Origin of the sequence: Bradyrhizobium sp. 26S5 (assembly GCF_036923295.1) — a bacterium.
GTDB lineage: Bacteria > Pseudomonadota > Alphaproteobacteria > Rhizobiales > Xanthobacteraceae > Bradyrhizobium > Bradyrhizobium septentrionale.
The window spans coordinates 9,027,692-9,085,362 of sequence record NZ_CP145948.1; the positions used below are offsets into that span (position 1 = coordinate 9,027,692).

Consider the following 57,671-nt stretch of genomic DNA (forward strand, 5'->3'; position numbering starts at 1 on the left):
CGGCGCTTCCCGCAGACGCCGATGACGCGGATGGGCCTGCGCGTCGCGCCCGACAGAATCGCGCCGCTGATCACGGCGCTGCAGGAGAAGTTCGGCCTCGACGACCGCAACGTCGCCGATCAGGCGACGATGAAGCGGGACTCCAAGCGGGTCTTCAACCGCACCTTCTCGGTGACCGCGGCGCTCAACGCCTTCACCCTCGGCGTCGCCGGCATCGCGCTCCTGACCAGCCTCTTGACGCTCGCCAATTCACGGCTGCCGCAGCTTGCGCCGCTGTGGGCGATCGGCCTGACGCGGCGGCGGCTCGCGGCGCTCGAACTCTTGAAGACCATGGCGGTGGCGCTGATCACCGCGCTGTTCGCGCTGCCGCTCGGCCTTCTGGTCGCGTGGTGCCTGCTTGCGATCGTCAATGTGAAAGCGTTCGGCTGGCGGCTGCCGTTCCAAATCTTCCCGCTGCAGCTGATCGAGCTGCTCGCGGTGGCGATGGCGGCCGCGCTCTGTGCGGCGGCGCTGCCGGTCGCTAGACTGGCGCGCATGCAGCCGGCCAGCCTGATCCGGATTTTTGCCAATGAGCGCTGAGACATGAAGAGGCCACGCAGCTGCCGCGACGGAACTCTATTCCCTCTCCCGCTTGCGGGGGAGGGCCAGGGTGGGGGTCTCACCGCGGTACAGACCGGATAGATACCCGACAGTTTAGACCGGCATGATTGCCGACAGGTTTCTAGAAGCATCGGCGGGAGGGCCCGACGATGCCGTTCAGAGAGACCAGTCGGATGGAAGAGCGTATCCGGATGCTTATGGAGTACGAGAGCGGGAACTGGAGCGTGTCGGAGTTGTGCCGCCGTCACGGTATCTGCCGCGACACGTTTTACGCATGGCGCCAGCGGAAGCAGAGCGGCGATCCGGAGTGGTTCAGGGACCGTTCGCACGCGCCGCAGCAATGCCGACAAACGACCGATGCGGCGATTGCAGAGAAGGTGATCGCGGCTCGGCAGCGCTTTCCCTATCTGGGACCGCGCAAGCTGCTCGCCCTGCTTGACCGCCAGGCGCCGGAGATCGATTGGCCGGCGGCGTCGACGATTGGGAGCATTCTCAAGCGCGCGGGGCTGATCTCGCCGGTGAAGCGCCGCCGCCGTCCGCTCGACCAGCGGCGTCCCTGCACGCCGGTGCAGGAGCCGAACGACGAGTGGAGCGTGGACTTCAAGGGTTGGTTCCGCACCCGCGACCAGTGCCGGATTGATCCGTTGACGGTGGCTGACAGCCACAGTCGCTTCCTGATCGAACTGCAGATCGTCGCACCGACGACCGAGGGCGTCCGCCCCCGCTTCGAGAGGGCTTTCCGCGAGCATGGCCTGCCGCGGGCAATCCGCTGCGACAATGGTTCGCCGTTCGGCTCGCGCGGCGCCGGCGGTCTCACCACATTGTCGGTCTGGTGGCTGAAGCTCGGCATTACGCCGCACTTCATCCGTCCGGCCTCGCCGCAGGAGAACGGTCGCCATGAGCGCATGCATCGCACCTTGAAGGCGCAAACATCGAGCCCACCGGCAGATAATGCGTCCGAGCAACAGGCCCGCTTTGACGCCTTCCGAGAGCATTACAATAAGGAACGTCCTCACGAAGCGCTGGGCCAACGGCCGCCGGAGGACGCCTATCGAGCATCTCAACGCACCATGCCGGATCGCGAGCAAGACCCCTGGTATGACGCCGATCACCAGGCCCGCCGTGTTCGCGGCAATGGGGAGATTAAATGGAAAGGCAAGTTCGTCTTTATCGGTCAGGCGCTGGTGAACGAACTTGTCGGCATCGCCGAACTCGATACCGGTGACCACGTCGTCCGCTTCTGCGACCTCGACGTCGGTCTCATCGACCGCCGCGGCCTGTTCACCCGGTTCGCTCCGCCTCGTGAGGGGCTGCGCGAACCGGGCGAACAGACCGCTTAACCCAAACTGTCGGGGATCATGCCGGTCCAAAATGTCGGGAATCATGCCGGTTGAACACACGAGTCATATTGGGGAGAGCGCCCCCACCCGTATCGCATCTTCGATGCGATACGACCTCCCCCGCAAGCGGGAGAGGTGAAGCGAGGTTGCGGATGCGTCGGTCCATGCAACAGACATTCGCTACTAGCGCTGATATCACGCGCCGTGCCTTTGCCGGCGGCGCGCTGGCGCTTGCGCTTGGCGGCAAGAGCTTTGCGCAGGGCTTTGCCGGGCTCGGCGAGAATGCTGAAGGCTTTGCCGCCGTCACGCCGGGCAAGCAGTTCGCGTTTCCAGCCGATCATGGCCCGCATCCGGAATTCCGGATCGAGTGGTGGTACGTCACCGCGAACCTGTCCGACGCCAGCGGCGCGGCCTATGGCACGCAATGGACGCTGTTCCGCCAGGCCATGAAGCCGGGCGGAGCGGTCGAGGGCTGGGCCAACCAGCAGGTCTGGATGGGCCACGCCGCGGTGACCAGTGCCACCACCCACCGCTTCAACGAGACCTTTGCGCGCGGCGGCGTCGGGCAGGCCGGTGTCGACGCGACGCCGTTCCGGGCCTGGATCGATGCCTGGGAAATCCGCGGCCTCGATGGGTTCGATGCGCAGACCGTCGCGCCGCTCGAGCTCAAGGCCTCCGCCGCCGACTTCAGCGCCACGCTCCGGCTTGCCGCCGACCGTCCGCTGGTGCTGCAGGGCGATCACGGCTACAGCCGCAAGTCGGATCGCGGACAGGCGTCGTATTACTACAGCCAGCCGTTCTACAAGGTGTCCGGCCGCATCGTGATCGACGACAGACCGGTCGACGTCACGGGCATGGCGTGGATGGACCGCGAATGGAGCAGCCAGCCGCTCGCATCCGACCAGACCGGCTGGGACTGGTTCTCGCTGCATCTGCCCGGCGACGAGAAGCTGATGCTGTACCGGCTGCGCCAGAAGGACGGCCGCGAGAACCTGTTCGGCAACTGGATCACGCCCGACGGCCGCTCGACCGAGATCGCGGCCAGCGGTAACAGCATCGCGCCGGTTGCGATCACCGAGATCGACGGCCACAAGCTGCCGACGGCGTGGCGCGTCGCCCTGCCCGCGCGCGGCCTTGCCATCGAGACCACGCCGCTCAATCCAAAGAGCTGGATGGGAACCAGCTTCCCCTATTGGGAAGGCCCGATCCGCTTCACAGGAAGCCACGCCGGAATCGGCTATCTTGAGATGACCGGATACTAGAGCGGCGCATTCAAAAAGATATCGCCTGTCACACCGGTCGCTGCTGCCCCGTCATGGCATCGGGGCCAACGGAACGAGAGGACACGCCTGACATGTACCACTACACGGCCATCGTCACCTGCCTTGCCGTCGCGTTCTATTTCTTCACCTCGACCCAGGTCGCGCGCGCCCGCGTCGCCTATGGCGTTAAGCTGCCGGCGATCTCCGGCCATCCGGATTTCGAGCGCATCTTCCGCATCCAGATGAACACCTTGGAATGGATGCCGATCTTCCTGCCGTCGCTTTGGCTGTGTGCCATCTATATCAGTGATGCCGCAGCCGCAGCCATCGGGGCGCTCTGGGTGATCGGCCGCATCGTCTACTTCACCGGCTATCGCGAGGCGGTGGCAAAGCGCAGCCGCGGATTTGGCATCCAGGCGATGGCGTGCATCGTGTTGTGGGTCGGCGCGATCGGCGGCGCGGTGTGGCGGCTGATCCATTGAGGGCGCCACATACTCCGCCGTCGTCCCGGCGAACGCCGGGACGACGGCGATACTTGTTGCCCCAACCGCGCGTCACTTGGTCAGCGGGCAGCCGCTGTCCTTGGCGCTGAAGAACGCCTTGTCGCCCGGCACCACGGCGAGCTGCTTGTAATAGTCCCACGGCTTCTTCGATTCCGACGGCTTCTTGACCTCGAACAGATAGAGGTCGTGGACCATGCGGCCGTTGGCGAGCACCTTGCCCTTGGCAAAGGCGTCGTCGACCGGCAGCTCCTTCAGCTTCGCGGCGACCGCTTCGCTGTCCTTGGTGCCGGCCGCCTTCACGGCCTTGAGGTAGCTCAGCGTCGCCGAATAGGTGCCGGCATGGATCATGCTCGGCATCCGGCTGGTGCGCTTAAAGAAGCGCTCGCTGAAGACGCGCGAGGCGTCGTCGTGATCCCAATAAAAGCCCTCGGTGAGCACGAGGCCTTGGGCTGCCTCCAGCCCGAGACCGTGCACCTCCGACAGCGTCATCAGCAGGCCGGCGAGCTTCTGGCCGCCCCTGACGATGCCGAACTCGGCGGCCTGCTTGATCGAGTTGGTGGTGTCGAGCCCCGCATTGGCGAGCCCGATGATCTTCGCCTTCGAGCTCTGCGCCTGCAACAAGAAGGAGGAGAAGTCCGACGAGTTGAGCGGCACGCGGACCGAGCCGACCACCTTGCCGCCCTTCGAGTGGACGATGTCGCTGGTGTCCTTTTCCAGCGCGTACCCGAAGGCGTAGTCGGCGGTGAGGAAGAACCAGGTGTCGCCGCCCGCCTCGGTCAGCGCACCGCCGGTGCCGACCGCGAGCGCGCGGGTGTCATAGGCCCAGTGGAAGCTGTAGGGCGTGCAGGCATCGCCCGAGATGCGCGAGGTCGCCGCGCCGACCACGATGTCGATCTTCTTCTTTTCCTTCGACAGCTCCTGCACCGCGAGCGCAACCGACGAGGTGGTGAGCTCGGTGATCATGTCGACGTTCTCGACCTCGTACCAGCGCCGCGCGATCGCGGTCGCAAGGTCCGGCTTGTTCTGATGATCGGCAGTGACGATCTCGATCTTCTGGCCCAGCACCTCGCCGCCGAAATCCTCGACCGCCATCCGTGCCGCCTCGAGCGAATACTTTCCGCCGTAGTCGGCGTAGACGCCGGACTGATCGTTCAGAATACCGATCTTGACGCCTTGGGCCATCGCCGGCGCCGCAAGCATCAGGCTGCACGCCGCAACCGCGGCCAAAAATCCCGACTTCATCGTTATGCTCTCCCAGCAGTCTTGATCAGGAAAAATCGGCGCGACATTATTTTATAACCCTGCGCCTGCCCATCCCTTCCCGCTCAGCCAATAGTATGGGCTCAACTCCGCAGCACGACCTCAAACCCGTCGTCCTGAGGTGCGAGCCTTGCGGCGCAATTGCGCCGCTGGGCGAGCCTCGAAGGGCGAACGGCCACCAGCCGGGCCGTGCACCCTTCGAGACGCGCGTTCCGCACTCCTCAGGGTGACGGGAATGGAATCGCGTCTTAGTCACGGGGGCATCACCCCGCCACATTCGCCGCGGGCGCCGCCGGCTTGCCCTCGTTCTTTCCTTCCGCGAGGTTGCGCACCACCATGTAGAAGATCGGCGTGAAGACCAGGCCGAACAGCGTGACGCCGAGCATGCCGAAGAACACGGCGACGCCGACTGCCTGGCGCATCTCCGAGCCCGAGCCGGTCGACACCACCAGCGGCAGCACGCCTAGAATGAAGGCGAACGACGTCATCAGGATCGGCCGCAGGCGAAGCCGGCAGGCCTCGATGACCGCCTCCAGCCGTGGCTTGCCCTCCAGCTCGATGTCGCGCGCGAACTCGACGATCAGGATCGCGTTCTTGGCGGCGAGCCCGACCAGCACGACGAAGCCGATCTGGGTCAGGATGTTGACGTCCTGGCCCATCAGGCGCACGCCGATCGTGGCGGCGAGCAGACACATCGGCACGATCAGGATCACCGCGAACGGCAGCGTCCAGCTGCCATATTGCGCGGCCAGCACCAGGTAGACGAACAGCACGCAGATCGGGAACACGTAGAGGCCGGCATTGCCGCCGGTGACCTGCTGGTAGGACAGGTCGGTCCATTCGAAGGTGAAGCCCGAGGGCAGCGTCGCGTCGGCGAGCTGCTTGATGGTGTTGAGCGCCGTCGTCGAGCTGGTGCCGGGCGCCGGCTCACCCTGCAGCTCGGAGGCGGCGTAGAGATTGTAGCGCGCGACGCGATCGGGGCCGGAGGTATCCTTGAAGTCCACGACGCTGCCGAGCATCACCATGTCGCCGGCGGCGTTGCGGGTGCGCAGCCGCGCGAGGTCGGTGGTCTCCTTGCGGAACGGCAGGTCGGCCTGCGCCGTGACGTGATAGGTGCGGCCGAACAGGTTGAAGTCGTTGACGTAGGTCGAACCGAAATAGGTCTGGATGGTGTCGTTGATGCCAGCGATCGGCACACCGAGCTTCTGCGCCTTGACGCGGTCGATATCGACGAACAATTGCGGCGTGTTGGCGGTGAACGGCGAGAACACCGACGTCAGGTTGGGCGACTTGCGCGCCGCGCCGACCAGCTCGTCGGTGGCGGAGGCCAGCAGCTCGGGGCCGCGGCCCTGCCGGTCCTGGATGCGGATCGTGAAGCCGCCGCCGGTGCCGATGCCGGGCACCGCGGGCGGCGGGATCACGATGATGAAGGCGCCCTGGATCACCGACAGGCGCTTGCGCAGGTCTGCGGTGATCGCCGTGGCGGTCAGTCCCTTCTTCAGCCGTGCCTCCGGCTCATCGAACACCGGGAACAGCGCCGCGGCATTGCCCGCCTGCGTGCGGGTCGCGCCGGAGAAGCCGGCGAAAGCCGCGACGCGAACGATGCCGGGCGTATCGAGTGCAATCCGCTCGATCTCGCGCACCACCGCCGTGGTGCGCGCCAGCGACGCCGCGCCCGGCAGCTGCGCCGAGATGATGACGTAGCCGCGATCCTGCGCCGGGATGAAGCCCTGCGAGGTGGTTGCGAGCAGCCAGCCGGCGCTGCCGATCAGCACGACGTAGATCGCGAGCATCACCACGGTGTGGCGGATCACGAAGTCGGCCACCGCCGCATAGCCGTGCGCCAACCGGTCAAACACGCGGTTGAACAATGCGGTGAAGCTGTCCCAGCCGCGCGCGATGATGTTCCAGCGCGCCGGCGGGCGCTTGTCCTCGTGCGGGACCAGGATCTGCGAGGCCAGCGCCGGCGACAGCGTCAGCGAGCAGAAGCAGGAGATCGCGGTCGCAACCGCAATGGTCACCGCGAATTGCTGGAAGAACTGCCCGGAGATGCCGCCGAGGAAGGCAGTCGGCACGAACACCGCGCACAGGACCAGCGCGATCGAGACCAGCGCGCCGCCGACTTCCTCCATGGTCTTGAGCGCGGCATCGCGCCTGGACATGCCGTGCTCGAGATGGCGCTCGACATTTTCGACCACCACGATGGCGTCGTCGACCACGATGCCGACCGCCAGCACGAGCCCGAACAGCGTCAGATTGTTGATCGAGAAGCCGAGCGCGGCCATCACCGCGAAGGTGCCGACCAGCGACACCGGGATCGCGACGATCGGGATGATCGCAGGCCGCCAACCCTGCAGGAACACCAGCACCACGATGACGACGAGAGCCATCGCCTCGTAGATGGTCTTGATCAGCTCATGAACCGATTGGGCGATGAATTCGGTCGGGTTGTAGCCGATATTGTAGTCGAGCCCCTTCGGGAAACTCGCCTTCATCCGCTCCATCGTGTCGGAGATGCTCTTGGCGGTGGCGAGCGCGTTCGATCCGGGCCGTTGCGTCACCAGCAGGGCCACCGCCGACTTGCGCAGCAGGAAGCTGTTGGTGGCGTAGGACAGCGCACCGAGCTCGACGCGGGCGACGTCGCGCAGGCGCACGGTGCGGCCGTCGGAGCCGGCCTTCACCACGATGTCTTCGAACTGCCTGATGTCCTTGAGGCGGCCGGTGAAAACAAGGTTCGGCTGGAAGGCACGATCGGTGATCGGCGGCTCCGCGATCTGTCCGCCCGCGATCTGCAGGTTCTGCGCCCGGATCGCCGCCAGCACCTCAGTCGAGGTCAGACCGAGATTGGCGATCCGGTCGGGATCGAGCCACAGCCGCATCGAGTAGTCGCGCGCGCCGAACATCTGGATGTCGCCGACGCCGTCGAGCCGCAGCAACTGGTCGCGGACCTGCAGCAGCGCGTAGTTCGAGATGTAGAGCTGATCGAAGCTGTCGTCGGGCGACAGCATGAACACCACCATCAGGATGTCGGGCGAGTTCTTGCGCGTGGTGACGCCGTTGCGCTGCACCTCCTCGGGCAACCGCGGCTGCGCGATCGCGACGCGGTTCTGCACCAGCACCTGCGCCTTGTCGAGGTCGGTGCCGAGCTTGAAGGTGGCGGTGATGGTGAGCTGGCCGTTCGAGGTCGCCTGGCTGTAGAGATACAGCATGTCCTCGACGCCGTTGATCTCCTGCTCGATCGGGGCCGCCACGGTGTCGGACACGGTCTGCGCCGAGGCGCCGGGATATTGCGTCGTCACCACGACGGTCGGCGGCACCACCTGCGGATATTCCGAGACCGGCAACGTCGGATAGGCGATCGCGCCGACAATCAGCAGCACGATCGACAGCACCATCGCGAGAATGGGCTGGTTGATGGAAAGCCTGCCGAGATTCATGGTTTGGCACCTGCTGCGGGCTTGTCGCCTGCCGGTGGCTTGGTATCCGCGGGAGCCTGCGCCATTTTCGGCGTCACCTTGGCGCCGACGCGGGCGCGCTGCAGGCCGTCGACGATCACATGGTCCTCCGCCTTGAGGCCTTCGCGGATCACCCGCAGGCCCTCATCGAGCGGCCCCAGCACGACGGCTCTTGCTTCCACCGTGTTGTCATCCTTGACCACGAACACGATCTTGCGCGACTGGTCGGTGGCGATGGCGGTGTCCGGGATCAGCAGCGCCTCATAGGGCGAGGAGCCGATGATGCGGACCCGGCCGAACTGGCCGGGCAGGATCGACAGATCCTTGTTCGGAATCACCGCGCGGCTGCGCAGCGTCGCGGTCGAGACGTCGAGCCGGTTGTCGAGGAAGTCCATCTTGCCCTCATGCGAGGGCTTGGTCTCGCCGGTCAGCGCCACCTGCACCGGATTCGCCGTGTCGCGCGAGCTCGGCCGCCGGCCTTCGAACCACAGCTTGCTGTTGCGCTGATAGGTCGCCTCGTCGACGTCGAAATAGATGTAGATCGGATCGAGCGACACGATCGAGGTGAGAAGCGTCGCGCCGCCCTCGCTGCCTTGCACGAGATTGCCCGGCGTGACCAGATGCCGGCTGACGCGGCCGGCGATCGGCGCCAGCACGTGGGAGAATTCGACGTTGAGCTGCGCGGCCTTCAGAGTTCCCTCGGCCTGCGTCTCGGCGGCGCGTGCCGCCTGCAACGCCTGGCGGCGCTGGTCGACGACCTGCTCCGAGACCGCGCTGGTCTGCACCAGGTTCAGCCCGCGCTCGAGATCACGCTTGGCGAGCTCCCCCTTGGCGCGTGCGTCGGCGAGCTGGCCCTGGGCCTGCAGCACCACCGCCTCGAACGGGCGCGGGTCGATGGTGTAAAGCAGATCGCCGGCATGGACGATCGCGCCATCCTTGAACTCGACACTGTCGACGAAGCCGCCGACACGGGCGCGGACCTGAACTTCCTCGATCGCCTCGAAGCGGCCGGTGAACTCGTCCCAGTCGGTGACCGTGCGCTTGACCGGCTGCGCGACCGTCACGGGCGGCGGAGGCGCGGCCTGCGATTGCGCGCTCTTGTCACCGCAGCCGCCGAGCGTCAGTGCCGCAAGCAAGCCGAGCGGCGCGAGGCCGAGCCCGCCAAGACCACGAAGCGAGTCAAGACGGCCGAGCGAATCATGGCGGCGAAGCGAATCGCGTTCGACGCCGTTAACCGGGGCCGGACGCTCCGTTGTGTCAATCGCACTCAATTCCTTCTCCCCCAGAACGACCAAAGCAGGGCTACCAAAGTCGCATCTAAAATTGCAGTGATTCAACTCGGACGGATCGTCGCGATGTCGCGGCGGTGGACGTCACAGATGTAGCCGACCCCCAGTCTGTTCAAGATGGGCGCCGGATCAAGCGAATAGTTGCGTAGTCTGAACGCCTTACGACACGCTCGCGAAACCGTTACGACGGGAAGGGACAGACTGGCTGGCCTTTCGGGGGTACGAGATCACAGACGGATCCCCGCGAATCAATCACAACGCGAGCTCGTTTCACAGATTCGTCACACCACGCCCGACTCGACTTTTGGCGCACAACCTCCGGCCGCAAACGGCAAAACCGGTCAGTTTTCCCGCGCTCTACCTCCCGCTGCATGGCGGAATCGTGGTTAACGGCGCGCTGTCATCCGGACACACATTGACACTCGGAAATATCGCCAATACGGTCATGGTTGCCAAACAGTGAAATTTTGTTGGCCGCCGCATTTTTCTCGAACATTCATTGGGCTTTGTCGCGGCGTGAGTGGTGAAGGCGACTACGTAAATGGCAAGCGCATTGGATCTTGCTGATGTCACGGCTCCGCGGACATCGCGGCTTTCCCACATTGCGAGCGAGTCGATGCGGTCTCCAGTCGCGGCCGATCAACTTCAACGTGTGAACGGCTTCACACGTCCCCGTATCCAAAAATTGTAAATACTGACTGGCTTCCACGCCGGTTGCAGGAGTGCACATGACGACCATACCCGCCTATACAATCGGTGGTTTAACCCGTCCCGAACTCCATCTTGATCCGAGCGGCAATATCATCCTGGATCCGTCCGCGCAGGCATTCGTCGATGCGTATGGTCTGCAATATCTCTATCTCGGCTGCCCTCCCGGCACGCCCTTTCCGCCGATCCACGGCTTCCTGTCGGCGCCGACCGACACCAATTCCGGCGCCAACACGGTCGTTGAAGGCGCCGCCGTCAACAGCTCGGTCAATATCACCGCACATTCCGACAGCCTGATCGGCCTCCCGGTCACCTATTCGCTGACGTCCGATTCCTCGCATGGCGGCTTCAAGATCGATGCCAATACCGGCGTGGTGACGATCGCCGACCCCACCAAGGTCGATTTCGAGAGCTCCGGCGGCAGCTATGTCGTCAATGTGCAGGCCACCGACGGCATCTTCGTCTCGTCGCAGAGCTTCACGATCGCGGTCAGCAATGCGCCGCCGTCGACACCGACCGACAGCAACGCCGCCGCCAACGCCGTCAACGAAGGCGCTGCCGTCAACACGCTGGTCGGCATCACCGCAGCGGCGGCCGACGTCAATGGCCCCGGCGTCACCTATTCGCTGACGGCGGACACCTCCAACGGCGGCTTCAAGATCGATCCCAACACCGGCGTCGTCAGCGTCGCCAATTCCGGCAAGATCGACTTCGAGACCGCGCCGGGCCACGCCTACAGCATCACGGTGCAGGCCAGCGATGGCCATGGCGGCGTCAGCTCGCAGACCTTCACCATCAACGTCAACGACCTGCCGGTCTCTACGCCGGTCGACGTCAATGCCGCCGCCAACGCCGTCGTCGAGGGCGCCGCCGCCAACACGCTGGTCGGCATTACCGCTTCCGCGGTCGACCCGAACGGCCCCGCAACCACCTACTCGCTGACATCAGACAGCTCCGGCGGCGGCTTCAAGATCGACGCGAGCACCGGCGTCGTCACCGTCGCCGATCCCACCAAGCTCGACTTCGAGAGCAGCGCGCCCGGCCACGCCTACACGATCAGCGTGCACGCGACGGCCGGCGCGACCTCGTCGACGCAGACCTTCACCATCAACGTCACCGACGCCCCGCCGTCCGCCCCCACCGACACCGACGCCACCGCCAACTCGGTCACCGAGGGCGCGGCTGCGGGCACCGCCGTCGGCGTCACGGCGCACGCGACCGACATCAACGGCGGAGCCGTGACCTATTCGCTGGTCGGCGACACCTCAGGCGGCGGCTTCACCATCAACGCGGCGACCGGCGTCGTCACCGTCGCCGATCCGACCAAGCTCGATTTCGAAACCTCGCACGGCAGCTACACCATCACCGCGCAGGCCAGCGACGGCACGCTGGCGAGCACGCAGACCTTCACCGTCAACGTCACCGACGTCGCGCCATCGACCCCGGTCGACAACAATGCCGCCGCCAACGCCGTCGTCGAAGGCGCGGCCGTGGGCACCACGGTGGGCATCACCGCGTCCTCGACCGACGTCAACGGTCCCGGCGTGACTTATTCGCTGACCGGCGATACTTCCGGCGGCGGCTTCACCATCAACGCCACCACCGGTGTCATCACCGTCGCCGATCCCACCAAGATCGACTACGAAAGCGCTCCCGGCCACGCCTACACCGTCACCGCGCAGGCCAGCGACGGCACGCTGACGAATTCGCAGACCTTCACCATCGGCGTCAACGAAGCCCCGCCGTCGAGCCCGGTCGACAGCGATGCCGCCGCCAATGCGGTTGCCGAAGGCGCCGCCGCCGGCACCGCGGTCGGCGTCACCGCATCGTCGACCGACGTCAACGGTCCGCCGGTGACCTATGCGCTGATCGGCGACACCTCCGGTGGTGGCTTCACCATCAACGCGACGACGGGCGTCATCACTGTCGCCGATCCCACCAAGATCGATTACGAGAGCAGCGGCGCGGGCCATTCCTATACGGTGACCGCGCAAGCCAGCGACGGCACGACCGCGAGCTCGCAAACCTTTACGATCGGTGTCACCGACGTTGCGCCGTCGGCCCCCGTCGACAGCGACGTCGGCGCCAACAGCGTCGTCGAAGGCGCGGCCAACGGTTCGACCGTGGGCATCATCGCGTCGGCAACCGACATCAACGGCCCGGCCGTGACCTATTCGCTCACCGGCGACACTTCCGGCGGCGGCTTCACCATCAATGCCGCGACCGGTGTCATCACCGTCGCCGACAGCAGCAAGATCGACTACGAGACCGCGGCGGGGCATGCCTACACCGTCACCGCGCAGGCCAGCGACGGCACGCTGACGAATTCGCAGACCTTCACCATCGCCGTCTCCGACGTCGCGCCGTCGGCCCCCGTCGACAGCAACGCCGGCGCCAACACCGTCGTCGAAGGTGCCGCCGCCGGCACCACGGTCGGCATCACCGCGTCGTCGACCGACATCAATGGTCCGGCCGTGACCTATTCGCTGACCGGCGACACCTCCGGCGGCGGTTTCACCATCAACGCCACCACTGGCGTCATCACCGTCGCCGACCCGACCAAGCTCGATTACGAAAGTGCGCCCGGCCACGCCTATACAGTGACTGCGCAGGCCAGCGACGGCACGCTCACGAACTCGCAGACCTTCACCATCGCCGTCAACGACGCCCCGCCGTCGGCCCCGGTCGATGCCGACGCCGGTGCCAATTCGATCACCGAAGGCGCGGCCAACGGCTCAACCGTCGGCATCACCGCGTCGTCGATCGACGTCAATGGCCCGGCGGTGACCTATTCGCTGATCGGCGACACCTCTGGTGGCGGCTTCACCATCAACGCGACGACCGGCGTCATCACTGTCGCCGATTCCACCAAGATCGATTTCGAAAGCTCGGGCGGCAGCTACACCGTCGTTGCCCAGTCCAGCGACGGGACGCTGGCGAACTCGCAAACCTTCACCATCGCCGTCACCGACGTCGCGCCATCGACCCCGGTCGATAGCGACGCTGGCGTCAACCGGGTCGCGATCGGCGCGCCGGCCGGCTCGGGAACCGGCGTGACGGCATCCTCGACCGACGTCAACGGTCCCGCCGTGACCTATTCGCTGGTCGGCGACACCTCCGGCGGCGCCTTCACCATCAACGCGGCCACTGGCAAGGTCACGGTCGCCGATCCTACCAAGATCAACATTGCTGATCCGTCCTATGACGTCACGGTCGATGCCAGCGACGGCACCTTGCACAACCAGCAGACCTTCACCATCGCGGTCGTTGTCGACCAGGCGCCGGTCGTCACCGCCGGCCACACGCTGAACTACACCGAGAACCAGGCCGCGACCGTGCTCGATTCGGCCGTCACCGTCACCGACGGCGACGACGCCAATCTGGTGTCCGCGACGGTGCAGATCACCGGCGGCTACGTCAACGGCGAGGACGTGCTCGCCTTCGCCAACACCGCCACCATCACCGGCACGTTCAATGCCGCGACCGGAACGCTGACGCTGACCGGCACCGACACGGTCGCCAACTATCAGGCCGCGCTGGCCGCGGTGACCTATCACAACACCAGCGACAACCCGTCGGGCGCGGCGCGCACCGTCACGATAACAGCCAATGACGGCACGCTCGACAGCAGCCCGGTGACCGACACCATCAACGTCACCCCGGTCAACGACCCGCCCGTTGTGGTCGCCGGCCACACCCTGAACTACACCGAGAACCAGGCCGCGACCGCGTTCGACCCGGCGATCACCGTAACAGACGTCGACAACGCCACGCTGGCCGGCGCGACCGTGCAGATCACCGGCAACTACGCCAACGGCCAGGACGTCCTCGCCTTCACCACCCAGAACGGCATCACCGGCTCGTTCAATGCGGGAACCGGCTTGCTGACGCTGACAGGCACAGCCACGCTTGCCCAATACCAGGCGGCGCTCGCCTCGGTGACCTATCAGAACACCAGCGACAACCCGTCGGGCCTGGCGCGCACGGTCACCATCATCACCAATGACGGCTCCGCCAACTCGGCTGCGGTCACCGACACCATCAATGTCACCCCGGTCAACGATCCGCCGGTCACGACGGCCGGCGGCACGCTGAACTATACCGAGAACCAGGCCGCATCCGTGATCGATGCGTCGGTCAACGTCTCCGACGTCGACAGTGCCAGCATGTCGAGCGCGACGGTTGCCATCACCGGCGGCTTCGCCGCCGGCCAGGATGTGCTGGGCTTCGTCAACCAGAACGGCATCAGCGGATCGTACAACTCCGCGACCGGCGTGCTGACGCTGACCGGCTCCTCCAGCGTTGCCAACTACAAGGCCGCGCTGGATTCGATCACCTATTTCAACTCGAGCGACAACCCGTCCGGCGCAGATCGCACCGTCAGCTTCACGGTCAACGACGGCAGCGCCAACAGCAACACCTCGACCTCGACCATCCATGTCACGCCGGTCAACGACGCGCCTGTCGTCAGCTTCGGCGCCATCACCGGATTCTCCGAGCCGCCGAACGGCACGCCGGCTTCGACCTCTACGCCGGTCACGATCACGCCAAACCTGACGATCTCGGACGCCGAAGGCAACAACATCACCGATGCGACCTTCGTGCTGAACAATCTGAAGGCGTCGGACGCGCTCTCGATCGCAGGTCACGCCGGCACCAGCGGCGACATCGGCGGGATCCACTTCGACATCACCAGCACCGCCGGCACCGAAACGATCAGCTTCACCGGCACCGACACGCTGGCGCACTACAATGCGGTGCTCGACCTGATCCAGTTCAACAACACCAGCGAAAATCCCGACAGCACCGCGCGTTCCTATAGCCTGACCGTGCACGATGACGGCGGCACCGCGAATGGCGGCAACAACACCGGGACGGCATCGACGACGGAAAGCGTGACCGCCGTGGACGATGCGCCGACCGCGGCGGTGCCGGCGGACAATTCGCTCGGCACTGCGTTCTCGCACACCGACTTTGCGATATCAGGCCTTTCGGTCGCCGACGTCGATTCCGACCCCGGCACCGTCACGGCCACGATTTCCTCCAGCCACGCGAACCTGACCTTCACCACCACGGGGCTGGCCAGCTTCACCAACAACGACAGCCACACAGTGACGCTGACCGGCACGGCCGCACAGGTCAACACCGCGCTGGCGACGCTGACATACAACAGCGATGACGGCTTCGCCGGCTCGGATACCGTCACGCTGAACGTCAGCGACAACGGCCACACCGGCACCGGCGGGCCGCTCACCTCAGGCGCCCAGACCTTCCATGTCGGCGTCGTGCCGCAGGTGTTCTACATCGACAACTCGGCCACGGCGCTGGCCAACAGCCACAATCTCGGCACCGCTGCCGACCCGTACACCTCGATCGCCGCCTTCAACGCGGCGAACCCGGCAGGGAGCGGCGACTACGTCGTGCTGAGGTCCGGCACCTACACCGAGGCCAACGGCATCAACCTCGCCAACGGCGTCAACCTGGTCGGCGGCAGCCACGCCCTGACCTTCACCAACCCGGTGACCGGTGCCCTGGTCACCGCCAACACCGCAACCGGCACCGATCCGGTGATCAAGGTGACCGGCGCCGACAACGGCATCGACCTGCTCGGCACGTCGGGCCACAGCATCAGCGGCGTCAGCATCGACACCTCGGCCTCGACCGGCATCGGCATCAGCGACGACGGCTTCAATGTCGGCACCGTCTCGATGTCCGACATCACGGTCAAGACCGCCAGCGGCGCCGGCATGAGCTTCACCCATGGCGGCACGATCTCGCTGACCGGCACCGCCAACTCGATCACGTCAGGCACCGGCACCGCGCTCGACGTCGAGAACACCCAGATCGGCTCGTCGAACCTCACCTTCAAGAGCATCACCTCGAGCGGCGGCTCCGGCAACGGCATCATCCTCTCCAACACCGGCACCGCAGCCGGCAATGGCGGCCTGCACGTCACCGGTGACGGCTCGACGGCGGGCAGCGGCGGCACCATCGCCAACAAGACCGGCGCCGACGGCAGCACCACGCAGGGCAGCGGCATCTACCTGAACAACACCAAGGACGTGCAAATCTCCTACGTGTCGATGCACGACTTCCAGAACTACGGCATCGTCGGCACCGCCGTCACCGGCTTCACCCTCGGCAACACCACGGTGACCGGCACCAACGGCACCAGCGTCGGCGGCATCGGCGAGGGCGACGTCTACTTCACCGGCCTGTCCGGCACGGCGTCGATCACGAACTCGACCCTCACCGGCGCAGCCTATGATGCCCTGCACGTGTTCAACGACGGCAGCCAGACGCTGAACCGCATTACCGTGACCGGCTCGACCTTCGCGACCAATTCCGCGGCCGGCAATGCGTCCAACGACGCGATCGCCTTCCAGGCGACCGGCGGCACGTTCAACGCTACGGTCCAGAACTCGACCGTCACCTCCGCGCGCGGCGACATGTTCCAGCTCAATCTGCTTGGCACGGTGTCGTCGGACCTGGTCATGACGGGCGACAATTTCAGCAATACCAACCAGAACATCGTCAGCGGCGGTGGCGGCCTGACGATCGGCGGCGGCGGCGCAGCCAACGACATCACGCTGACCTACAACATCTCGAACAACACCATCAAAGGCGCTCTGGGCGGGGCTCTCGCAGTCACCAAAGGCACCGGCACCGACGGGCACTTCACCGGCACGATCAGCGGCAACACGATCGGCACGCAAGGCTCTGCCGGCAGCGGTTCGACGCAGGGCTACGGCATCAGCGTGTTCGAAGACGGCGCGGGTTCGTCGAGCACGACCATCACCAACAATCATATCTCCGGCGTCGTCGGCGGCATCTATACGCTGGTGCATAACGGCGCTGCCGGCGACATGACCGCGGTGATCCAGGGCAACACGGTCGATACGCTCGATTCGACGAACGGGTTTGCCGGCATCTATGTGCAGAACGGCTCAAATACCGGAGCGGGCGGCGACAACAATCTGCTGAACGCCACGATCGGCGGCGCCGGCGCGCTGAAGAACACCGTCGATCTCGGCGGCAATACGGGCCTCGGCCTGGTCGCCGGCATCTTCCTCGAGCAGGAGGGCGTTTCGAAAACCGGCTTGATCGGCAGTCCCAACTATGCCGGCACGCCGTATAATTTCTCGGCGGTCGCGAGCTACGTGGCGAGCAACAACACCGTGACCGGCACCGGAAACGGCGCGGTTGCCACACAGGCCATCGGTGACCCCGGGCAATCCGCAGGCGGCGGCTATTTTGGCGGCGCGCAGTTCCTGCTCGCCAGTTCGGGTGGCGTTGCGGCAGCCTCGCCGACGGCGGGCGAAACCCACCTGACCCAGAGCGAGCTCGACTCGGTCGTGTCGGCGGCTATTGCCCAATGGGCGAAGGCAGGCGCCGGCGCGGGTCAACTCGCCGCGCTGCATGCCGTCACTTTCAGCGTCGCGGACCTCGCTGGCCAGGTCGTCGGCCTGGAAAGCTCCGGCCACATTACGATCGATGTCGATGCCGCCGGCCACGGCTGGTTCGTCGATCCGACCCCATCGGACAATTCGGAGTTCACGCACGCCCTCAATGCGTCCGGCAGCAATCTGCAGACCGATCCGTCGGCGGCAGCGGCGGGTCATCTCGATCTCCTGACCGCCGTTGTGCATGAACTGGGACACGTGATCGGCCTCGCAGACCTGACCTCGCCCTCCGATGCCAATGATTTGATGTATATCAACCTCGCCGACGGCGAGCGCCGGCTGCCGACCGCGACTGACCTGCCGAAGGACCACAGCATGGATCCCGGTCAGGCCCAGCAGAACTTCGTGTTCGTGCCGACCACCGTGGCCCCGAGCCAGCAGCAGGCCAGCGCGCCGGTTGCCAACACGGCGATGGGGCAGAGCTTCAACTTCTCGGCATTCGCCCAGGCGGCGCCGCAGACCGACACCAGCCACGCGACGAACACCCAAGCGTTGTCAGATCTGTTCAGCGGGCATTCCGATGCCCCCAACCCGTGGGCCGGACACGAGACGGTGTTGGCCGCCATGGGCGGCATGCCGACCGACAATCACGTCCAGACCCAGCTGCATCATGACCTGATCGTCTGATCGGACGCCGTATCGACCAGGATAACATCGACCACGACAACGCCTGCCGAATCGCTTCGGCAGGCGTTGTTCGTTCGGCGCGGTCGAGTCCGGATTCCCGCCGCAGAGAACTCAGATCATCGCGCAGGATGCGCTCGCAGATGTCCGTTTCATGACGTGAACTCCGCAGCCAGTGATCGCACAAGGATCGCACACTAAGGATCGCGTGCCAGCAATCGCGGCTCGCAAGCCACGCTCAACCGGCGATTGAAGAAAAATTGCCAACCCGGCACAATCGTTGAGGTTGCACTTCGTAGAAAACACGCTATCGTGCACACGCTGTCGACACGGCATCATTGTCTCGTATTTTTCATAAATCTTACGACGTATTCGCGGAGGACCGATGGCTGATCCGTTTCTTTCCGAAATCCGCATGATGTCGTTCGGCTTTGCTCCCAAGGGCTGGGCTTTTTGCAACGGGCAACTGCTTCCGCTCAATCAGAACCAGGCGCTGTTTTCATTGCTTGGCACTGTCTACGGCGGCAACGGACAGACCACCTTCGGGCTCCCCAATCTGCAGGGCCGCACCCCGATGCATGTCGGCAACGGCCATGTGCTCGGTGAACTCGGCGGCGAGCAGGCACACACGCTTTCGATCAACGAAATGCCGCAGCACACCCACATCGCGAACGCCACCAACACCAATGGCGCACTTCTGGTGCCGGCCAACAACGTTCTCGGCGCCTTGAACAACGCATACGCCGCGCCCACGGCGCTGACCGCGCTCGCGCCGGGAAGCATTTCCACGGTCGGCGGCAGCCAGGCCCATCAGAACATGCAACCTTTCCTGACGGTCAATTTCTGCATCGCCCTGCAGGGCGTCTTCCCTTCGCAGAATTGACGGAGATCTCTCATGCCACAACCCTTTATAGGCGAAATCAAAATGTTCGCCGGCAATTTCGCGCCGGCCGGCTGGCAGTTCTGCGACGGCAGCCTGCTGGCGATCTCCGAGAATGACGCGCTGTTCAACCTGATCGGCACCACCTATGGCGGCGATGGCCAAAACACCTTTGCCGTCCCCGACCTGCGTGGCCGGCTGCCGCTTCATATGGGCACCAATGCGGGCACCGCGTTCACGATCGGCGAAATCGGCGGCGCCGAGCAAGTCACCCTCACGACGCAGACGATCCCGGCACATACCCATACGATGCAGGCGTCAACGAACACCGGCAGCGGCTCGAATCCGCAAGGCAACGTGCTCGACCAGATGAGCGGCGCGCTGCTGCTCTACAAGGAGCAAACGCCGACTACGCCGCTGAGTCCGGTGGTGATCGGGCCGGCCGGCGGCAGCCAGCCTCACAGCAACATCCAGCCCTTTCTGTGCGTCGGTTTCATTATTTCGCTGTTCGGCATCTTCCCGAGCCAGAGCTAGGAGCGCGACACCATGGCTGACCCCTTCGTCGCCGAGATCCGCATCTTTCCGTTCAACTTCGCCCCCAAGGGCTGGGCGTTCTGCAACGGTCAGCTTGTGCCGCTCTCGCAGAACACGGCGCTGTTCTCGCTGCTCGGCACCACCTATGGCGGCAACGGCACGTCGAACTTCGCGCTTCCGAACATGCAGGGCAACGCGCCACTGGCACCAGGACAGGGACCCGGCCTCTCGCTGTACGACCTCGGCGAGAACGGCGGCTCCGACACGGTAACTCTGCTGCAAACGGAACTCGCCTCGCACCCCCACGACATGATGGCGATCAACCTGCAGGCGGACCAGGCTGCGCCGACATCGACCCGAGGCATCGCACGATCATTGAACGGCGCGGCCTATGTCGTCGGCACTCCGACGCCCACGCTGGTGCAGATGAGCACCAACATGATCGGACTGACGGGCTCCGGCCTGCCGCACAACAATCTGATGCCCTACCTCACGCTGAATTTCTGCATTTCGCTGCAAGGCGTCTTCCCACCACGGGGCTGAGGTCGTTTTGGCGCTCCCCGCTTCCTCCACTGACGCACCTGCATTCGGCTGGGCGCGCGCGGCTCGATCCGGCTGCCGGTTTCGCCGCCTGTCGGAGGCCGATCTGCCGTTCCTCGGCCGGCTCTATGCCTCGACCCGCGCCGAGGAACTGGCGCCGGTGCCGTGGAGCGAGGCGGACAAGGCGGCCTTTCTCGAGCAGCAATTCCAGGCCCAGCACGCACACTACCAGCAGTTTTATCCAAATGCCGACTGGCTGGTGATCGCGCGCGACGATGAGGACATCGGCCGGCTCTACATCGAGCGCTGGCCGAACCAGCACCGCATCATCGACATCGCCTTCATGCCGGCCCATCGCGGCAACGGCTACGGTGAGGCGCTGCTGCGCGACGCGATCGACGAGGCGGATGCAGCCGGCAAGGATGTCTCGATCCATGTCGAGAAATTCAACCCGGCGATGCGGCTCTACCGCCGGCTCGGCTTCACCACCGAGGAAGACAAGGGCGTGTACGATCTGATGCGCTGGCGCGCCGCAGGAATTTCCGGTCGTCAGGTGAAAATGGCCTGATAGCCGTTGCCGTCGGCGACCGGCCCGATCGGCACCAGGAAGATCTCCATCATGCCGAGCGCCGGATGATGCACGGAGTAGATCGCCTGCGGCAGCCAGGCTCCCTTCGGGCCCGCGAACAGCAGCGAGAACGCGCCGCCCGACCGGCCGCTGTTGCCCGCGGGCTCGACCTTGGCAAGCTTCAGCGCCACGACGCCTTCCGCCGCCTGCATCTCGAACTCCGCGTCCTGATGCGGCGTGAAGTCATCAATCCGCAATGTCGCGAGGTCGACGGTGGATGTCATGCGCACGTTCCCAATTGCATTCGACGTGTAACACGCCGCGCGATATTGCCGTCAAGGTTTCCGTCAGTCATCCAACTCGAAGCTCTCATCGTCATTCCCCGGTGCGCAATTGCGCACCTGAGGGCTCTCGCTTCGCGAGCCCCGGGATGACGTAAGGTGAGCACACTGGCAAGGCTCCCTCCCCCCTTGCGGGGGAGGGTTGGCCCCGGGCTAAACTGTTCGATGAGCGCACCGCCCTCGCAAAATTTCGTTTGCTGTCGCCGTGACAGATACGGAGAGAGCGCGTCGTGTGGCACCCCTCTCCCTAACCCTCTCCCGCAAGGGGAGAGGGAACCCTGCCGCCGATGCGTCCCTCACGCGAGCGAGCCACTGAGTTGCCCGACGGCGCAAGCCCCTCGGGTAAAAATATTTCGCTTTATCAGAAACACAACTCAGTGTATGAATCCGCCCATCTCACCCGATCGAGGGGCGCTTCGCGATCGTCACGAACGTGGTGTGAGATGCGGTGGACGCCGAGCGTGTGACTGACGAGAGCACGCGAAGCGGACGGTGAAGTCGTGTGGTCCTGACGCCCTAGCGGCCGGTGTCCCCTTGTGAGACGCAATTGCGTCTTGTGAAGGCGGTGACAAACAAGCCCAGTCTCGCCGGGGAGAGCACGAAATAAGCCGTAACCCATCGCGCAGGGAAAGCCGGATTGCTCCGGTTACACCTGTGGTCCTACCCCCGAGCTTGCTACCTTTTGCTCGGGGCCCATGGGTGCGATCGGCACCCGGCTTTCCCTGCGCCCTCTGTCTTAAGAGAGGGCAAGTAAACGCAAGACTCGGACGCAGCGCGCCGCGAGGATGCGGAAGCGCATGCTTTTCGCTGTCGGACACTTGAATCAGCCAATACCGTCATCCTGAGGTGCGAGCCTTGCGGTGCACTTGCACCGCTGGGCGAGCCTCGAAGGGTGCACGGCCCGGCTAGCGGCCGTCGATCCTTCGAGACGCGGCTGGCGCCGCTCCTCAGGATGACGGTTCGCCCACTTTCGCCAGGACGACGCGGTGGATGCGGCGCCTCCGACCGGGCGACCTGGAGGACCTGATGACGACCCCGATTTCCTCCGCTAACCTGCCCGCAAAGCGCCGCCAACAAGGCGGAGCATCCTAAGGGAGGACAGGCGCGTGCATCGAGGCCGTGTCGTATTCGGCGCCATGGACGAGGTCGTGTTCGGGCGCCCCGCCGCTGAGGCGATCGTCGAGCAGCTCGACCGGCTGGGCGCGCAGCGCGCCTTCCTGATGGTGTCGGGCACCCTGAACCGCGAAACCGACGAGATCGAGAAGGTCCGCCAGGCGCTCGGCGCGCGCTGCGTCGCCACCTTCGACAGGATGCCGGGGCATACGCCACGTGCCGCGGTCATCGCGGCGACGGAACAGGCGCGTGATGCGAAGGCCGATCTGATCGTCACCATCGGCGGCGGCTCGATCACCGACGGTGCCAAGGCGGTGCAGCTATGCCTCGCCAACAACGTCACGACATCAGACGGCATCGAGGCGATCCGCACCCATGGCGGCGTCGCGCCCGAGATGAAGCCGCCTGTCGTGCGCCAGATCAGCGTGCCGACCACGATCGCCGGCGGCGAGTTCTCCTCGATCGCCGGCGTCACCAACGAAGCCAAGCGGCAGAAGGAGATGCTGCGCCATCCGCTGGTGATGCCGCGCGCCACCATCCTCGATCCTGAACTGTCGGTACACACGCCCGACTGGCTGTTCCTGTCGACCGGCATCCGCGCCGTCGACCATTGCGTCGAGGGCATCTGCTCGCGCGAGGCGCATCCTTACGGCGACGCCCAGGCGCTGAAGGGACTGGAGATGCTGGCGCTGGGCCTGCCGCGGGTGAAAGCCGACCCGAAGGACATTTCGGCGCGGATGGATTGCCAGATCGGCACCTGGCTCTCGACCGGCCCGCTCGCGTCCGGCGTGCCGATGGGCGCGAGCCACGGCATCGGCTACGTGCTCGGCGCCGAGTTCGACGTGCCGCACGGCTACACGTCATGCGTGATGCTGCCTGCGGTGATGCGCTGGAACAAGCCCGACAATGCCGACCGGCAGGCGCTGGTCTCGGCTGCGATGGGCTACCCCGGCGAGGATGCCGGCGACGTGCTCGACCACTTCATCCGCGACCTCGGCATGCCGCGCAGCCTTCAGGAGGTGCACGTCGGCCCCGAGCATTTCGACCGTATCGCGGCGGGTGCGATGCGCACGCCCTGGGTGCCGCGCAATCCGCGCAAGATCGACAGTCCATCCCAGATCCGCGAGATTCTGATGATGGCCGCCTAAAGCAAAAACGAATCGTGAGTGAGGGGGAAGTAACGTTCGATGTATACCGGCAAGCATGCTTACCTGCGCCCGCTGCAACCCGCCTTCATCATGGCCGGGACCGGCGAGATCGTCACCTATCGTGAGCTGGAGGCGCGCTGCAACCGCCTCGCTCATTTGTTCCGCAAGCAGGGCCTGCGGCGGCTCGACCATTATTCGATCTTCATGGAGAACAACAACCGCTACCTCGAGGCCTGCGGCGCCGGCGAGCGGTCGGGCCTGTACTTCACCTGCGTCAACTCCTTCCTCACGCCGGGCGAGCTCGCCTACATCCTGACCAACAGCCAGTCGCGGGTCCTGATCACCTCGAAGCTGAAGCTCGACATCGCGCGCGAGGCGCTGAAGGAGTGTCCGCACGTCGAGCTCTGCATCGTGGTCGACGGCGACAGCGAGAGAGATCGCATCGTCGGGCTCGCGCAGGCGACCGCCGGCCTGCCGGCAACCCCGATAGCGGACGAGGCGCTGGGCACCGCGATGCTGTATTCGTCCGGCACCACCGGCCGGCCCAAGGGCATCGTGCGGCCGCTGCCGGAAGAGCCGCCGGGGCAAAACCTGCCGCTGTTCGATTTCCTGATCAAGCTCTGGCACTACCGCGAGGGCATGGTCTACCTCTCGCCGGCGCCGCTCTATCACTCCGCGCCGCAGGCCGCGGTCAATCTCACCATCCGCATGGGCGGCACCGTCGTCATCATGGAGAGTTTCGATCCGGAGCGCTATCTCGAGCTGATCGAGAAATGGGGCATCACCCACAGCCAGCTGGTGCCGACCATGTTCTCGCGCATGCTGAAGCTGCCCGAGGAGGTCCGCACCCGCTACGATCTGTCGTCGCTGGAGATCGCGATCCATGCCGCAGCGCCCTGTCCGGCGCTGGTCAAGGACGACATGATCAAATGGTGGGGTCCGATCATCCACGAATATTACGGCGCGACCGAGGGCCTCGGCTTCACCGCCTGCAACAGCCAGGAATGGCTCGCGCATCGCGGCACCGTCGGCAAGGTCCTGCTCGGCGACCTGCATATTCTCGACGAGAACATGCAGCCTTGCCCGAGGGGCACGCCCGGCACCGTCTGGTTCAAGACCGGCTCGCCCTTCGAGTATTTCAACGATCCGGCAAAAACCAGCGAGGCCCGCTCGGCGGACGGCAGCATGAGCACGGTCGGCGACGTCGGCTATGTCGATGACGACAACTTCCTCTATCTCACCGACCGCGCCACCTTCATGATCATCTCCGGCGGCGTGAACATCTATCCGCAGGAATGCGAGAACCTGCTGATCACCCATCCCAAGGTCGCCGACGCCGCGGTGTTCGGGGTGCCCAATGTCGATCTCGGCGAGGAGGTGAAGGCGGTGGTGCAGCCGGCCGACGGCATCGCGCCGGGGCCTGAGCTCGCCGAGGAGCTGATCGCATTCTGCGCCGGCGCGCTGTCGCGCCAGAAGGTGCCGCGCTCGGTGGATTTCGAGGCCGAGCTGCCGCGGCTGCCGACCGGAAAGCTCTACAAGCGCCTGCTGCGCGACCGCTACTGGGGCAACAAGACCTCGCGGATCGTCTGAGCGGGCGATGCGGCGGACCGGAGCGATGCTGCGAGGCAGACCGGAGGGCGCAACGGACTCGCCCGTCGCGCGGATTTCGCGCTATGCTCGGCAATCGCAAGCCAGCTTCGCCGGAGGCCGCCATGCCGTCGCCCCAGCCGCGCGAGCCCGAGCCGGTACAGGCCGGAAGGCTCGAATTCACCGCCGCCGAGATCGGTGCTCTCGCCCACCTCTACCGCGGCGAGGTCTACCGCAGCACGGTCTGGCGCACCCGCCTCGACAGCTCGACCAACTGGGCAGTTGTCACGACCGGGATCGCGCTGTCGGCGACCTACAGCAACGCAGAGGCCTCACCCCTGCCGATGGTGCTGGTCGGCCTGCTGGTGACCGTGTTCCTGTTGTTCGAGGCGCGGCGCTACCGCTACTTCAATGTCTGGCGCGCCCGCGCGCGGCTGCTCGAAACCGATTTCTACGCGCCGATGATTCGCGGCGAAGGCCCCTCGCCGAACTCGGCCTGGACCGAGCTGCTGGCCAACGACTATCGTCACCCGAGCTATCATATCAGTTACGCCCGTGCGATCGGCCGGCGGCTGCGCCGGACCTATGGCTGGATCTTCGCGATCCAGGCCATCGCCTATTACGGCAAGCTCGCCATTCACCCGCTGCCACTCAACGCAATGGCGGAGATTTGGGACCGCGCCTCGATCGGTCCGATTCCGGGAACCATCGTCGTTCTGGCCGGCGTCGCTTTCCATTCGAGCTGGGCACTATTCGCCTTCGTCACGCATCGCATGGAGGTCGCCAGGCGGCGCACGCGTCACAACCTGATCGCGATGGGGTGAGGCGCCGCGCCTCGCGTTGCCGCTGGCGGGCTTTTCCCCTAACCTCACATCAACAAGAAAAGTCAGGGAGGATGTGCCGATGGACGTGATCCCACTGCGTCAGGGGTTTGGAGCCGAACTGCGCGGCGTCACGCTGTCAGATGTTGCCGCCAGCGATGCCGCCTATGCGGCGGTGCGCGCGGCGTTCGAGGAACATTCGGTGCTGGTGTTCCGCTGCCAGCAGGTCGACGACGACATCCAGCTCGCCTTCTCGCGCCGCTTCGGCCCGCCCGAGGTGACCAAGGTCGGCTCGATGGGCACCGGCTCGCATTTCGTGATCCTCTCGACCTTCGGACACGACGGCAAGGTCGTTCCGTCCGATCACCGGCAGCAGCTGCGCGCCAGGGCCAACCAGCTCTGGCACACCGACTCCTCGTTCAAGCGCGTGCCGGCGCTGACCTCGATCCTGTCCGCGCGCATCATCCCCGAACATGGCGGCGAGACCGAATTCGTCTCGATGCGGCTTGCCTTCGAGCGGCTCGACAAGGACGTGGCGAAGCGGCTGGAGAATTCGTTCGCCTGGCACTCCTACGCGCATTCGCGCAGCAAGGTGGCGACGGGGCTCGCAACGACCGAGGAAACCGATGCGCTGCCGCCGGTATGCTGGCGCATGGTCTGGCGCAATCCCGTCAACGGCCGCGGCGCGCTGTATCTCGCCTCCCACGCCTATGGCGTCGAAGGCATGGATGCCGAGGCCGGCAAGGCGCTGATCGAGCAATTGACGGAGGCTGCGACCGCGCCCGGCGTCAGCTACCTGCACCAATGGAAGCAGGGCGATGTCGTGATGTGGGACAATCGCGCCACCATGCATCGCGGCCGCCCCTGGCCGGCGCATGAGGGCCGCCTGATGATCCGCACCACGATCTCCGCGACCGAGGCCGATGGCGTCGCGAGCGTGAGCCCACCCTCGTCGCAGGCGGCGGAGTGAACGCAAATGTTTCCCCGTCATCCTGAGGAGCGCGTAGCGCGTCTCGAAGGATGGACGGCCCGACCGGTGGCCGTGCATCCTTCGAGGCTCGCCCAGCGGCGCAAGTGCACCGCAAGGCTCGCACCTCAGGATGAGAACAAGTATACGGCGACGTTCGCAACCGGCGACAAACTGTCGCTGATTGCGGGGCGCTTCACGCCGCGCGCCTCGGCATTAGCGATCAAATTCGAACGGAGATTCGCCGCCGCATAGCAAAACAACCTGAGTTCCCCGTAATCACACGCATTGTTCCCGGTCCCTGGATATTTTTGATGCTCTGGCGTCATCCGAATTGCCAATCCCTTCGCGAGCCTCGCTGGTTGCCCGGCAGCCTCACCGTGGTATCGTCGATGCCAATCGGCCATTGAGACCGAAATGTGGGAGGGACCATGCGGAGCGTGCAAGCGCTGGCCGTCGCGGTGTTGTCTGTGCTGACCATCAGCGGCGCTTCACTCGCAGCCGAACCGAAATCCGGCGGCATCTTCCGGATCTATCACCGCGACAGTCCCGGCAGTGCCTCGATCCACGAGGGCGCGACCTATTCGCTGAACGTGCCATTCATGCCGATCTTCAACAATCTCGTCAATTTCGACCAGCACATCGCCCAAAACAGCGCCAGCACGATCCGGCCCGAGCTTGCGGAGAGCTGGGCCTGGAGCGGCGACAACAAGACGCTGACTTTCAAGCTGCGCAAGGACGTGAAATGGCACGACGGCAAGCCATTCACCGCGGCCGACGTCAAATGCACATTCGACATGCTGATGGGCAAGTCGCAGCAAAAATTCCGGCAGAATCCGCGGAAATCCTGGTACGACCAGGTCGACGAGGTCACCACCAACGGTGACCTCGAGGCGTCGTTCAAGCTGAAGCGGCCGCAGCCCGCGCTATTGTCGCTGCTCGCCTCGGGCTATACGCCGATCTATCCCTGCCACGTGTCGCCAGGCGACATGCGAACCAAGCCTGTCGGCACCGGCCCGTTCAAGTTCGTCGAGTTCAAGGCCAACGAATCGATCAAGCTCACCAAGAACCCCGATTACTTCAAGAAGGGCCTGCCCTATCTCGACGGCATCGAGTTCACCATCATCACCAACCGCTCGACGGCGATCCTCGGCTTCGTCTCGGGCAAGTTCGACATGACATTCCCGACCGAGGTCTCGATCCCGCTGCTCAAGGACGTCAAGTCACAGGCGCCCAATGCCGTCTGCGTGGTGGAACCGAACAACGTCTCCACCAACATCATCATCAATTCGAGCGGACCGCCATTCGACAACATCGACATCCGCCGCGCGCTGGCGCTGGCGCTCGACCGCAAGGCGTTCATCCAGATCATGTTCGAGGGCCAAGGCGATATCGGCGGCACCATGGAGCCAGCACCGGACGGCCTGTGGGCGATGCCCAAGGACATGCTTGAATCGATCCCCGGCTACGGCCCCGACATCGAGAAGAACCGCGAGGAAGCCCGCAAGCTGATGCAGAAAGCGGGTTACGGCCCGGACAAGCACCTGCAGATCAAGGTGTCGACCCGCAACATCGCGGTCTACCGCGATCCTGCGATCATCCTGATCGACCAGATCAAGAGCATCTATATCGACGCCGAGCTCGACGTCGTCGACACCGCGCAATGGTTTCCGAAGATCGCGCGCAAGGACTATTCGCTCGGCCTCAACCTCACCGGCAATGCCGTCGACGAGCCCGATCAGTCCTTCTACGAGAACTATGCCTGCGGCTCGGAGCGGAACTACACTAATTATTGCAACAAGGACATCGAGAAGCTGTTCGACCAGCAGTCGGAAGAGACCAACCTCGACAAGCGCAAGAAGCTGGTCTGGGAGATCGACAAGAAGCTGCAGGAAGACGTCGCGCGTCCGATCATCTTCCATGCCCGCACCGGCACCTGCTGGCAACCCTACGTGAAGAATGTCACGATCATGTCCAACAGCTCCTATAACGGCTATCGTTACGAAGACGTCTGGCTGGACAAGTAGCGCGAAGAAGATTCGAGACCGGGGAGAGAGCCAGGGTGTTTGCCTATATCGTGCGGCGGCTATTCCTGATGCTCGTGACCCTGTTCGGGATCTCGGTCATCATCTTCGTGCTGCTGCGGGTCGTTCCGGGCAACATCGTCGACATCCTGTTCGATGCCGCGGGCTTCGTCGATCCCGCCGACAAGGCCAATCTCGAGCGCGAGCTCGGCCTGAGCCAGCCGATCGTGATCCAGTACCTGCATTGGATCGGCGGCCTGCTGCGCGGCGACCTCGGTTATTCCTATGTCTCGGAAAAACCGGCGCTGGAGGAAATCCTGCCGCGGATTCCGATCACCGCGCGGCTTGCTGGGCTGGCGCTGCTGTTCTCGGCCTCGATCGGCATCCCGCTCGGCGTCATCAGCGCCGTGCACCAGGGTTCAAAGCTCGACTACGCGCTGCGCGTGGTCAGCCTCAGCGGCCTGTCGCTGCCGTCGTTCTGGCTCGGCCTGCTGGTCCTGATGGCCTCGGTCTCGCTGTTCGGCACGATGCCGATCTTCAACCCCAACCCGAAAACCTGGACCGAGGCACTCGCGATCTATGCCGTGCCGGCGATGGCAGTCGCCTTCCGCAGCGCGGCACTGACCATGCGCATCACCCGCTCCTCGATGCTGGAAATCCTGCGCCAGGACTATATCCGCACCGCGCGCGCCAAGGGCGCCTCCGAGGCCTCCGTGAACTATCATCATGCGCTGAAGAACGCAGTGCTGCCGGTCATCACCGTGATCGGCATCGAGGCCGCGTTCCTGATCGGCGGCCTGATCGTGACGGAGACCGTGTTCAACATCCCCGGCATCGCCCGCTTCCTGGTCGAGGCGCTGCGCTGGCGCGACTACCCGATCGTGCAGAACCTCGTGATGTTCATCGCGGTGGTTGTGGTTGTCGTGAATTTCATTGTCGACATGCTCTATGCGGCGATCGACCCGCGCATCCGGTTTGGAGACTAAACGCGTGGCCACGATTAATTTCGAGAGCGAGCTGCGACGCGCCGGGGCCAACGCCACCGGCGGCTGGGGGCGGGTTGCCTTCCTCGCGCAGCGCCACGTGCTTGGCACCATCGGCCTGATCATCATGCTGCTGTTCGTGCTGACCGCGCTATCGGCCAACGTCATCAGCCGCTACGACCCGCTCAGCGTCGATTCCGCGCACCGGTTGGCCGCCCCCTCCATGCTGCACTGGTTCGGCACCGATTCCTTCGGCCGCGACGTCTGGAGCCGCATCGTCCATGGCGCACGGATTTCGCTCGCGGTCGGCATCGGCTCCACGACCCTGGGCGCCACGCTCGGCGTGATCGTGGGTCTCACCTCCGGCTATCTTTCCGGCTGGGTCGACCTTGTGTTCCAGCGGGTGACCGACATCCTGCAATCGCTGCCGCTGCTGGTGCTCGCGCTTGTCATGACCGCGGCGCTCGGCCCCTCGTTGCCGAACGTGATCCTTGCGATCGCAATCCCCTTGATTCCGACCGTTGCCCGCGTGATCCGCGCCAACACGCTGGCGCTGCGCGAGCAGCCGTTCGTCGAGGCGGCCAAATCGATCGGCATGAGCGAGACGCGGATCGCGCTGCGCCATGTGCTGCCGAACACCATCGCACCGCTAATCGTGCTCGCCACCGCGCAGCTCGGCTCGACCATCCTGACCGAGGCGTCGCTGTCGTTCCTTGGCCTCGGCATTCCCGAGCCTTATCCCTCCTGGGGTCGCATGCTGTCGGAATCCGCCGCCGAATATGTCCGCACCGCGCCGTGGCTCGTGATATTCCCCGGCATTGCCATCAGCCTCGCGGTGTTCGGCACCAATCTGTTCGGCGACGCGCTGCGCGACATCCTCGATCCGAGGCAGCGCGGCTGATGAGCAAGGCTGTGACGCTCGATACGGTTCTCGACGTGAAGAACCTGCAGACGGTGTTCTTCACCAATTCCGGCCTGTTCCGCGCGGTCGACGACGTCTCCTTCTCGGTCGGCCGCGGCGAGACGCTCGCGATCGTCGGCGAATCCGGCTGTGGCAAGAGCGTCAGCGCGCTCTCGATCATGCGCCTGGTGCCCGATCCGCCCGGTCGCATCGTCGGCGGCTCGGTCACGCTCGAGGGCACCAACCTCTTGAAGCTCGATGATGCCGCGATGCGCGACATCAGGGGCAACCGCATCTCGATGATCTTCCAGGAGCCGATGACATCGCTCAATCCGGTGATGCGGATCGGCGACCAGATCATCGAGGCGGTGCGCCTGCATCAGAAGGTGAGCAGCAAGGAGGCCTGGAAGCAGGCCGTCGACATGCTGCGGCTGGTGCGCATCCCGGAACCGGAACGCCGCGCCCGGGAATATCCGCATCAGCTCTCCGGCGGCATGCGCCAGCGCGCCATGATCGCGATGGCGTTGGCGTGCCGGCCGGCGCTCTTGATCGCGGACGAGCCGACCACGGCGCTCGACGTCACCATCCAGGCGCAGATCCTCGCGCTGATCGTCGATCTGCAGAAGCGGCTCGGCACCGGGCTGATCCTGATCACCCATGACCTCGGTGTCGTCGCGCAGACCGCGCAGCGCGTGATCGTGATGTATGCCGGCAAGAAGGTCGAGGAGGCGACCGTCGAGGCGCTGTTCGAGACGCCGCTGCACCCCTACACGCGCGGGCTGATGGCCTCGATGCCCGCGGTGATCGCGCTCGGCGCGACGACCGATGCGCGGTTGACCGAAATTCCCGGCATGGTGCCGTCGCTGACCAATCTGCCGCCCGGCTGCGCCTTCGCGCCACGCTGCAAGCTCGCGATCGACCGCTGCCGTCAGGAGTATCCGCCGCTCGATGAAATCAAGAGCAAGCACTGGGCGGCATGCTGGCGCGCCGGCGAGATGGCGGAGGCGTCATGACCGAGCAGCGCCCGCTCCTCGAGGTCACCGATCTCGTCAAGCATTACGCGGTGCGCGGCGGCGTGCTGCGCCGCCAGGTCGGCACCGTGCATGCGGTCGACGGCGTCAGCTTTTCGCTTGGCGCGGGCGAGACGCTTGGCCTGGTCGGCGAATCCGGCTGCGGCAAGTCGACGGTGGCGCGCACCGTGCTACGGCTGGTCGAACCGACCAGCGGCGCGATCAAGCTGGACGGCGAGGACATCGCGCCGCTCAGCAAGTCCGCGCTGCGGCCATATCGCCGCTCGATGCAGATCGTGTTCCAGGACCCGTTCGCCTCGCTCAACCCGCGCATGACGGCCGGCGACATTGTCGGCGAGCCGCTGATTGTGCACGGCCTCGCCACCGGCGCGAAGAAGCAGGAGCGCGTCGCGGAACTGTTCCAGCAGGTCGGCCTGCGGCCCGACCAGATGAAGAATTTTCCGCATCAGTTCTCCGGCGGGCAGCGCCAGCGCATCTGCATCGCACGCGCGCTGTCGCTCGGGCCGCGGCTGATCGTCTGCGATGAGCCGGTTTCCGCGCTCGACGTCTCGATCCAGGCGCAGGTGATCAACCTCTTGATCGACCTGCAGCGCCAGCAGAACTTCTCCTACCTCTTCATCGCGCACGACCTCGCGGTCGTCGCCCATATCAGCCACCGCGTCGCGGTGATGTATCTCGGCCGCATTGTCGAGATCGCGGACAAGCACGAGTTGTTCGCCAATCCGCGCCATCCCTACACCCAAGCGCTGCTCGCCTCGGTGCCGATCGCCGACCCTAAGGCCAAGCGGCTCGCACCGATGATCGACGGCGACGTGCCGAGCCCGATCAACCCGCCCTCAGGCTGCGCCTTCCACACCCGCTGCCGCTACGCGATGGATCGCTGCAAGACGGAGCGCCCGGTGCTGCAAACGGCGGGCACGGGTCATCAGGTCGCCTGCTGGCTGAATGACGGGACCGGACGGATTGATCAATAATTCAGCGTCGTCCCGGCGAAGGCCGGGACCCATAACCACAAATGTTCGTTGTTGCAACGAGCTGCGGCCCCAGCACGCTTCAGCAATCAGCATCGGTGGGTTATGGGTCCCGGCTTTCGCCGGGACGACCGCTGTTAGGCCGCCGCCTCGATCTCCACCACGATCTTCCCCGTCGTCACCTGCTCGCCCTCGGCAACGTCGATCGACGACACCGTGCCGGCGACGCCGGCGGTGTGGACGTGCTCCATCTTCATCGCTTCCAGCGTCATCACCGGCTGGCCGGCCGCGACCTTGTCGCCGGCCTTCACCAGCACCGCGACGACCCGGCCATTCATGGCGGCGCGGACCTTGCCATCGCCTCCGGCGGCCGACGCGCTCTCCGGCGGGGCGAGCGTGAGATCGCGGGCCGATAGCGTGACGCCACGGTGGAGGATGTGGAGTCGATCGCCGTCGCGCAGGAACTTGGCCTGCTCCATCAAGCCATCGTGGTGGAAGCGGATGCTGTCCTGATCGAGCTCGTCGATCTCGAAGCTGAAGCGATCACCGTCGCGGGTCGCGACGTAGCTGCCGTCGCGCTCGCGAAAAATCTCGATCTCCTGCGCGCCGTGGCCGAGATCGATCCGCAGGCCGAGCGGGAACGTCGCCGACAGCGACCGGCCACGCTGCCAAGGCGGTGCGTGCGGATTGGTGACGTAGAGCAGCAGCGCCGCCAGCGCGAGGTCGCTGCTCCGATCCGGCCGCGGCGCCAGCAACACATCGCGGTTGTCGCCGATGAAGGCCGTGGTCGCCTCGCCCTTGGCAAAGACCGGATGACGCAGGCAGTCGATCAGGAAACCCTGATTGGTGGTGACGCCGAAGGCCGTGACCTGTTCCAGGGCGCAGATCAGCTTGCCGCGCGCCTCGTCCCGGGTCGCGCCATGGCTGATGACCTTGGCGATCATCGAATCATAGAACGGCGGAATCTCCGAGCCTGATTGCAGCGCGTGCTCGACGCGGATGCCATCGGGCATCTGCCACCGCGCCATCGTGCCGGATTGCGGCATGAAGTCGTGCCCGGCGTCTTCCGAGCACAGCCGCACCTCGATGGCGTGACCGGAGAAGGTGATATCCTCCTGCTTGAGGCCAAGCGGCTCACCGCCGGCGACGCGGAGCTGCAGCTCGACCAGATCGAGCCCGGTGATCGCCTCGGTGACGGGATGCTCGACCTGAAGCCGCGTGTTCATCTCCATGAAGTAGAAATTGCCGGCGCGATCGAGCAGGAATTCCAGCGTGCCGGCGCCCTCATAGCCGATCGCCTTGACCGCCTGCACGGCGACCGCACCCATCCGCGCGCGCAGCTCCGGCGCCACCGCGGGCGACGGCGCCTCCTCGATCAGCTTCTGGTGCCGCCGCTGCACCGAGCAATCGCGCTCGCCGAGATGGATGGCGTTGCCATAGCGGTCGCCGAACACCTGGATCTCGATGTGGCGGGGATCGACGATCGCGCGTTCCAGAATCACGGTGGGATCGCCGAACGCGCCCTGCGCTTCCGACCGCGCGCTGCGCAGCGCGTCCGGAAATGCCGCGGCGTCCGCGACGAGCCGCATGCCGCGGCCGCCGCCACCGGCGACCGCCTTGATCATGACCGGAAAGCCGATTGCCTTAGCCTCCGCCAGCATCGCGGTATCGCCCCGTTCGGCGCCCTGATAACCGGGCACGCAGGGCACGCCGGCCTTTTGCATGATCTCCTTGGCGCAGGCCTTGTTGCCCATCGCAAGGATCGCTTCCGGCGACGGGCCGATGAACACCAGCCCGGCATCGCGGCAGCCCTGCGCGAAATCCTCGTTTTCGGCGAGGAAGCCGTAGCCGGGATGCACCGCGCCGGCGCCGCTCGCCTTGGCGGCTGCGATGATCGCGTCCATCTTCAGATAGGATTGCGCCGGCAGCGCCTCGCCGATCCGTACCGCTTGGTCGGCCTCGCGCAAATGCAGCGCGTCGCGATCGGCGTCGGAATAGACCGCGACCACGCCATAACCGAGCCGCCGCGCCGTACGCATGATGCGCAGCGCGATCTCGCCGCGGTTCGCGATCAGGATCTTGAAGAACGGTGTCCGCTTCACAATTGCCCCGCTCATGGCCGCGCCACCGAGAACTGCATGCGCTGCGGGGTGCGCGCCTCCGCCTCGCGGCAGATCGCCAGCACCTCGGCGAGCACGCTGCGGGTGTCGCGCGGATCGATCACGCCGTCGTCGAGCACGCGGGCGCTGGTCGAGAACACGTCCATCTGGCCGTCGAATACGCCGATGATCTGCGCCTTCATCACCTCCAGCTTCTCCTTCTCGATCGGCTTGCCGCGCCTGATGGCAGCGGCTTCGGTGACGATCGCCATGGTTTCGGCGGCCTGCTCGCCGCCCATCACCGCGGTCTTGGCGTTGGGCCAGGAGAAGCAAAAGCGCGGATGGAAGCCGCGGCCGCACATGCCGTAATTGCCGGCGCCGAACGAGGCGCCGCAATACAGCGTGATCTGCGGCACCGTCGCCGACGTCACCGCCTGGATCATCTTGGAGCCGTGCTTGATCATGCCGGCCTCTTCATAGGCCTTGCCCACCATGTACCCGGTGGTGTTGTTCATATAGAGGATCGGCGTGCGCGACTGGCAGCAGGCCTGGATGAAGTGCGTCGCCTTGTTGGCGCCGGGCACATCGAGCGGGCCGTTGTTGGTGATGATGCCGATCGCCTGCCCTTCGATGCGGGCATGACCGCAGACCGTCGCCGGGCCGTAATTGGCACCGAATTCGTTGAAATCGGAATCGTCGATGAAGCGGGCGATCGCCTGCCGCATGTCGACGGGACGCTTGTGGTCCATCGGCATGATGCCGAGCAGCTCCTCGGCGTCATAGCGCGGCGTCTTGAACGCGGCGGGTTCCGACGTCAGACGATCCCAAGGAAGTTTGGCCATGATGTCGCGCGCAATGCGGAGCGCATCGCGATCGTCCTCGGCGAGATAATCGCCGAGGCCGGAGATCGAGGTGTGCATCTCGGCGCCGCCGAGTTCCTCCTCGGTCGCGACCTCGCCGGTGGCGGCCTTGAGCAAGGGCGGCCCGGCAAGGAACGCGCGGGTGCGGCCGCGCACCATCACGATGTAGTCGGAGAGGCCCGTCTGGTACGCGCCGCCCGCGGTCGAGGAGCCATGGGTGACGGTGACGACAGGAAGCCCCGCCGCCGACAGCCGCGCGAGATTGCGGAAGATGTTGCCGCCGCGGACGAAATCCTCGACCCGATAGCGCAGCAGATTGGCGCCGGCGCTCTCGACGAGCTGCACATAGGGCAGCTTGTTCTCCAGCGCGAGCTCCTGCACCCGCAACGTCTTGTCGAGGCCGTAGGGCTGCAGCGCGCCGGCGTCGATACCGGCATCATTGGCGCTGACCATGCAGCGGATGCCGGAGACGAAGCCGATGCCGGCGACCAGCCCGCCGCCGGGCACGCTCTTGTCGGCCTCAGCCACGTCGAACATGTAGCCGGCGAGCGTCGACAGTTCGAGGAAGGGCGAGCCGGGATCGAGCACCAGCGCAACGCGCTCGCGCGGCAGCAGCTGGCCGCGCTTGTGGAAGCGGTCTTTGGCCGCGGCAGACGCCGCGCGGGTCCGCTCCTCCAGCCCCCGCATCCGGGCGATCAGCGCCAGCATGCCGTCGCGATTGCCCCGGAAGCCGGCGCTGCCGGTGGAAATCGTGTTCTCGATGATGGCCACTAGGCGCGCTCCACAAAATGCCCGCTGTATTGCTGCCGCAGCTCGACCTTGCGCAGCTTGCCGGTCGCGGTCATCGGCATTTCCTCGAGGATACGCACCAGCTTCGGCACCTGGAAGCCGCCGAGATGCTTTCTGCAATGCGCCTCGATACCGGCCTCGTCGGCCACCGCGCCGGGCTTCAGCTTGACGAAGGCGGAAACCGCCTCGCCCCATTGCGGATGCGGCAGCCCGACCACGGCGGCGTTCTGCACGGCGGGGTGCGCCAGCAACGTCTCCTCGATCTTGACGGAGGCGACGTTCTCGCCGCCCGACTTGATCATGTCCTTCTTGCGATCGAGGAACAGCACCTCGCCATTCGCATCGATCAGGGCAAGGTCGCCAGTATGGTGCCAGCCGAACTTGCGCGCCTCCTCGGTCGATTTGACGTCCTTGTAGTACCCCATCATCACATTAGGTCCGCGATGCACCAGCTCGCCGATCTCGCCGCGCGGCAGAAGGTTGCCATCGTCGTCCATGATCGCGGTCTCGTTGACAACAAGCGACTCGCCCCAGTAGTTGCCGAAACGGTCGAGCTGCACCTCCGGCCGCGACATCGTCGTTGCCGGGTACATCTCGGTCTGGCCGCTGGACAGCACGAAGTTCGGGCACATGTCCGCCATCGCGCGCTCGAGCAGCGGCTTGCCCATCGGCGCCATGGTGTAGATGCAGCAGCGCAAGCCCGACAGATCGTATTCGCGCCGGCGCGGATGATCGAGGATCGCCTGGTACATCAGCGACAGGCCGACGAACACGGTGAGCCGGTCGCGGACGATCGCCTCCATGCAGACGACCGGATCGAAGCCGCGCATCAATGCCATTCGGCCGCCGACCGAGAGATAGCTGAGCAGCAGCACGTGGCCGGCGCAGTGGAACAGCGGAAACTGCCCGGTGATCCCGTCATCGCGCGAGAGCTGCATCTCGATGCAGTTGCTCATCACGGCCATGACGACGGCGAGGTGGCAGTGCATCGCTCCCTTCGGCCGCGACGTGGTGCCCGAGGTGTAGATGATCATCGCAAGATCGCGGTCGTTGATCTCGACCTCCGGCTCGATGTCGGATTGCCCTTCCAGGAGATCGTTGAAGCTTTGCAACCCGGTCTTGCCGGCATTGCCGGTCAGGTCAATTGCGATCATCTCCATGCCGCGCGCTTCCAGTGCGGCGCGCCGGTCGGCCTGAGCGTGCAGATTGTCATCGATGATGGCGAAGCGCACGTCTGCATGGCCGAGGATGTAGTCCATGTCGGACGGCCCGAGCATGGTGTTGATCGGCACCCAGACCAGGCCGGCGCGGTGGATGCCGAACAGCGCTTTGACGAACTCGACGGAGTTGTTGCAGATGGTCGAGATCTTCTCGCCCGGCTTCAGCCCGCGCTGCACCAGGTGATTGGCAAAGCGGTTGGCGTCGCGTTCGAGCTCGGTGAAGCTGACCTGCCTGTTGCCGTCGGTCAGTGCGACGCGATCCGGAAACCGCCGCGCGGCGCGCTTCAGCAGGTCGCCGATCGCGACCCGCCCGATACGACCCGGCCCGGTGACGCCGCCGGTTGCTAAGAGGTTGTCCATGTGGCTCCTCCTCCGTCGTCATTGCGAGGAGCGAAGCGACGAAGCAATCCATCCTTCCGATGGCAAGATGGATTGCTTCGCTTCGCTCGCAATGACGGCGGGGTTGACGATCAGTGCCTGACCCCAAAGATCTGCCGCGCTTCTGCCGGGCTCGCGATCTCGCGGCCGGCACGGCGCGCACAGGCGGCGAGCCCTTCGACGAGCTGCCCGTTCGAGGTCACCTTGGTGCCGTCGCCGAGATAGAACGTATCCTCCAGCCCGCTGCGCAGATGGCCGCCGAGATCGGCGGCGCGCTGGTGCAGCGGCCAGATCTCGCCGCGGCCGATCGCGGTGACCTGCCAATGCGCGTCCGGCACCTTCAGCTTCAAGAGGATCGGCAACAGCTCCGGATCGGCCGGCATGCCCGAGGCGACACCCATGACGAAATTGTATTCGAGCGGCCCGGAATACATGCCGGTCTGCCGGTACATGCCGACGCAGCGCACGATGCCGACATCGAAGCATTCGAATTCGGGGATGGTGCCGGCGACCTTCATCACGTCGAGATAGTCCTGCACCTTCTCGACCGCGTTATCGAACATCATCGGCGGCCAGGCCCAGGTGTTGTCGGCCTTGACCTTCAGATAGTTCAGCGAGCCGGCGTTGCAGGCGGCGATCTCGGGTTTGGTCTCGCGCACGCAGTCGAGCGCGCCCTGGTAGTTCGGGCCCGAGGTCCCCGTGGTGTGATTGATGATCACGCCCGGGCAGGCCTCGCGGATCGCCTGCTGGATGTCCTTGCTGACACTGACCTCCCATGACGGCAAGTGACCCTTGTTCGGCTCCTGCTGGCGCAGATGGATGTGCATGATGCTGGCGCCGGCGTTGAACGCGGCCCTGGCCTCGCGCGCCATCTGTTCCGGCGTCACCGGGACGTTGTGCTGCTTCGGGTCGGTAAGCACGCCATTCAGCGCGCAGGTGATGACGGCCTTGTCGCTCATGGCGTCTCGCTTGTCCGGGTTGCAGCGCACATGCGCCGTTGGTTTTCCCATGATGAGAAATTTGCCGGCGCGCCATCTTGCGTTGACTGGCTAAGTCGATGTATCCACGCCGGAATCCGTCGCCAGCCGGTTAACACAAGACGCAGAGCCCGCGTGACGCATAGGCTCTGCTTGCCAAGCAGAAGCGGCACAACAAGCCGGCATCACGGGGAGAACGTCATGGTCTCGATCAACCGGCGCACATGGCTCACCGGCGCAGCAGGCGCTGGCCTTGCCGCAGTCGCGGGCCTGCGGCCTTCGCTCGCCGAAGACACGCCCGGCGTCACCGCGACCGAGATCAGGATCGGCAGCACCACCTCGCTCAGCGGCCCGGTGTCCGCGCTCGGCGTGCAGGCGCGCTGCCAGGAAGCCTACTTCAAGATGCTCAACGAGCAGGGCGGCATCGCCGGCCGGCAGATCAAGTACATCTATTACGACGACGCGTTCAATCCGGCGAAGACGGTCGAGCAGGTGCGCCGCCTGATCGAAAGCGACAATGTCGCCTTCCTGTTCAACATGCTCGGCACCGCGCCGAACTCGTCCGTCGTCAAATACATCAACGCCGCGAAAGTCCCGCATCTGTTCCTGTCGGTGAACGGCGACAAATGGGGCGACTACAAGAGCTATCCCTGGACCATGGGCTTTGCGCCGAGCGCACGGACCGAGGCGCAGGTGTTCGTCAAATACGCGCTGAGCCAGAACAAGGACGCGAAGTTCGCGGTGCTCTACCAGAACGATGATCTCGGCAAGGATTTCGTCGCCGGCGCCAGGGATGTGCTGGGCGAGCGGTTCGCTGCTGCAGCCGTGGTGGCCTCGCACGAGGTCACCGATCCCACGATCGATTCCCAGATCGTGACCCTGCGGGGCGCCAATCCCGATGTGCTGATCTCGGGCACCACGGCAAAGTTCTGCGCGCAGTCGATCCGCAAGATCTACGAGCTCGGCTGGAAGCCGATGCATTTCATCGCCAGCGGCGCTGCCTCGATCTCCTCCACCATCGCTCCGGTTGGTCTGGACAAGTCGCAGGGCACGATCTCGTCGGCCTATGTGAAGGACGTCGCCGATCCAGCCTGGGCCAATGATCCCGGTGTGAAGACTTTCCTCGCCTTCATGGAAAAATACTTCCCCGACGGCAATCCGAAGGAAGGCTACAATCTCTACGCCTACACGGTGGCGCAGGTGTTGAAGATCGTGCTCGAGCAATGCAAGGGCAACTTTAGCCGCGACAACATCATGGCGCAGGCGAACAATCTGAAGGACATCGAGGTCCCGACGCTGTTGCCCGGCATCCGCGTCAACACCAGCCCGACCAATCATCATCCGCTGCAGCAGCTTCAGCTGCAACGGATCGAGGGCCCGGGCTGGCTGCGGTTCGGCGAGGTGATCCAGGGCGCGAACCTCTAGCCGTCGTCCCGGGCAAGCCAACGGGCCGGCGCAAAGCGCCGCCCGATGACAGGCTCCGCGCGACCCGGGACCGATAACCACGAACAGTGGTTATTTGAGTCCGCTGGAGCCCCAGCCAGCTCAACTATTGAGATTTGTGGTTATGGGTCCCGGCGCCCGTGCGCAATTGCGCACTAGGCCGGGACGACAGTCTACGTCAGTGCGCGTTCGCTCGCCGCCTGCCCGGTGCGGTAGATCGCGAGATCGCGCGAGCCGGAGAAGATCGCGCGCGGCTTCAGGCCATAGAAGCGGCGGATCGAGTGGCTGAAATGGGTGCTATCGGGATAGCCGATGTCCTGCGCCAGATGCGCGAGGTTGATGTCCTGGTTGGCGAAGTGCAGCAGATGCCGCGCACGCTTCCAGGCGCGGAAGGTGCGGAACGAGATCCCGGTCTCCTCCTTGAACAGATGCAGGAAACGCGAGGGCGATAGACCGGCGTCGGTGGCACAGCCCGCCGCGGTCACCGGCTCGCCGGAGAATTGCCCGATGCGGCTGATGGCGCGCACCACGCGCGGATCGAGCGCCCGCTGCGGCAGCGCGTCGCCGAAGCACATCGTGTCGAACTCGGCATTCGCAATCGCGTCGCGGTGCTGCATCTCGGCGAGTGTCGCATAGGCGTCGCGGATGCGACCCGCGAACAGATGCGAGTCCGATCCTTGCAGGCGGCGGGCGACCGCCTCCAGGGTGCCGTCCGGCACGCTTTCCGGCTCGATCGCAACGCAGATCGCCGAGCGATATTCGCTGGTGATGGTGTGGCGCAGGTTCGGCATCGTCACGGCGAGTTCGCCATGGGACTCGCGGCCTTCGCTGGTCGACAGATGCAACCCGTCGCGGATCGCGACATAGACATGGAATGCGCCGGGACAGCGTTCGCGCGGGCGGCCGAGCAGCCCGGCATAGAACACCCGTTCCGGCGTGATCAGCATCCGGTGGCCGGATTGCTCGCCCTTTGCGTCCACGATCGCGTCCATGGCGGTTCCTCCTCGCGCGGCTCTTTGGGCCGCTGCGGCGGGAGCTACCATAGCGCAATTTCGCAACCTGTCACCGACGCTGAACGTCGTCATTCCGGGGCGATGCGACGCATTGCCCTGGAACGACGGGGAAGTTACGGCCGCGCGCGCGGCGCAACGTTCTGTTCCTGCCCGGCTTTTTGCTCCGCCGCCACCGCGCGCTTGTAGCCGTCACGCTGCTGCAGCCGCGCCCAATAGGCCGCGACATTCGGCCCGAAATCCTTGGCAAGGCCGATATTGCCGGCGAGCCGGAGCGCATAGCCGTTGGCGATGTCGGCGGCGGTGAAGCGTTCCGCGCAGAGGAATTCAGATTTCGCGGCGGCGGCCTCGACCGCGCGCAGGCGGCCGAGGAACCATTTTGCATAATCGCCCGAGACCTGCGGGTTGCGCCGCTCCTCCGGCTCGAGCTGGCTGTAGCGGAGCACCAGCGTCTGCGGAAAGGTCAGCGTCGCGTCGGAGAAATACATCCAGTTCAGGAAGGCGCCATAGGCCGGCTCGTCGACACCGACGATCAGCGGCGTCGGGCCGTATTTGGTGCCGAGGTAATGGCAGATGCCGGACGACTCCGTCATCCGGGTCTCGCCGTCGATCATGAACGGGATGGTGCCGAGCGGATTGATGCCGAGATATTCCTTGGCGAACACGCGCGGCGGGAACGGCAGCATCTTCAGCTCATAGGGAAGCCCGAGCTCCTCCAGCATCCACAGCGGACGGAACGAGCGCGCGGCGTCGCAGTGATACAGCGTGATCATCAGGCGTTTCCCTTTTGCTTGAGGCCCGGCAGCGTGCCCATCATCTTGCACAATACCATGAGCATCACCTCGTCGGCGCCGCCGCCGATCGAGGTCAGGCGGCTGTCGCGATAGGCGCGGCTGACCGGCGTCTCGTTGGTGAAGCCCATGCCACCCCAATATTGCAGGCAGGCATCGGTGAGCTCGCGGCCGAGCCGGCCGGCCTTCAGTTTCGTCATGGTCGCGAGCCGGGTGACGTCCTCGCCGGCGACCAGCGCCTCGCCGGCACGGTAGATCAGCGAGCGCAGCAGCTCGATCTCGGTCTGCATCTCCGCGAGCTTGAAGTGCACCACCTGGTTGTCGAGGATCGAGCCGCCGAACGCCTTGCGGTTGCGGGTGTAGTCGATGGTCTCGTTGATGATGTACTCATGCGCCTTCAGGCAGGCCGCCGCGCCCCACAGCCGCTCCTCCTGGAACTGGATCATCTGGTAAGTGAAGCCCTGGCCCTCCTCGCCGATCCGGTTGCGCTTCGGCACCCGGACATTGTCGAAGAAGATCTGCGCGGTATCGGACGAGCGCATGCCCAGCTTGTCGAGTTTTCGCGCGACCTGCACACCCTTGGTCTTCATCGGAACGCAGATCAGGGACTTGTTGCGATGGACCGAGCCGTCGCTGGTGTTGGCGAGCAGGCAGATCCAGTCGGCCTGGGTGCCGTTGGTGATCCACATCTTGCCGCCATTGATGACGTAGTCGTCGCCGTCGGAGCGGGCATTGGTCTTGATCGAGGCGACGTCCGAGCCGGCGCCGGGCTCGGAGACGCCGATGCAGGCGACCTGGTCGCCCGCAATCGCCGGCGCCAAAAATTCGCGGCGCACCTCGTCGGAGCCGAACCGCGCCAACGCCGGCGTCGCCATATCGGTCTGTACCCCGATCGCCATCGGCACGCCGCCGCAGGTGATGGCGCCTAACTCTTCGGCCATCATCAGCGCGTAGGAATAATCCAGCCCCTGGCCGCCATATTCGACCGGCTTGTTGAGGCCGAGGAAGCCGAGATTGCCGAGCTTCTTGAACAGCTCATGCGCCGGGAAGATATCGGCCTTCTCCCATGCGTCGACATGCGGATTGATCTCGGCCGCGATGAATCTCTGCAAGGCCCGGCGCGGTTCGTCATGGTCGGCGGTGAAGAGCATTTTTGCTTCCTGTCATTCCGGGGCGACCGCGCAGCGGGCGAACCCGGAATCTCGATCCATTCAATCTCTGGGTTCCGGGTTCGCGCTGCGCGCGCCCCGGAACGACGGCATGTCACTCACAACCCCATCTGCCGGCTCGCCAGATCCTTCATGATCTCCTCCGTGCCGCCGCCGATGGCGTTGACCTTGACCTCGCGGTAGATGCGCTCGACCTTGATGCCGCGCATGAAGCCGGCGCCGCCGAAGATCTGCACCGCCTCAGACGCGCAATGCGCCATGGTCTGCGTCGCCTGGTTCTTCATCATGCAGATCTCGGCGACCGGGCTTTCGCCCTGGCCGAGCCGCCACGCCAGCATTTCCAGCATCGCCTGCGAGGCCGCGACCTTCTGCGCCATGTCGACGATCTTGTGCCTGATCACCTGGTGCTGGGCGATCGGCTTGCCGAAGGTCTTGCGCTCCTTGGCATAGGCGATCGCCTCGTCGAGGCAGACCCGCGCATAGGCGGTGCAGCTCGCCGCCATGCCCATGCGCTCGCTGTTGAAGTTCTGCATGATGATCTTGAAGCCCTGGCCCTCCTCGCCGATCAAATTCTCGACCGGCACGCGGCATTCGTCGAAATGCAGCGTCGCGGTGTCCGACGCCCACCAGCCCATCTTCTTCAGCCTGGTGCGGGACAGGCCCGGCGTATTGCCCTCGATCAGGAGCAGGCTGACGCCGCCGGGGCCTTCGCCACCGGTGCGCACCGCCACCGTCAGATAGTCGGCGCGCATGCCCGAGGTGATGAAGGTCTTCTCGCCAGAGACGACGTAATGGTCGCCGTCGCGCCGCGCCTTGGTGCGGAGGTTGGCGACGTCGGAGCCGCCGCTCGGCTCGGTGATCGCGAGCGCGGAAATTTTCTTGCCGGCGAGCACCTCCGGCAGCACCCGCGCCTTCACCTCCGGCCGTGCGGCGCGGGCGATCGGCGGCGAGCCGATGGTGTGGCTCATCAGGCTTGAACTAACGCCGCCGGCGCCGGCCCGCGCCAGCTCTTGCGAGGCCACGATCTTCATGAACTGGTCGGCGGCGATCCCGCCATATTCTTCCGGGAAACCGAGGCCGAGCAGCCCGATCTCGGATGCCTTGGCGTAGAGCTCGCGCGGAAACTCGCCCTCCTCGTCCCATTGATGGGCATAAGGCTCGATTTCCCTGGCAACAAAGCGCCGCATCACCTCGCGAAAGGCCTCATGCTCGCTGGTGTAGAACGGGTTTGTCATCCGCTTGCTCCGTTGATTCTCGCCTCCGACGATGTCCGGATTCTTCCCTGTTCACTTGCGTCGAGTGGCTGTCCGCTGGACCGGCTTTCCATCCCGGCACAAGCCAGCCAGTAAACGCAAGACAGTATCCCAATACGCCCCCTCCACTGCCAATTCATGGCATCAATTGAGCCAGGAACAGGCGGCGCAAGACTGCCGTTCCGGAGGAGGGAAATTTGCCAGTTCGTTACTACGACTGGATCGCGCATCATCGCCGGCGTACGCCGGACAAGATGGCGCTTGTCGATCTCGCAAGCAATCGCCGCTTCAGCTATGCGGAGCTCGACGCCCGCGTGTCGTGGCTCGCGGGCTATCTGCGCGACGCCCTCAAGGTCGCCGGCGGCGACCGCGTCGCGGTGCTGGCGCTGAACACCACCGAAACGCTGGAGGTGCAGTTCGCCTGCTTCCGGATCGGCGCGATCTTCCTGCCGCTCAACACCCGCCTCACCGTTCCCGAGCTGCGCTACATCACCGGCGACGCGTCGCCCAAGGTGATGATCCATGACGACGATCTCGCCGAGACCGCGCTTGAGGTCGCGAAACTCTGCAATGTCGCAGCGACCGTGAGGCTCGGCCCCGGCGGCGCCTATGAGGCCGGCATCGCGGCGGCCAAACCGCTCGAGCGGTTCGAGGAGGTCATGCTCGATGACATCTCGACCATCATGTACACCTCGGGCACCACGGGCCAGCCCAAGGGCGCGATCATCACGCATGGGATGACGTTCTGGAATTGCGTCAATCTCGGCGGCCCCGCCTATATCTCGCCGGCGTCCGTACTGCTGACGGTGCTGCCGCTGTTCCACACCGGCGGGTTGAATTGCTACACCAACCCGGTGCTGCATGCCGGCGGCACGGTACTGATCATGCGCGCGTTCGAACCCGGCGAGGCGCTGAAGCTGATCTCTGACCCGGCGCAGGGCGTCAACGTGTTCTTCGGTGTGCCCGCGATCTACCAGTTCATGGCGCAGCATCCGGCCTTCGCGACCGCGGACTTCAGCCGCCTCGTCATCGGCGGCGTCGGCGGCGCGCCGATGCCTGTGCCGCTGCTCAAGACCTGGGAGGCGCGCGGCGTCGCGCTGCAGCAGGGCTACGGCATGACCGAGACCTCGCCGGCGGTGATGGTGCTCGACCGCGAGGATGCCGCGCGCAAGGCGGGCTCGTCCGGCAAGCCGGTGCTGCACACGGAAGTGCGGATCGTGCGGCCCGACGGTAGCGATGCCGCGGTCGGCGAGCTCGGCGAACTCTGGGTCAAGGGCCCGAACATCACGCCGGGCTACTGGAACCGGCCGGACGCCAATGCCGCCTCCTTCACCGACGGCTGGCTGCACACCGGCGACGCCACGCGGATCGACGAGGAGGGCTTCTACTACATCGTCGATCGCTGGAAGGACATGTACATCTCCGGCGGCGAGAACGTCTATCCGGCCGAGGTCGAGAGCGTGCTGCACCAATTGGCGGCCGTGGCCGAGGCCGCTGTGATCGGCATCCCGAGCGAGCAATGGGGCGAGGTCGGGATGGCGATCATTGCCGTGAAACCAGGCCACTCGCTGACGCCGGCCGAGATCCACGCGCATTGCCAGGCCAATCTGGCGCGGTTCAAGTGCCCGCGCCTGATCGAATTCATCGATGCCCTGCCGCGGAACGCGACAGGCAAAATTCATAAGCCGACGCTCCGGCAGCAATTCAGCCAGCCGAAGCCAACCGATACCGCGGCGTGATCTCAAGACGCGCGTGACGCGTTTCTGGTTTCGCCGCGACAACAATTGCCCCATAGCCGTCTGCCGGGACCGGCTGCGGGTTCGTTGCGTAAGTCCCCAATCAAAATCAATCGAGGAAATTGTCTTTATGAAAACAACAAAACTGTCGCTGCTGGCCGCCGCCACGGCGCTCTGCCTGCTCTCCACCCAGGCCGCCTTTGCACAAAAGAAGTATGACACCGGCGCCTCCGACACCGAGATCAAGATCGGCAATGTCGAGGCCTATAGCGGTCCCGCCTCCGCCTACGGCGTCATCGGTAAAACCGAAGAAGCCTATTTCAAGATGATCAACGATCAGGGCGGCATCAACGGCCGCAAGATCAACTGGATCTCCTATGACGACGGCTACTCGCCGCCCAAGACGGTGGAGCAGATCCGCAAGCTGATCGAGAGCGACGAGGTGTTCCTGGTGTTCAACGCGCTGGGCACGCCGACCCAGACCGCGGTGCAGAAGTATCACAACGCCAAGAAGGTGCCGCAGCTCTTCCTCGCCACCGGCGCCAGCAAGTGGAACGATCCGAAGGATTTTCCGTGGACGATGGGCTTCCAGCCGAGCTATCGCGTCGAGGCGCGGATCTTCGGCAAGTACATCCTGAAAGCCAAGCCGGACGCCAAGGTCGCGATCTTCTACGCCAATGACGATTTCGGCAAGGACTACCTGATCGGCCTGAAGGAGGTCCTCGACAAGTCGTCCGCCAAGATCGTCGCCGAGGAGAGCTACGAGACCACCGAGCCGTCGATCGATTCCCACATCGTCAAGCTGAAAGACACCGGCGCCGACGTGTTCGTCAACATCTCGACGCCGAAGTTCGCCGCGCAGGCGATCAAGAAGATCGCCGAGCTCAACTGGAAGCCGATGCACGTGATGACCGACGTCTCGATCTCGATCGGCGCGGTGATGAAGCCCGCCGGGCTGGAAGCCTCGGAAGGCGTGCTGTCGGCCGGCTACCTCAAGGACGCCTCCGATCCGCAGTGGAAGAACGATGAGGGCATGAAGAAGTTCATGGCCTTCGCCGAGAAGTACATGCCGGGCGCCAACCTGTCCGACGCCAATCTGGTCTATGGCTACGCCGCGGCGCAGACCATGGCGCAGGTGCTGAAGCAGGCCGGCGACAACCTGACGCGCGAGAACGTGATGAAGCAGGCCGCGAGCCTGAGGGACTTCACGCCCGACACCCTGATCCCCGGCATCCGGATCAACACCAGCGCGACCGACTTCGCCCCGGTCGAGCAGCTCAAGATGATGCAGTTCAAGAACGGGCAGTGGGAGCTGTTCGGCGACATCATCAGCGCGGAGACCGGCGGCTAGTCGAGTCCGCTCGACGAGTGAACTTTTATCGCGAAGCCGCCCATTCGGGCGGCTTCGTTGTTCTTGCGGAGTGATAGGCTGGATGAAATCCGGCAGGGCGATGCGCGCCCCTATCTCACCGTCACCCTGAGGAGCCGCGAAGCGGCGTCTCGAAGGGTCGACGGCCCCGCCGGTGGCCGTGCATCCTTCGAGGCTCGCAAGAGCTCGCACCTCAGGATGACGGGATTGGCATCCGTGGGTTGGTTAGTTGCGAGCATTAATCGCCGGCGTGGTCGCGTCCGCGCGCCCGAGGCCGCGTGGCCTTGGTGCGACTATCCCGGCAGGAAGATCGCAAACGGCTCATCGATCGTGCGGCGCAGATGCTCGCGATAGAGGGCAAAGTTGGCGTCATCGGACGACACCCGCCCGACGCTCGGCTTGGGCACGTTCTTCACCGGCAGGAACGCGATCGGCGCGGCGACCGGCGTCAGCAGCGAGCCGCGGCCGGCGAGCAAGGTCGTGATGATGCCGTACATCTCGCCGGAATTACGCGGACGCGAGACCGTGATCACGCGGTGCTGGCCGTGCCGGTTGGTCACGAGATAGACGAAGCCGGATTCGTTGGGCACCGCCACCTCGCCATACTGGGTGTAGTCGGTATCCTGCCGCTCGCCCTCGCGAAAGCCGAGCGATGATGCCGCCTCGTCCCAAGCGATCTCGGTGCGGTAGGCGTAGATCGCGCCCTTCTCGCCGAACGACGGACGCACCGTGATGTAGGTCCCCTCGATCCGCGCCACCGAGCGGCGGGAATAGGATCCGAGGCTGTCGGGCGCGATCCCGCCATTGGCAGGCGCGACCACGCTGATCGCCTCCGGCAGCTTGCGCAAGGACACGCCGAGCGCCTGCTCCAGCCGTACGGTGGTCGCCAGCGTGAACGGGCGGCGACCGCCGAGCACCTTCTCCAGCGTCGACAGGCTGAGCTTCGCCTGCTCGGCCAGCATCTGCCGCGAGATGCGGCGGCGCGCGATTTCCTCCCGAATGGTCTCCGCAACCTGCTGGCTCTGCTCGGCGGAAAGCTGCTTGTCTGGCGTCGGCATCGTGATTCCTGCCCGATTCCCATGAGTCTGGGCAGTCTAGCAGACCGGACAATCCATCACAAAACCGCACAAACCCGCCTCGGCCGCCGGCGGGCCGCGCCGGACCGCGGCCAATCATTGCCGATCATTCTGCTCGCGCCAAAACCGCCGTTCTCCATGATCGCGAGGCAGCGAAAGCCTCGCTCGGGAGTGACGAAAATGACGATTTACGATGCATGTGAGAGCAGCCCGCAGATCCGCCTGTCGCGCCGGATGCGCATTGTGCTGTTCTTTCTGGTGGAAGGTGTGGCCGCGCTGGTGATCGGCTTTGCGGCGCTGTTGGTGAGTTTCGATCCGGTGTGGTCGGCCGAGCTGCCGCAACAGGCGGTGCTGCGGCCGGGCGATGCACGATCCGGCTCGCTGCTGTTCAAGACCGACGACGGCTATGCCGATGCAACCAGGCTCGGCATCGATGTCGACCTCACGGTGTCGGGCCCGACCGTCCGCGCCCGCGTCACCCAGATCTTCCGCAACCCGACCAAGGACTGGGTGGAAGCGACCTATGTCTATCCGCTGCCGGCGGGCGGCGCGGTGGACACGCTGAAGATGGTGGTCGGCGACCGCATCGTGGTCGGCGACATCAAGGAGCGGCAGCAGGCCCGCGCGATCTACGAGCAGGCCAAACAGAATGGCCAGAAGGCCGCGCTCACCGAGCAGGAGCGGCCGAATATCTTCACCAATTCGGTCGCCAATATCGGCCCCGGCGAAACCGTGCTGGTGCAGATCGAATATCAGGAGCCGGTGCAGCAGAACGGCAACGAATTCTCGCTGCGGGTGCCGATGGTGGTCGGCCCGCGCTACAATCCGCGTCCGGTGGTGCAGAGCGTCGACCTCCGCGCCGACGGCAGCGGCTGGGGCGCCACCACCGATCCCGTGCCGGACCGCGATCGCATCGCGCGCGAGGTGCTCGATCCCGCCGAGAACGCGCCGGTCAATCCGACCAACATCACCGTGCACCTCAACGCCGGCTTCCCGCTCGGCGACGTCAAGAGCCACTTCCATCAGGTCAAGATCGAGAACCCCGACAGCACATCGCGCATCGTCAAGCTCGCCGAAGGCCCGGTGCCGGCTGACCGCGATTTCGAACTGACCTGGAAGCCGGCCGCCGAGAAAGCGCCGTCGGTCGGGCTGTTCCGCGAGCATGTCGGCAATTCCGACTATCTGCTGGCCTTCGTCACCCCGCCCTCGGTCGAGCAGGCGCAACAAAAGCAGCTGCCCCGCGAAGTGATCTTCGTGATCGACAATTCCGGCTCGATGGGCGGCACCTCGATGATCCAAGCCAAGGCCAGCCTGCTGTATGCGCTCGGCCGCCTGCAGCCGAGCGACCGCTTCAACGTGATCCGCTTCGACGACACGATGGACGTGCTGTTTCCTGCGCCGGTCGCCGCCAACAGCGCCAATATCGGCAACGCGACGTCGTTCGTCAGCGCGCTGCAGGCTCGCGGCGGCACCGAGATGGTGCCGGCGATGCGCGCCGCGCTATCCGACACCAACCATGACGACGCCAACCATGTCCGCCAGGTCGTGTTCCTGACCGACGGCGCCATCGGCAACGAGCAGCAATTGTTCGAGACCATCAGCGCGCTGCGCGGCCGCTCGCGGGTGTTCATGGTCGGCATCGGCTCGGCGCCGAACACCTATCTGATGACGCGCGCCGCCGAACTCGGCCGCGGCACCTTCACCCATATCGGCTCGGTCGAGCAGGTCGACGAGCGCATGCGCGACCTGTTCGCCAAGCTGGAGAATCCCGCGGTGACCAACCTCGCCGCGAAATTCTCCGACGCGACCGCCGACCTGACGCCGTCGGCGCTGCCCGACGTCTATCGCGACGAGCCGCTGGTGCTGGCCGCGAAGCTCGACAAGCTCGCCGGCTCGGTCGAGATCAAGGGCCGCATCGGCGACCGTCCGTGGAGCGTGACGCTGCCGCTCGCCGGCGCCGCCGAAGGCAAGGGCCTGTCAAAACTGTGGGCGCGCCGCAAGATTGCGGATGCCGAGGTCGCGCGCACCACGCGCCAGGAGAGCCCGGAGGATGCCGACAGGACCATCCTTGCACTGGCGCTGGAGCATCAGCTTGTCACCCGGCTGACCAGCCTCGTTGCGGTCGACAAGACGCCGAGCCGTCCCGAAGGCGAGCCGCTAAAGCTCTCCGAGCTGCCGCTCAACCTGCCTGCCGGTTGGGATTTCGCAAAGGTGTTCGGCGAGCGCCCGCGCCTGCCGGCTGCACCGACCGAACGCCGCGCCGAAGCACGCGACGGCAAGGTGCAGCTCGCTGTGCTGAAGCGGTCACCGGTCGCGACGCAAGGTCCCGGCACGATCCAGTTGCCGAAGACTGCAACCGATGCAGAGCTGAAGATGATCGCGGGTTTGATCCTGCTCACGGTCAGCCTTCTGCTTCTGGTGTTCAACCGGCGTCAGACGTCGCCCCAATGACGTCGGATGAAAGGAGAAGGTGCCCCCCGGACCTCCTCCTTCAAGAGCGCGCGCGGCCTTCCACCCGTCCCCCAAGGGCCGCGCGCGCCAATTTTTTCGAGTGTCATTCCGGGATGGCCCGAAGGACCAGACCCGGAATCTCGAGATTCCGGGTTCGCTTCGCGCCACGGAATGACGGAAGGCTCAACAATGCGCCGCTTCCTTCTCCCGCTCGCCTTCGCCCTCATCGGCCTGATCCTGTTCGGCCAGGGCGCCTATATCCACGCCAAGGCGCTGCTCGCGCAGGTGCTGCTGGAGCGCGCCTTCGCACAGAGCATCGCGACCGGCCATCAGGTGAAGCCGTGGAGCTGGGCCGATACCTGGCCGGTGGCCCGGATCGAGGTGAAGCGCCTGCACGCTTCCGCGATCGCGCTCGCCGGCAGCAGCGGCCAGGCGCTGGCGTTCGGTCCCGGCCATGTCGAACGGACCGTCGATGCCGGCGAGCCGGGCGTTGCGGTCTATTCCGCGCATCGCGACACCCATTTCCGCTTTCTGAGGGATGTCGCAATCGGCGACGAGATCGACGTGACGCGGAGCGACGGCAAGATTTTTCGCTATCGGGCCGACCGCAGCGCGGTGGTCCGCTTCGACCAATCCGGCATCGATCCGCTCACCGACCGCCATGAGCTGGTGCTGTCGACCTGCTGGCCGTTCGACGCGCTGACATCGGGCCCCGAGCGCTATCTGTTGCATGCGACCATGATTGGACCGGATTCGAGCCCGCTCGAATCGGGTTCCTGACAAGCATGAATTTTGCGTGTGCCGGGATATCGCGTGCGACGCCCTGACTTGCGTCAGCGTGAGTTGCTACCCCCTTCCATCAGCCATAAAAACAATGAAAATCGCGGACCTCGCGGTGATCGACCGTGGGCCAAAGGAAACAAGCAGAACAAGGATAAGGGCAGGCTCCATGGAAGCTCTCGCAAGCGCCGCATCTCATACCTCCCACAAATGGGCGCCGCCCGCTGACGCCAGCGACATCGTCAAGAGCATCCACGCGATGCTGCATCCGCGCAACATCGTACTGGTCGGCGCCACCGACAAGCCCGGCAACTACGCCGAGCGGATCTGGAACAATCTGATCAAATACGGATATGCCGGCGGCCTGTTTCCGATCAACGCCAAGCGCGAAACGATCTGGGGCGTCACCTGCTACAAGGATTTTTCCAGCCTTCCCGAAAAGCCCGATCATGTGCTGGTGCTGGTGCCGGCCCGCTTTGCCGTGCAGGTGATCCGCGACGCGGCCGCCGCCGGCGCGCGCTCGGCGACCATCGTCACCTCCGGCTTCAGCGAGCTGCAGGATGAGGAGAGCCAGCGGCTCGCGGTCGAGCTGAAACAGGCGATCAAGGAGACCGGGCTTGCCGTCACCGGCCCGAACTGCCTCGGCAACCTCAGCGCCGGCGAGAACCTGTTCACCAATATCGACGACCGCATCGTCACCATGGAGCAGGGCGCGGTGGCGATCGCCGGCCAATCCGGCGCGATCGTGATGGCGATCCGCCAGGCGCTGGAGGATCGCGGTGTCGGTGTCGGCTACATGGTCACGACCGGCAACGAATCCGGGCTCGAGACGCCGGACCTCATGAGCTATTTCGCCGCCGATCCGAGCATCCGCATCATCGTGGTCTATCTCGAAGGCGTCAGGAACACCAAAGTGTTCCGCGACGCCTGCAAGGCGGCACGCGCCGCCGGCAAGCCGGTGATCGCGCTCAAGCTCGGCGCCTCCGAAGGCGGCCGCGCCGCCGCGATGGCGCACACCGGCGCGCTCGCCGGCTCGATCGAGACATTCGATGCGATCTCGACCCGCGAGGGCGTGATCCGCGTGCGCGGGCTGGATGAACTGATCGAGACCACCGAGTGCTTCGTCCACGCCGATCCGCCGAAGGGAAACCGCCTCGCGGCGGTGTCGCTGTCGGGCGGCAAGCGCGGCCTGCTGATCGACGCGTTCTATTCGGCCGGGCTGAATTTTGCGCCGCTGAGTGAGAGCGCATCGGGGCAGCTGGCCAAGATGCTCGGGCCCGGCAGCATCGTCGGCAACCCGCTCGACGCCGGCTTCGCCGCGGTGGTCGATCCCTCCGTCTACATGAAGTCGATCGAGATCATGATCGACGACCCCGATACCGACATCGTCATCATCGATGCCGAGCTGCCGAAGGCGCCGCATGAGCTGCGCGAACGCAATCTGCGCATCGTCAACGAGATGGCGGGCCACGCCAACAAGCCGGTGATCTATATCAGCGCGATGTCGATCGGCTTCACCGAATTCACCAAGGGACTGCGCAAGTCGCTGCCCGATATCGCGGTGATGCAGGGCCTCGACCGCGCGGTCGGCGCGATCAAGTCGTTGATCGAATATGCCGGTCTGCGCAAGGCGGTGCCCGACATCGCGTCGAGCTCGAAGCCGTCCGCGCGCGCGGTGCTGGAGAAGACGCTGAAGGCGGCCAACGGCGCCGCCGCGCTCGACGAGGTTGCCTCGAAGAAGCTGCTCAAGGCCTATGGCATTCCGATCTCCAAGGAAGAGGTCGCGCAGACCGCAGCCGAAGCGGTGAAGATCGCCAAGTCGATCGGCTTTCCGGTGGTCGCCAAGGTGGTCAGCCCCGACATCCTGCACAAGTCCGACATCGGCGGCGTGGTGCTGAACCTCGCCAATGCGGCCGAGGTGAAGAAGGCGTTCAACGACATCACCGCGCGGGTGAAGAAGCTGAAGGGCAAGCCGAAGCTCGAGGGCATCCTGATCGCGCAGCAGGTCAAGGCCGACCTCGAGCTCGTGGTCGGCGCCTCGCTCGACGCCGAGATGGGTCCCGTGGTGCTGTTCGGCACCGGCGGCGTCGATATCGAGCTGATGAAGGACGTAGCCCTGGCCGGCGCGCCGCTCGATGCCGCCGAGGCGAAGGAGCTGATCGCGAAGACGAAGGCCGGCGTCAAGCTGAAGGGCTATCGCGGCAAGCCCGCGCTGCACGAGCCGTCGGCGGTGAAGGCGCTGGTCGGGCTCTCCAACCTGATGGCGGATGCCAACGGCCGCATCGCCTCGATCGACGTCAATCCGTTCCTGATCAACAGCAAGCTCGGCGTCGCCGTCGACGGCCTGATCGTGCTGAACAACGCCGCCGCCAACAAGGCGGCGGGGCATTAAGCGAAGTTGGGCTCGTCAACTCTCTCGGCCCGTCATCCTGAGGTGCGAGCCTTGCGGCGCACTTGCGCCGCTTGGCGAGCCTCGAAGGATGAATCGGCCACAGTGGGGCCGTGCATCCTTCGAGGCGCGCAAGAGCGCGCACCTCAGGATGACGGGACTGGAGCCGCGCTAAAAGCTCGCGCCCCATTGCCGCGCGGTCTGCATCATCCAGTCGCGGTAGAGCGTCAGCGGCGTGACGCCGGTAATGCCGCCGCAGCCAGCGGTGCCGTTCGGCCCGGTCGACCAGCTCACCACGCCGACGATTGCAGGCCCGCCTGGCTTGTCCTCGAACACCGGCGCACCGGAATCGCCGGTGCATGCGCCGAGCCCGTCGCGCGCGCCCTGCCCGACCGGATCGACGAGACGGATCTGCAGCGTGCCGGGCTTGCCGCTTGCGATCAGGCCGGCGACACGAATGCTGCCGCCGCTCTTGCCGTCGCCGCGCACGCTGACGCCGACGCCCGCGATGGTGAAACGGCCGCCGACCTGGATCGGAATGTTGGGCATGCCGAGCGTGGCCGGCGCCTTGCCTGCAGCAGGCGCTGCGAGTTGCAGCAGCGCGACATCGGCGGTCGCGACATGATTGGTCATCGCTTGCATCCGAAAGGCTGGATGGATCGCGACTGTCTTGACGTCCTGCAGCTTCGGCTGCCGGTCCGGCCCATACTCGACGATCTTGTAGTCGGCGCCGGGCTGCACGCAATGCGCCGCGGTCAGCACCACTTTCGGCGCGATCAGCGCACCGGTGCAGAAATTGCCGCGCGAGCCGACGATCGTGACCACGGCGCGCGCCACGCCGTCGGTCGACGGCGCGCCGCCACCGACGATGGCGAACGCGGGAGCCGACACCAGCGACACGAGAACCGTGAGGATCAAGCGATATGTCTTCATCGGCGAAGCAATAGCCCGCTCCGCGCTGGCCGCCAAGCACTGGATCAAGCACCGGATCAGGCTGGTCCCGGCCGCCGATCCGTGTTAGCCGCTGCTCAAGCAACGCGTCATTGGGCAGGAAAGTATGATCGAGGCAGTGATCTGGGATTTCGGCGGCGTCTTGACCACCTCGCCGTTCGAGGCATTCGCGCGCTATGAGACCGAGCGCGGCCTGCCGATCGACATCATCCGCCGCACCAACGCCGCCAACCATCTCGAGAACGCCTGGGCCAAGTTCGAGCGCGCCGAGATCGATATCGACGCCTTCGACGATCTGTTCGCCACGGAATCGAAAGCACTCGGCGCCGAGGTGCGCGGCAAGGACGTGCTGCCGCTGCTCTCGGGCGACCTGCGCCCCGAGATGGTCGAGGCACTGAAGCGCGTCAAGGCGAAGTTCAAGACCGGCTGCATCACCAACAATCTGCCGGCGAATGCGATCGGCAGCCGCAGCGGGCGCTCGCTCTACGTCGCCGAGGTGATGGCGCTGTTCGATCACATCATCGAGTCCGCCAAGATCGGCTTGCGCAAGCCCGACCCGCGCATTTACCAGATGATGGTGGAAACGCTGCAGGTGAACCCGAAGAACTGCGTCTATCTCGACGATCTCGGCGTCAACCTGAAGCCGGCGCGCGAGATGGGCATGACCACGATCAAGGTCGTGAATTCAGCGCAAGCAATCGCCGAGCTCGAAGCCGCGACCGGCCTCACGCTGAGGTGAAGCGGTTTCCCCCTATTCACTTCGCAATCAGGCGACAGCTTCTAATCCTCGGCCTCCCCACGGGTCACGGCACGATCAATCGCACCGTGATCCCTTCCTTGTCCGGGCTACGCTTCTGCGTATTGCGCTCGGCGGAAATATCCCGGGAACCATGCGCTAACCCCATGCCATTACGAGCCAAACGAGCCTTGTGCTTTGCCCGCAACAGGCGCAAAACAGGTCCGAGTTCAAGGCAAATTCGGAGCTGATCCTCGTGGCTGACACCAGGCCCACCGCCTCGATCGAGGCCGTGGAAAGCGGCCTCGCCGCGCAAGGCTATATTGCGAGCCGGCAGATCGCGACCGCGGTCTATCTGTCGCAGCAGATCGAGAAGCCGATCCTGGTCGAAGGCCCCGCCGGCGTCGGCAAGACCGAGCTGGCGAAGGCGATTGCCGCGTGGCGCGGCCTGAAGATGATCCGCCTGCAATGCTATGAAGGCCTCGACGAGGCCAAGGCGCTGTATGAGTGGAAATACGCCAAGCAGCTGCTCTACACCCAGATCCTGAAGGACAAGCTCGGCGAGGTGCTTGGCGGCGCGCAGACGCTGGCTGCCGCGCTCGACCAGCTGCACACGTTCGGCGACGTGTTCTTCTCCAAGGAGTTCGTCGAGCCGCGGCCGCTGTTGCAGGCGCTGGAGCAGCCGGCCGGCTGCGTGCTGCTGATCGACGAGATCGACAAGTCGGACGCCGAATTCGAATCGCTGCTCCTGGAAATCCTCTCGGACTTCCAGGTCACGATCCCCGAGCTCGGCACGGTTTCGGCGGTGGCGCCGCCGACCGTGATCCTGACCTCGAACAGCGAGCGCGACCTCGGCGACGCCTTGAAGCGGCGCTGCCTGCATCTGCATATCGGTTTCCCCGAGCAGAAGCTGGAAGAGCGCATCGTCGAGAGCCGAGTGCCCGGCATCTCGCAGACGCTGCGCAAGCAGATGGTCGGCTTCATCCACGAGATCCGCACGCTGGACCTGAAGAAGCTGCCCTCGGTCAGCGAGGCGATCGACTGGGCGCGTGTGCTGGTGCTGCTGCAGGCGAGCGAGCTCGACCATGAGATCGTCAAGGACACGCTCAACGTGCTGCTGAAATACGAGGCCGATATCGAGGCCGCGACGCCGCAGATATCGTCCTTCATCGCCAAGGCGTCGCGCCAGGGCGTGTTCAGCTAGACCAAGATGCGCGAGAACCTGCATCGCTTCTTTCGTGCGGCGCGGGGAGCCGGGGTCCGGGTCTCGCCCGCCGAAAG

The 57,671-nt window shown here is 65.2% G+C and carries 41 protein-coding genes (2 of these 41 running past the window's edge); 27 read left to right on the forward strand and 14 right to left on the reverse strand.

The genetic code is table 11. From position 1 onward, the window contains the following. The 4 genes from V5279_RS42695 to V5279_RS42710 all read left to right on the forward strand — a co-directional run. Window positions 1–579 carry the final stretch of an ABC transporter permease gene (locus V5279_RS42695; protein WP_338692978.1) on the forward strand. Its footprint begins 1,881 nt before the window's first position, so 579 of the gene's 2,460 nt are visible here — the last part of the coding sequence; its start codon lies beyond the left edge, outside the window; the stop codon is at window positions 577–579. 170 nt (window positions 580–749) lie between these two features. Further along, on the forward strand, window positions 750–1,940 hold the full coding sequence (locus V5279_RS42700; RefSeq protein ID WP_166203831.1) for an integrase core domain-containing protein: 1,191 nt from the start codon (window positions 750–752) through the stop codon (window positions 1,938–1,940). Window positions 1,941–2,104: 164 nt separating this feature from the next. After that, entirely contained in the window at window positions 2,105–3,202 is a 1,098-nt protein-coding gene (locus tag V5279_RS42705; protein WP_338692980.1) for a lipocalin-like domain-containing protein, read from the forward strand. 92 nt (window positions 3,203–3,294) lie between these two features. Beyond that, window positions 3,295–3,684: an MAPEG family protein gene (locus V5279_RS42710; protein WP_338692982.1), complete on the forward strand. Its 390-nt coding sequence runs from the start codon at window positions 3,295–3,297 to the stop codon at window positions 3,682–3,684. A gap of 72 nt (window positions 3,685–3,756) precedes the next feature. Here V5279_RS42710 and V5279_RS42715 read toward each other — a convergent pair whose 3' ends face one another. From V5279_RS42715 to V5279_RS42725, 3 genes are all read right to left on the reverse strand, one after another. Next, window positions 3,757–4,947 carry an ABC transporter substrate-binding protein gene (locus tag V5279_RS42715; protein WP_338692984.1) on the reverse strand — a complete coding sequence of 397 codons (1,191 nt, stop codon included), beginning with the start codon at window positions 4,945–4,947 and terminating at the stop codon, window positions 3,757–3,759. 281 nt (window positions 4,948–5,228) lie between these two features. Beyond that, on the reverse strand, window positions 5,229–8,402 hold the full coding sequence (locus tag V5279_RS42720) for a multidrug efflux RND transporter permease subunit (RefSeq protein WP_338692986.1): 3,174 nt from the start codon (window positions 8,400–8,402) through the stop codon (window positions 5,229–5,231). After that, entirely contained in the window at window positions 8,399–9,691 is a 1,293-nt protein-coding gene (locus V5279_RS42725; protein ID WP_175619400.1) for an efflux RND transporter periplasmic adaptor subunit, read from the reverse strand. Before V5279_RS42725 ends, V5279_RS42720 begins: the two co-directional genes overlap by 4 nt. Before the next feature lie 746 nt (window positions 9,692–10,437). Between V5279_RS42725 and V5279_RS42730 the strand changes: the two genes are divergently transcribed. The 5 genes from V5279_RS42730 to V5279_RS42750 all read left to right on the forward strand — a co-directional run bounded on the left by V5279_RS42730 (window position 10,438) and on the right by V5279_RS42750 (window position 21,026). Further along, window positions 10,438–18,507: a cadherin domain-containing protein gene (locus tag V5279_RS42730; protein ID WP_338692987.1), complete on the forward strand. Its 8,070-nt coding sequence runs from the start codon at window positions 10,438–10,440 to the stop codon at window positions 18,505–18,507. 382 nt (window positions 18,508–18,889) lie between these two features. Then, entirely contained in the window at window positions 18,890–19,387 is a 498-nt protein-coding gene (locus V5279_RS42735) for a phage tail protein (RefSeq protein ID WP_338692988.1), read from the forward strand. Between the two features lie 42 nt (window positions 19,388–19,429). Continuing rightward, complete coding sequence (locus V5279_RS42740) at window positions 19,430–19,918, forward strand: phage tail protein (protein ID WP_338692990.1); 489 nt, start codon at window positions 19,430–19,432, stop codon at window positions 19,916–19,918. Window positions 19,919–19,930: 12 nt separating this feature from the next. Continuing rightward, complete coding sequence (locus V5279_RS42745) at window positions 19,931–20,461, forward strand: phage tail protein (RefSeq protein WP_338692992.1); 531 nt, start codon at window positions 19,931–19,933, stop codon at window positions 20,459–20,461. Window positions 20,462–20,468: 7 nt separating this feature from the next. Further along, complete coding sequence (locus V5279_RS42750; protein WP_338692995.1) at window positions 20,469–21,026, forward strand: GNAT family N-acetyltransferase; 558 nt, start codon at window positions 20,469–20,471, stop codon at window positions 21,024–21,026. Here the strand turns inward: V5279_RS42750 and V5279_RS42755 are convergent. After that, window positions 21,008–21,310: a DUF6916 family protein gene (locus V5279_RS42755; RefSeq protein ID WP_338692997.1), complete on the reverse strand. Its 303-nt coding sequence runs from the start codon at window positions 21,308–21,310 to the stop codon at window positions 21,008–21,010. The two genes, V5279_RS42750 and V5279_RS42755, sit on opposite strands and share 19 nt — an antisense overlap. 1,163 nt (window positions 21,311–22,473) lie before the next feature. On the opposite strand from V5279_RS42755, the gene V5279_RS42760 reads away from it, so the two are divergent. The 9 genes from V5279_RS42760 to V5279_RS42800 all read left to right on the forward strand — a co-directional run bounded on the left by V5279_RS42760 (window position 22,474) and on the right by V5279_RS42800 (window position 32,916). Beyond that, window positions 22,474–23,628 (forward strand): iron-containing alcohol dehydrogenase, encoded by a 1,155-nt coding sequence (locus V5279_RS42760; protein ID WP_338692999.1) that lies wholly within the window; start codon window positions 22,474–22,476, stop codon window positions 23,626–23,628. A gap of 39 nt (window positions 23,629–23,667) precedes the next feature. Continuing rightward, window positions 23,668–25,218 carry an AMP-binding protein gene (locus V5279_RS42765; protein WP_338693001.1) on the forward strand — a complete coding sequence of 517 codons (1,551 nt, stop codon included), beginning with the start codon at window positions 23,668–23,670 and terminating at the stop codon, window positions 25,216–25,218. A gap of 122 nt (window positions 25,219–25,340) precedes the next feature. Beyond that, window positions 25,341–26,039, forward strand: coding sequence for a DUF2270 domain-containing protein (locus V5279_RS42770; protein ID WP_338693003.1), 699 nt, complete (start codon window positions 25,341–25,343; stop codon window positions 26,037–26,039). Between the two features lie 79 nt (window positions 26,040–26,118). Continuing rightward, window positions 26,119–27,006, forward strand: a complete 888-nt coding sequence (locus V5279_RS42775) for a TauD/TfdA family dioxygenase (protein WP_338693005.1) — start codon at window positions 26,119–26,121, stop codon at window positions 27,004–27,006. A gap of 428 nt (window positions 27,007–27,434) precedes the next feature. Further along, the gene (locus V5279_RS42780; protein WP_338693007.1) at window positions 27,435–29,030 is read left to right on the forward strand and encodes an ABC transporter substrate-binding protein; all 1,596 of its coding nucleotides are present in this window, start codon (window positions 27,435–27,437) and stop codon (window positions 29,028–29,030) included. 35 nt (window positions 29,031–29,065) lie between these two features. Then, on the forward strand, window positions 29,066–30,013 hold the full coding sequence (locus V5279_RS42785; protein ID WP_166213444.1) for an ABC transporter permease: 948 nt from the start codon (window positions 29,066–29,068) through the stop codon (window positions 30,011–30,013). A 4-nt stretch (window positions 30,014–30,017) separates the two neighbouring features. Next, entirely contained in the window at window positions 30,018–30,911 is an 894-nt protein-coding gene (locus tag V5279_RS42790) for an ABC transporter permease (RefSeq protein WP_338693012.1), read from the forward strand. Further along, entirely contained in the window at window positions 30,911–31,924 is a 1,014-nt protein-coding gene (locus V5279_RS42795; protein WP_338693014.1) for an ABC transporter ATP-binding protein, read from the forward strand. Before V5279_RS42790 ends, V5279_RS42795 begins: the two co-directional genes overlap by 1 nt. Continuing rightward, entirely contained in the window at window positions 31,921–32,916 is a 996-nt protein-coding gene (locus V5279_RS42800; RefSeq protein ID WP_338693016.1) for a dipeptide ABC transporter ATP-binding protein, read from the forward strand. Before V5279_RS42795 ends, V5279_RS42800 begins: the two co-directional genes overlap by 4 nt. A 134-nt stretch (window positions 32,917–33,050) precedes the next feature. On the opposite strand, the gene V5279_RS42805 is transcribed toward V5279_RS42800, so the two are convergent. The 4 genes from V5279_RS42805 to V5279_RS42820 all read right to left on the reverse strand — a co-directional run bounded on the left by V5279_RS42805 (window position 33,051) and on the right by V5279_RS42820 (window position 39,218). Beyond that, on the reverse strand, window positions 33,051–35,030 hold the full coding sequence (locus tag V5279_RS42805; protein ID WP_338693018.1) for an acetyl-CoA carboxylase biotin carboxylase subunit: 1,980 nt from the start codon (window positions 35,028–35,030) through the stop codon (window positions 33,051–33,053). Beyond that, window positions 35,027–36,643 carry an acyl-CoA carboxylase subunit beta gene (locus V5279_RS42810; protein WP_338693020.1) on the reverse strand — a complete coding sequence of 539 codons (1,617 nt, stop codon included), beginning with the start codon at window positions 36,641–36,643 and terminating at the stop codon, window positions 35,027–35,029. Before V5279_RS42810 ends, V5279_RS42805 begins: the two co-directional genes overlap by 4 nt. After that, window positions 36,643–38,241: an AMP-binding protein gene (locus V5279_RS42815; RefSeq protein ID WP_338693022.1), complete on the reverse strand. Its 1,599-nt coding sequence runs from the start codon at window positions 38,239–38,241 to the stop codon at window positions 36,643–36,645. The genes V5279_RS42810 and V5279_RS42815 overlap by 1 nt, the downstream gene beginning before the upstream one ends. A 110-nt stretch (window positions 38,242–38,351) precedes the next feature. Further along, window positions 38,352–39,218, reverse strand: a complete 867-nt coding sequence (locus V5279_RS42820; RefSeq protein WP_338693024.1) for a 3-keto-5-aminohexanoate cleavage protein — start codon at window positions 39,216–39,218, stop codon at window positions 38,352–38,354. 219 nt (window positions 39,219–39,437) lie between these two features. Here V5279_RS42820 and V5279_RS42825 point away from each other — a divergent pair, with 219 nt between their 5' ends. Continuing rightward, entirely contained in the window at window positions 39,438–40,661 is a 1,224-nt protein-coding gene (locus V5279_RS42825) for an ABC transporter substrate-binding protein (protein WP_338693026.1), read from the forward strand. Between the two features lie 191 nt (window positions 40,662–40,852). On the opposite strand, the gene V5279_RS42830 is transcribed toward V5279_RS42825, so the two are convergent. The 4 genes from V5279_RS42830 to V5279_RS42845 all read right to left on the reverse strand — a co-directional run bounded on the left by V5279_RS42830 (window position 40,853) and on the right by V5279_RS42845 (window position 44,884). Continuing rightward, window positions 40,853–41,671, reverse strand: a complete 819-nt coding sequence (locus V5279_RS42830; protein ID WP_338693028.1) for a helix-turn-helix domain-containing protein — start codon at window positions 41,669–41,671, stop codon at window positions 40,853–40,855. Between the two features lie 134 nt (window positions 41,672–41,805). After that, window positions 41,806–42,462: a glutathione S-transferase family protein gene (locus tag V5279_RS42835; protein WP_338693031.1), complete on the reverse strand. Its 657-nt coding sequence runs from the start codon at window positions 42,460–42,462 to the stop codon at window positions 41,806–41,808. Further along, window positions 42,462–43,631 (reverse strand): acyl-CoA dehydrogenase family protein, encoded by a 1,170-nt coding sequence (locus tag V5279_RS42840; RefSeq protein WP_338693033.1) that lies wholly within the window; start codon window positions 43,629–43,631, stop codon window positions 42,462–42,464. Before V5279_RS42840 ends, V5279_RS42835 begins: the two co-directional genes overlap by 1 nt. 116 nt (window positions 43,632–43,747) lie before the next feature. Beyond that, window positions 43,748–44,884, reverse strand: coding sequence for an acyl-CoA dehydrogenase family protein (locus V5279_RS42845; RefSeq protein ID WP_338693035.1), 1,137 nt, complete (start codon window positions 44,882–44,884; stop codon window positions 43,748–43,750). Between the two features lie 215 nt (window positions 44,885–45,099). On the opposite strand from V5279_RS42845, the gene V5279_RS42850 reads away from it, so the two are divergent. Together V5279_RS42850 and V5279_RS42855 are read left to right on the forward strand one after the other, a co-directional pair. Further along, window positions 45,100–46,641 carry a long-chain fatty acid--CoA ligase gene (locus tag V5279_RS42850; RefSeq protein WP_338693037.1) on the forward strand — a complete coding sequence of 514 codons (1,542 nt, stop codon included), beginning with the start codon at window positions 45,100–45,102 and terminating at the stop codon, window positions 46,639–46,641. Between the two features lie 127 nt (window positions 46,642–46,768). After that, entirely contained in the window at window positions 46,769–47,989 is a 1,221-nt protein-coding gene (locus tag V5279_RS42855) for an ABC transporter substrate-binding protein (RefSeq protein ID WP_338693039.1), read from the forward strand. Window positions 47,990–48,300: 311 nt separating this feature from the next. Here V5279_RS42855 and V5279_RS42860 read toward each other — a convergent pair whose 3' ends face one another. After that, entirely contained in the window at window positions 48,301–49,065 is a 765-nt protein-coding gene (locus V5279_RS42860; protein ID WP_338693041.1) for a helix-turn-helix transcriptional regulator, read from the reverse strand. 252 nt (window positions 49,066–49,317) lie between these two features. Here V5279_RS42860 and V5279_RS42865 point away from each other — a divergent pair, with 252 nt between their 5' ends. The 3 genes from V5279_RS42865 to V5279_RS42875 all read left to right on the forward strand — a co-directional run bounded on the left by V5279_RS42865 (window position 49,318) and on the right by V5279_RS42875 (window position 54,706). Continuing rightward, window positions 49,318–51,534, forward strand: coding sequence for a marine proteobacterial sortase target protein (locus tag V5279_RS42865; RefSeq protein ID WP_414645978.1), 2,217 nt, complete (start codon window positions 49,318–49,320; stop codon window positions 51,532–51,534). A 189-nt stretch (window positions 51,535–51,723) separates the two neighbouring features. Further along, window positions 51,724–52,314 carry a class GN sortase gene (locus V5279_RS42870; RefSeq protein WP_338693045.1) on the forward strand — a complete coding sequence of 197 codons (591 nt, stop codon included), beginning with the start codon at window positions 51,724–51,726 and terminating at the stop codon, window positions 52,312–52,314. A 169-nt stretch (window positions 52,315–52,483) separates the two neighbouring features. Further along, complete coding sequence (locus tag V5279_RS42875; protein WP_338693047.1) at window positions 52,484–54,706, forward strand: acetate--CoA ligase family protein; 2,223 nt, start codon at window positions 52,484–52,486, stop codon at window positions 54,704–54,706. Window positions 54,707–54,874: 168 nt separating this feature from the next. On the opposite strand, the gene V5279_RS42880 is transcribed toward V5279_RS42875, so the two are convergent. Beyond that, window positions 54,875–55,636 (reverse strand): S1 family peptidase, encoded by a 762-nt coding sequence (locus V5279_RS42880; RefSeq protein ID WP_338693049.1) that lies wholly within the window; start codon window positions 55,634–55,636, stop codon window positions 54,875–54,877. Window positions 55,637–55,760: 124 nt separating this feature from the next. Between V5279_RS42880 and V5279_RS42885 the strand changes: the two genes are divergently transcribed. The 3 genes from V5279_RS42885 to V5279_RS42895 all read left to right on the forward strand — a co-directional run. Then, window positions 55,761–56,393: an HAD-IA family hydrolase gene (locus V5279_RS42885; protein ID WP_338693051.1), complete on the forward strand. Its 633-nt coding sequence runs from the start codon at window positions 55,761–55,763 to the stop codon at window positions 56,391–56,393. A 253-nt stretch (window positions 56,394–56,646) separates the two neighbouring features. Then, window positions 56,647–57,594 carry an AAA family ATPase gene (locus V5279_RS42890; RefSeq protein WP_166213419.1) on the forward strand — a complete coding sequence of 316 codons (948 nt, stop codon included), beginning with the start codon at window positions 56,647–56,649 and terminating at the stop codon, window positions 57,592–57,594. 6 nt (window positions 57,595–57,600) lie between these two features. After that, window positions 57,601–57,671 carry the 5' end (the start) of a VWA domain-containing protein gene (locus V5279_RS42895; protein ID WP_338693054.1) on the forward strand. Its footprint extends 1,306 nt past the window's final position, so the window shows 71 of its 1,377 coding nt (coding positions 1–71); the start codon lies at window positions 57,601–57,603; its stop codon lies off the right edge, out of view.

Bases quoted from the DNA above. Each gene is read 5' to 3' on its own strand.
- V5279_RS42700 (WP_166203831.1), top strand. From the start codon at position 750: ATGCCGTTCAGAGAGACCAGTCGGATGGAAGAGCGTATCCGGATGCTT.
- V5279_RS42705 (WP_338692980.1), top strand. From the start codon at position 2,105: ATGCAACAGACATTCGCTACTAGCGCTGATATCACGCGCCGTGCCTTT.
- V5279_RS42710 (WP_338692982.1), top strand. From the start codon at position 3,295: ATGTACCACTACACGGCCATCGTCACCTGCCTTGCCGTCGCGTTCTAT.
- V5279_RS42715 (WP_338692984.1), bottom strand. From the start codon at position 4,947: ATGAAGTCGGGATTTTTGGCCGCGGTTGCGGCGTGCAGCCTGATGCTT.
- V5279_RS42720 (WP_338692986.1), bottom strand. From the start codon at position 8,402: ATGAATCTCGGCAGGCTTTCCATCAACCAGCCCATTCTCGCGATGGTG.
- V5279_RS42730 (WP_338692987.1), top strand. From the start codon at position 10,438: ATGACGACCATACCCGCCTATACAATCGGTGGTTTAACCCGTCCCGAA.
- V5279_RS42735 (WP_338692988.1), top strand. From the start codon at position 18,890: ATGGCTGATCCGTTTCTTTCCGAAATCCGCATGATGTCGTTCGGCTTT.
- V5279_RS42740 (WP_338692990.1), top strand. From the start codon at position 19,430: ATGTTCGCCGGCAATTTCGCGCCGGCCGGCTGGCAGTTCTGCGACGGC.
- V5279_RS42745 (WP_338692992.1), top strand. From the start codon at position 19,931: ATGGCTGACCCCTTCGTCGCCGAGATCCGCATCTTTCCGTTCAACTTC.
- V5279_RS42755 (WP_338692997.1), bottom strand. From the start codon at position 21,310: ATGACATCCACCGTCGACCTCGCGACATTGCGGATTGATGACTTCACG.
- V5279_RS42765 (WP_338693001.1), top strand. From the start codon at position 23,668: ATGTATACCGGCAAGCATGCTTACCTGCGCCCGCTGCAACCCGCCTTC.
- V5279_RS42770 (WP_338693003.1), top strand. From the start codon at position 25,341: ATGCCGTCGCCCCAGCCGCGCGAGCCCGAGCCGGTACAGGCCGGAAGG.
- V5279_RS42775 (WP_338693005.1), top strand. From the start codon at position 26,119: ATGGACGTGATCCCACTGCGTCAGGGGTTTGGAGCCGAACTGCGCGGC.
- V5279_RS42780 (WP_338693007.1), top strand. From the start codon at position 27,435: ATGCGGAGCGTGCAAGCGCTGGCCGTCGCGGTGTTGTCTGTGCTGACC.
- V5279_RS42795 (WP_338693014.1), top strand. From the start codon at position 30,911: ATGAGCAAGGCTGTGACGCTCGATACGGTTCTCGACGTGAAGAACCTG.
- V5279_RS42800 (WP_338693016.1), top strand. From the start codon at position 31,921: ATGACCGAGCAGCGCCCGCTCCTCGAGGTCACCGATCTCGTCAAGCAT.
- V5279_RS42805 (WP_338693018.1), bottom strand. From the start codon at position 35,030: ATGAGCGGGGCAATTGTGAAGCGGACACCGTTCTTCAAGATCCTGATC.
- V5279_RS42815 (WP_338693022.1), bottom strand. From the start codon at position 38,241: ATGGACAACCTCTTAGCAACCGGCGGCGTCACCGGGCCGGGTCGTATC.
- V5279_RS42820 (WP_338693024.1), bottom strand. From the start codon at position 39,218: ATGAGCGACAAGGCCGTCATCACCTGCGCGCTGAATGGCGTGCTTACC.
- V5279_RS42825 (WP_338693026.1), top strand. From the start codon at position 39,438: ATGGTCTCGATCAACCGGCGCACATGGCTCACCGGCGCAGCAGGCGCT.
- V5279_RS42830 (WP_338693028.1), bottom strand. From the start codon at position 41,671: ATGGACGCGATCGTGGACGCAAAGGGCGAGCAATCCGGCCACCGGATG.
- V5279_RS42835 (WP_338693031.1), bottom strand. From the start codon at position 42,462: ATGATCACGCTGTATCACTGCGACGCCGCGCGCTCGTTCCGTCCGCTG.
- V5279_RS42840 (WP_338693033.1), bottom strand. From the start codon at position 43,631: ATGCTCTTCACCGCCGACCATGACGAACCGCGCCGGGCCTTGCAGAGA.
- V5279_RS42845 (WP_338693035.1), bottom strand. From the start codon at position 44,884: ATGACAAACCCGTTCTACACCAGCGAGCATGAGGCCTTTCGCGAGGTG.
- V5279_RS42855 (WP_338693039.1), top strand. From the start codon at position 46,769: ATGAAAACAACAAAACTGTCGCTGCTGGCCGCCGCCACGGCGCTCTGC.
- V5279_RS42860 (WP_338693041.1), bottom strand. From the start codon at position 49,065: ATGCCGACGCCAGACAAGCAGCTTTCCGCCGAGCAGAGCCAGCAGGTT.
- V5279_RS42865 (WP_414645978.1), top strand. From the start codon at position 49,318: ATGCGCATTGTGCTGTTCTTTCTGGTGGAAGGTGTGGCCGCGCTGGTG.
- V5279_RS42870 (WP_338693045.1), top strand. From the start codon at position 51,724: ATGCGCCGCTTCCTTCTCCCGCTCGCCTTCGCCCTCATCGGCCTGATC.
- V5279_RS42875 (WP_338693047.1), top strand. From the start codon at position 52,484: ATGGAAGCTCTCGCAAGCGCCGCATCTCATACCTCCCACAAATGGGCG.
- V5279_RS42880 (WP_338693049.1), bottom strand. From the start codon at position 55,636: ATGAAGACATATCGCTTGATCCTCACGGTTCTCGTGTCGCTGGTGTCG.
- V5279_RS42885 (WP_338693051.1), top strand. From the start codon at position 55,761: ATGATCGAGGCAGTGATCTGGGATTTCGGCGGCGTCTTGACCACCTCG.